Genomic DNA, 40703 nt, shown 5'->3' with positions numbered 1-40703 from the left:
CGGTCTCCCTTTCAAAAAATTTTGCCTGATCTTCAGCAAAATTGTTAAAACGTTCCGAGGTTTGATGCAGCGTAGATTCAACGGAATCTAATCTAAGGGCAACTTCCTGTGATTTGTGTTGAGCTTCGGCTTTTTGTTTAAATGCCATTTCCAAGGCGCTGCCAATGCCGATGATCTTATCAAATTTAACATCTGAGTCAGGTGCGCAGTTTTCAATTACTTCGGCTAAAGATATTTTTGTGTTGATTATTTGATCATGATTTTTTTCGAGGTATTTGACGTAACGTAAAAGATTCAGTTGTGGTATTTTTTTTAATTTTTCAGTATTTATTTTTTCAATAAACTCTATAGTTTCATTTATATCACTAAGATTTGCGCCACGTAGATATGTATAGGGGTATGTATGCCACGGTAAGTTTAGAAGATTTTCTATAACTCGATCATCAAATCTAAATTTCACGATTTGAGCAGGATTTCCAGCGACTATGGCGTAAGGTGGGACATCTTTAGTTACAACGCTGTTTGACGCAACTATGCAACCGTCTCCCAAGCTCACGCCATTCTTGATAAATGTCTGAGCGCCAATCCAGACGTCGTTGCCGATCAATATTTTCTTGGATGAAGCAAGAGGTGCGCGATCAAGTATACTTTCTTCTATAAGGTCAGGAAAATTTTTCCATATCCAATCATTTCTAAAAGTAAATTCCGAAGTTGAAATTCTATCTATCGGATGATCAAAATCACCCAAACGTGTGCCATGTGCGATAGAGCAGTATCTTCCGATATTGGAAACATGTTCTGTAAAATATGTCCATAGATAAGTTCCAGATCCAATATTGGCTGAAATTTCCATATTTATACTTAATAATGAAAATGGAGGCTCTGCTACAGATTTTTCATGAATTCTAATTTGACCGGCGTGCAGTCTTCCACCGATCAGTTCGCTTGCTTGCGACATTCTTTCAGAAATATGAACGGTATGAGACGACATTTCAGAAACCTTGCAATGCTGTGTTTAATTAATATCAGATATTTAGTTAGTAATTGTAGGAGAAAATTTCTGCTAAAGTAACTAAGTTGCAAGGTTGGACAAGTGAATTAACATATCGACGCTCCATTTTGCTGCTTCTACCGGATCTGCAAAAGCGTAATCACGGAAGGCTGGCAGATCCTGCCGCTCATTACCGGAGTCGCAGTCCGCAATCAGATATTCCGGCATGACGACGGCTTCACTTCGGCCATCGCACTGAGTCTGAACCCATTCACCGCTTGGGGCTGTCATGCTGAACATCTTGTTCGTGTGGATAAGGCCGGGGCGGTCGTGTATCCAGCCGATCTTATGCTGCTGGGTACCCTGATTGCAAATATAGGCGTTTGCATAACCCGCGGCAACCGTCGCCGTACACAGATCGCTGGCCGTGTAGTCATAGACCTTGATGTGGCTGAGATTGCGGGCATTCAGTTTCTCGATCAGCGACAGCGCCAGTCGCGAAACGTCGTCGCCATTTTGCCGCAACTTATCGGTACCGGGATAGCGATCGCCGATGTCGATATCCCAGGGGAGGGATAAGCCGTCGAGCATCAGATCGCAGTCGATGCCCCGATCGTTCACTTCCTGCGCCAGCGCCAGCAGGTAGTCGAGTTGGTTGACCGCATGTCTGTACATCAGCCTAAGGCTGATCCACAGGCGCAGGCTTGCCTGAGGCACCGGTTCAAGTGATGAGCTATTGAGTTCCGACAGACGGATGATTTCGGCTTTCGCTTCGGCGGAGACGACAATGGCGCTGGCATAGAAATATAGCTCAGGCGAAAACGTCGTGTGGGCCGGGCGCTCCTTCAGGGCGGTGCCAAATAACCATTCCTGAGGGCCATAGGGTTCGTAGAGCAACGCCTGTTTTAGTGTCGGGATCGGATTTAAGGTCTTTAAAAGCAGTAGGCCCGGCAGTTCGTTCCACATAAAGTGCGCGTAATTATTATGCCCGATCAATAGTATGGGAGCATCAGCCGTCGAACCTTGAATGTCCGTGATCGAGACCTGATCGAAGAAGCTCAGATTGGACTCGAAGAAGCCCAGATAAGCCTCGTTCGTGACAACCAGCAGCCGGGTTGCGGTGAAATAGAGGGCATCGATGCTGTTGCCAGACCCGTGGCCGGACGTCATGGCCCATACAATGTCATCGCTTTTGCAGAAAGCATAGGCGGTCGAAGAATGGCCGAAAGCCATTGACCCTTTCAGGGCGTAGTCATGGAGGAAGGTGCCAAATCGGCTTATACCGCCAGAAGTAAACAGATCGGCCTGATATTGCCGTAGCGTACGGTCGCCTACCCAGGCATTAAACTGGCGAAAAACCTTACCGACACGGCGTTCGAAAGCCGACGCCGACGCCGATTCCGTCTTCGGCGGCAGCACAACCCGTCCTTGAGGAAGATCGAGTCCGGTATCGCTCCGCAAACGCAGTAACGCCTGCCATAGCGGTTCAGCCATGTCGAAACTGGTCAGGGTGTCTATAAGGCTGGCTTCAATAGGGCCTTGATGCCGCAACCGGTTTTCGGCGGCACCTGACAACGCGGCTTCAGGAATTTCAAGCGGCTGCAAATGCTGCGTGTAAAGGCGGGTAAGTTCCTCGTAACTGCGTGCGATATCGAGTGCGGAAAAGAGCGCTGAAATCTTTTGTTCGTCGTTATCAGGCCACGACTTCAGTAGCACTTCGAGACCCGAAAAGTCGCGGTTTAACAGCTTGGTGTCAATAAGACGTGTCAGAAGAGGGCCATTATCGGGGGCTTTTTGAAGCGCGGCTTCACAAAGTTTCTGGGCATCATAATAGCAAAGGGTTTCAATGTATCTCTGCGAGCCTATGTCGGCAGCATCCACCCATTCAGGCGCGCTTTCCCATAGCTGTTCCCATCTTTGAGCCGACGCGTAGCGATTAAATCGCAGCATGGGTATATCAGCCCAAATCTGCGAAAAAAAACGAACAGCAGGAAATTCGGTTCGACAGGCCTGAGCCAGGTTTTCGGCGTCGTTGGTTTTCTTTTGCCCAAGGAGGGATCTGAGCCAGCCCTCATGAGCAAAATGGTGTTCGGGAAACCGGGCTGCCAGTGCCTGGAACCGAGCCTCAGCAATGGCCCATTTTTCGGTTATTTCCGCTACCCTGGCATAGGCCGTGCCGGCCCAAGCATCGTCAGGAAAGCGTGCCGTGGTGCGTTCGAGAAGACTTTCGGCCTCATCGAAACGCTGTTGATCCGCCAGCCAGCGCCCCAGTTCACGATAGCCGGAAACACTGTCCGGAAATTTCTCAACATATTGCCGCCAAGTCGCTTCGGCATCCTGTGTGGAGCCGGCGATTTCCTGATGCTTACATCTGCGAAAAAAGAGCCATTCGTCGTTTGGGTAAAGCTTAAGGGCTTGGTCAATATGAACGATAGCCGCATCGTGATCGCCGTCTTGCATGAGGCGATCAAATTCGCGGGCGGCAATTTCAGTCGTTTCGAACATATAGGGCCCCTTACCGGCATTCATCCATCTATGAAGCCTTCGGCGTGCTGATGCCGTAACCGGGATAAATTGGGGAGGTGGTTGCATTTGGCATCAACAAAACAAATAATTATATAAATGTAAGCAGTTTTCACGAATGTACTACAGGTAATTAGCCAATTTGACGCCTAAGATGATTTATTTCTTCTTCCAGTTTTTTGGCATATTCGTCGGATGCTTGGGCTTGAATGTTCAAATGTTTGTGCGGACGATAATAGAGACCTTCGGAGGCCGGACGGACGGGCCCCTGATAATGCGGAAATGCCTGGCGTATTTCCTCGGCATAGGCATAGGCATTGTCCGTGACTTGACCCAAGGACCGATCTTTGGCGGCATTCAGACGCGTTGACGTCTCATCACTTCTAAAGCTGTCGTTGACCACCGCATAGGCCCAGTTAAGGCTATGAAAATCCGGGCTGCCGATTACAGGATTGGTGTGCATGAACGGGATAGTGCTATCTGGCGATAGAACTTCGCGCAGACTGAGATCGCGTAAAGGCGCCTGTTGCGGTTCCGAATAGATGATCGATGGGTCCATAAAGCCCACGACATAGTTGCTCAATAGTTCCTTTGCTTGAGCATAAAGAACATCATACCAGAAGTCGCTATCCCACAGTAACTGGGTCAGGCGGCGGTTTTCAGAGGCCGAATGCTTGTTGCGCTGAACACGGGCATAGAGATCGAGCACGGGGTTGACCGCAGCGATTGGCCCCAGATGATAAAACTGCTCCGGTGCCAACTCGCTATAAAGATATTCGTGTTTCAGATCGACGTTGGATAGACGGGCAATGTCTGCCTTATAGCCATAGAAGAGTATATCATTGAGATAGAACGGCCAGCCAACGAGGCCAGAGTGCGCCCAGACGCGATGACTGTATGCCGTCGGTTCAAGTCCCAAGCCGTAATCACGGGTCAGCCAGTCACCGCCGAGTACATAATCGATCAATTCATTCATCGGTACGATGTCTGGACGGATTCGAAGAACGCGTACATTAGCGGGTATATGTTCAAGGCCCCACTGCAAAGACAGCGACTGGTGCAGAATGTGGCCTGGGAAGCGCAGGGTCGGTTGGGGGCACTCGACCAGAACCGTACCAATCGCCAGAAACGCCTCGCGGACTTCAGGATAGCGTTCAAATTCACCGTGCCAGGTGCTGAACACCGAGCCTTGAACGAGCCCCTTGTCCATCAGACGGCGAATCTGTTTCGCCTGTTCGAGGGCATTGGCAGGGTCACGCACGAGACCTGCCAGCAATATCCAGTTCATTTAGTCGGACTTCCGTGAAAAATCTTGCCTACAGGCTGGTAATTTTCAATATGTGGTGCGGCGACAATAAGGCCATTGTCCAGAACGCCGTTGACCATAGGGCAGATAAACAGAATGCCTTTGAAGTTCAAGGTCTCTCGGTGGTCGATACTGTGAGCCGCGGCGCGCAGGAAGGTCTGCACGTCGCGGAACATATAGACGCCGGCCGAGGCGTTATTTGAAATGACGACCTTTTCGCGGGCGCCCGTGACCCTGCCGTCCTCGATGGTCAGATAGCTGTAGCAGCTTTCGTCCGAAGTGAAGACCGGTACGACAGCACCGACCCCATCGGTGAACAGGGCCTGTGGATCCTGAGGGCCTTCGCTGAACAGGATGTCGCCGAGATCGACGATCAGGGGTTCGTCCGACGCCACCAGAGCCATTGCCGCCAGCACAGAAAACAGCGCACCGCCGGTCAGGTTCGACAGGGTCACAACGCGGCAGCCGGGCCATGTCGCGTCGAGATAGGCGGTCAATTGGGGGAGCGCTTCGACCTGACGAACTACGAAGATGTAGTCTTCAGGCCGAAGCGTTTTTTCCCAGGCACGTGCCTTGAGCGCGGCCTCGATCAAAGGCGTGCCGTTGAGGTCCATAAGGGGCCTCAGGCCGTATGCCTCGGTATAGAGATCGGGGCCGGCGAGCGGAACGATGCACTTCATGCCGATCAGATCAGTTCGAGATAGGCGTCGAGATCCGGCGGTGTGCCGATGCCGTGCATGGCTTCGGGCTCGACATAGTAGACGCCGACGCGGGCACCGGTCTTGATCATGTAGTTATAGACCGGGCAGACATAGAACTCGTTGTTCGAGCGGTCGTTGTGCGCGATCATGTCGGTGGCGGCATTGATGAAGTCGCCGGCACGCTTGAAGTAATAAAGACCGACTGTGGCGATATCGGAGATGGCCACCTTTTCCTTCACCTCTTCGACGAGGTTCTCACCGTTGAGACGGGCGAATGACCACTTGGGGTCGCGGTCCTTGTCGATGAAGCAGAGGATCGAACCGTCCAGATCGCGAGCCTGAGCGTCGCGGATATAGTCTTCGCAATCGAAATCCACGATCTGGTCGCAGTTGGCGATCAACAGCGGGGCATCCGGGTCGAGGTGCGGGCGCGAGGTCAAAACGGTGCAGGCCGCGCCTTCGGTCACGAAGTTGATCGGCGAGAAGATCAGGTCGCCGCGGGCTTCGAGATCCTTGGTCACCTGCGGTTCGGCGTCGAGGTGTTCCTGACGCGCGATCAGCACGAAGTTACCGTTGGTGACGCGCAGATTGTCCATGACGCGTTCGATCATGGTCTTGCCCTTGACGTCGATGAAGGGCTTGGGCTTGTCGTAACCAGCCTTCGAGAAGCGGCTGCCGAGACCCGCCATCGGGATGACGACCTGAGTGCCCTTGGTCGGTGCGGAAGTGGTCATATGCTTGCTCTTGACTTCGTTCTGATAGAATTCGATCCGCTGCGGCGAATAGAAGGTGATGTAGTCGTCGGTCGGGATTTCGAACTGGCCTACGCGACCGCCGCTAAGGACGATTTCGTTCAACACCGGCGACAGATAGTACTTGCCGCCGATGGGATCGGATTTCAGCAGGTATTGCTTGGTTGCTTCGATAAATTGCTGACCGGACTTGAAATAGTAATAACCGGCGATAGCTTTACGGCTCAGGACGCGCTTTTCGGCGGTTTCGATGACGTCTCCGGCTTCGTTTTCCCGGACATAGGACCAGCGCGGGTGGACCGAATTGAAGGTCACCACGCCGCCGTCATAGCCCTGACTGACGAACTTATGGGCAATGGCGCTCAGGTCGGCATCGAGAATCTGGTCGCCATTGCAAATGACCAGCGGCTCGTCATCGGCGATGTGATCCACAGCCATCAGAGCCGTGCAGACGGCGCCCATAGTCGGGTGGGTCAGTTGCACGATCTTGGCGTCGGCGCCGGCCAGAAGTTCAAGCGCGGCGTCCAGGCTATATTCGACGGCATCCTGACGGCGGATAACGAAAATGAAGCTGGCCGACGGATCGCGGGCCTTGATGCTATCGATCACAAGGCCGATCATCGGCGTGCCGCCAACTTCGATCAGAGGCTTTGGAAAGTGGTATTCTTCCTTGGGGAACAGGTTGTCCTCGGAAGCGATGGGGATCAGATATCTCATCAGGCAGCCGCCTCGATCTTATTGATTTCGTTCATAATGCGGTCATAGGTCACATCGTTCGGCGTCCCGACGACAAAGACATGGGCGCCCGACGCGCGGGCCGCCTGAATGCCGTGATCGTTATCTTCGAGGATCAGCACCTCTTCCGGCTTGAAACCCAGGCGATTGATGGCCGTCAGGTAGATTTCCGGATCCGGCTTGGCCTTGCTGACGTCCTGGTTCGACACGAAGAAGTCGAGATATTTCAGCAGGTCGGCCTGTTCCATCATCGACTGCACCGTAGCACGGATCGAATTCGAACATACCGCCAGATACTTGCCCTCGCGCTTCAGGCGAGCCAGAGCGTATTCGTGGTGAAAGACCGGGCGGCACTTTTCTATGACGGCCTGATAGGTCAGTTTCTGCTTATAGGCATTCAGAAAGTCATGCAGCTTGGGCGACAGGCCCCGCACCTTGGTCAGCATCTTCAGCTTGTCCTTGGTCGGCAGGCCGTCATAAACCGCGAGATGCTCTGTGCGGCTGATGTTCAGGCCGAGCAGCGCGAGAGCGCTGTTCAAAGTTTCGTAATGCCATTCCTTGGCATCGATAAGGACCCCGTCCATATCGAACAGCACCGCTTTAATCATAATGAAATTCCTAAAAAATTCCGCAAAATAGTATTGCGTTCACCCCCACCGTTCGGCCGCAAGATGCGGCACGTCGGTGCAAATGGCAATAGTCTCGCCCTTAAATTGAGACCACATGTCCCATGCCGCTGCGTAATCGCGACCGTGGAGTTCCGGCGATACCAATGCCACCTTCTTGCCGGCATCGAGATGCGCCTGAATGACGTCAGGGGTAATCCAGTCGCCGTAAAAAGCATCCAGCCAGACGCCCTCGGCCTTATCGTAATAGGGCGGGACGGGTTCAAGTTCGGAATGGCGGGTATAGGCGACGAAATTGTGTTTGAAGTAGCCGAGTGCATCCGGCACGGCCATGTCGAAACAGAATACGTCCGATATGCCAGCCTTGTCGAAAGCGGCGCGGACCCCGGCCTGTAGGCCGTCGGCCTTGATATTCAGGGCGATGGTGCCTGACTGCGCATAGGCTTTGTGAAGTTCGAGGAAATAATCGAAGTTCATAACAGCTTCGCCGACCGGCATGTCATGGGCGATTTTCAAAACACCGTTCTGATCGCGAACATCGGTTTCCACCCCGAAGCCGCTTTCAAACGCGCGACGAAACGCGGTTTCGCTGTTTTTCTCGGCCGGTGTCTCCCACCAGCCGCGGTGCGCGAGTATTTTCATAAATATCCCTCAGGTTCGGCTTAGCTAAGTGCGTTCAGTTCGTTGAGCGCGCAAACAATGTGGTAGAACGAGCTGGCCGGGGCCGCTTCGACGACCCAGGTGCCGTCGGCGTTCAGGCGATCGTACCACACGCCCTTCACCGGCAAGTCGAGATAGAGCCACAGGCCGTTATAGGCCTTGACCACCTCGGCGGCCTCGTCTTCGGTCTTGAGGCGGTTATAGCGGGCAACCGCCGCCTTGAGGCGCTCGGTCTGCGGCCAGAGGCGCGCGCCGCCGTCGCGGATGCTGCCGTCGAGGAAGACTTCGTTGATGGCGACGCCCAGCGTGTCATTGATGCCGTGCGCGCGGGCAAAGCCGGTGAGGCCGTCGGCAATAGCGGTCGACCGTGCGCCTTCCGGAGCCACCTCGAACAGCCACGCCCATTCCAGACAATGGCCGGGTTCGACGATATCGCCTTCACCGGCGGCCAGCTTCTGCCAGTCCTTGTCGAAATATTCGGTGACGGCACCGCTGGCGGCGTCGCGGAACTTCGTGGCGAACAGGTCGCCCAGCTGTTCCAGCAGCGCCTTCCACTTCGGGTCGCCGGTAACCTCGAAATTGACCAGAGCCGCCTCGAACATGTGCATGTGCGGGTTCTGACGGTAGGGCGGGCAGGGGGTCAGTTCGCCTTCCCAGAAACCGCCTTCGGGACGCAGCCACTTATCCAGCATGATGTCGCGCAGGGCGGCGGCTTTTTCCAGCGCATCGGTACGGCCCAACGCCTTACCGGCATGACCGAGCGCGAACAGCGCAAAGGCGTGGTCGTATAGATCGAGCGAGGTGTTGATGACCTCGCCCGCCGGAGAAAACAGGTGTACGCACTGTCCGTCGTCGCGGAAGCCCTTGCCGAGAAAGAGGTCCAGCGCTTTGCCGGCGACCTCGCGCCACGGGCCTTCCCAGCCCATTTGGCCGATCGTGCAGAAGCTGTAGATCTGGCGGGCCTGAACGCGCAGGCGACGGTTCATCTCGGCAGCGGGCTCACCCGTCTGGGTCAGGCGCTCGGCAAACATGCCGTCTGCCAGAACGCCCTTGGTGGCCCATAAAGGAGCGGCATGGTCAAACAACCAGGTCCGGGCGTGTTGCCGGGCCTCGCTTACGGAAGAAACGGGCATAAACAAATCTCGGAAATATATGATTTGAGCGTGGCGGCTGAAATTGGTAGCCGCCACGCTGTATAGGCAAATTACTTCGAGGCTTCAAACACCAAATTGGACGGGCCAAAATAGCCCAGCTCCTGAGACCAGAAGGTAATGGCCGCCGGGGTCGAGAACCCCGCAGCGTTCAGGGTGGACAGGACATCCCAGCCGAGGGCCCAGGACCCGTCGTCGCGCTGAACGCTTTTCTCGTCACCGTAATGGAAATTGGCATGGAAATAGAGGCGGCCGTCTTCGCTCAGGCGTGCGTGCAGCTTCTTCAGCGTATCGGTCGGGTCGCGTTCGATCTCGAGGCGATTGACGATAAGGATCGTATCGTAAACCTTCTTGCTGGCGATCGCTTCATTGAGCGGAAGGTGGTCCAGGCTGTCGGAATAGTTCTTGAGTACCGGCAAAAGAGATTCGGTACCCGCAACCAAAAGCGTTCTTCCCAACCCCGCTTCCGGCGCATTGTAAAGCGCATAGTGGGCTGTGGCGCGATCCGGCATATAGATGCCGTTGTCGTCACGTTGCTCGCCGCGCCAGTCCGGAACGACCTTGCCGTCGGCACGCTTTTCACCATTGGCGATATCGGACGTGAACGTAGTATGCTGCAACGTCAAAGGGCAAATGCCCGTTACGGATACGGCCTTATTTCCGGCGAGGCTTTGCTCAAAGGCATATCTGTAGTCAAGTACGTTTGAGTGCGATTGCCGGTAGTCATCGAACTGGGCCTTATTGGCAAAAATGACACCTGGAAAGGGATAATTATAGATTTTCATATGAACGGTCCTGGGGGGCGCTTAGAATAGCCTTGTCAAAAATAACAGCGTAAGCTGGCTTGCCGCCAAGGTTGTGTCGGCCGGAAAATTGAGCGACGCCCCGCACGCTGCAAGCCGTTTTTTATGGCCTTTTTGTGTGTGCGGCGCAATAGGGTTTCGCCTTTTCTGAACGAAATTGCCCTTGCCGCCTTTGTTGGTACGATAGATACTTGATATGTGACGAGTATGCGTGCAAAAGGCTGGAATTCGTATATTGAGTTTGCACGACCAATTTTTTACCGGGCTATAATTTATGCAATTTGAACGGTTTGAGGTTTCCGGGCCGGCGCTTATCCGCCCGAAGAAAATTGGCGACGACCGCGGGTTCTTCATGGAAGCCTTCAAGGACGCCTGGTTTCGCGAACATATCGAGGATGTCACCTTCGTGCAGGACAATCAGTCCCTGTCGGCGCAGGTGGGTACGATCCGCGGTCTGCATTACCAAACCGCCCCGTTCGGTCAGGGCAAGCTGGTGCGCTGCCTGAAAGGCGCGATCTTCGACGTCGCGGTGGATATCCGCAAGGGTTCGCCGACCTTCGGCAAATGGGTCGGGGCGACCCTGACGGCGACGGGCGCCGAACAGCTTTGGGTGCCGGACGGTTTCGCGCACGGCTTTTGTACGCTTGAACCGGACACCGAGGTTTTCTATAAGGTGACCAATCCGTATAGCCGTGAAAACGATGCGGGTCTGGCGTTCGACGATCCGGCCATTGGAATTGAGTGGCCGATCGATCCGGCGAAGGCGATCCTGTCCGACAAGGACAAGGTGCAGCCGAAGCTGGCCAGTCTTGTCTGAGTGTAACATCTGGTTTGATTTATCGCGTCTCGATTGCGGGCGGGGATTTATATTTTAAGGGATTTTTAGATGCGTATTCTAGTCACGGGGGGCGCCGGTTTCATCGGTTCGGCGCTGGTGCGGTATCTGGTTTCGGAAGTGGGCGCCACCGTGCTCAATCTCGACAAGCTGACCTATGCCGGCAATCTGGCCTCGCTGGCGCCCATCGAAGGCGCCAATAACTACAGCTTCGTGCAGGCCGACATCTGCGACTACGCCAAGGTGGCGCAGATCATCGCGGATTTCAAACCCGACCACATCATGCACCTGGCCGCCGAAAGCCACGTCGACCGCTCGATCACCGGCGCCAAGGATTTCGTCGAAACCAACGTCATGGGCACCTTCTCCATGCTGGAAGGCGCACGCCACTACTGGCTGTCTCTGACGGGCGAAGCCAAGGCGAATTTCCGCTTCCTGCACGTCTCGACCGACGAGGTCTACGGCTCGCTGGGTGAAACCGGTCTGTTCGAAGAAGTCACGCCTTACGACCCGTCCTCGCCCTATTCGGCGTCGAAGGCCGCTTCGGACCATCTGGCCAAGGCCTGGCACCGCACCTACGGGATGCCGGTCGTCGTGTCGAACTGCTCGAACAATTACGGCCCATACCACTTCCCGGAAAAGCTGATCCCGCTTAACATCATCAATGCCATGCAAGGCAAACCGCTGCCGGTCTATGGCGATGGTTCGAACATCCGCGACTGGCTCTATGTCGAGGACCACGCCCGCGCCCTGCACCTGATCTGTTCGCAGGGCCGTCTCGGCGAAACCTATAATGTCGGTGGCCGCAACGAGCGCAAAAATATCGACGTCGTCCGCCGTATCTGCGCTATTCTCGACGAACTGCGTCCGGCCAATGCGCCGCACGACAAGCTGATCACCTTCGTCACCGACCGTCCGGGCCACGATCACCGCTATGCCATCGACGCGACCAAGCTGGAAACCGAACTCGGCTGGAAGGCGCGCGAAAACTTCGATACCGGCATCCGCAAGACGGTCGAATGGTATCTGGAGAACGAGCACTGGTGGGGGCCGCTGCGCGGCGAATATACCGGTGAACGCCTCGGCGTCCTGAAGGCCTGAGCCATGCGCATCCTTGTCACGGGCACCGAAGGTCAGGTCGATACCTCGCTGAAGGCGCTGGGCGAGCGCATGGGGATCGAGGTGATCCGCATCGGTCTGCCCGATATCGACCTGTCGAAACCTGAAACGCTTGCCGGACCGGTGCGTGTCGCGAAACCCGACGTCATCATCTCCTCGGCGGCCTATACGGCGGTCGACAAGGCCGAGAGCGAAACCGAACTGGCTCAGGCCATCAATGGCGACGGTCCCGGCGCGCTGGCCAAGCTGGCGGCAGAACTGAACGTGCCGATCCTCCACCTGTCGACGGACTATGTGTTCGCGGGCGATAAGGACGGCGTTTACGACGAGAACGATGTCCCCGCTCCGGTCAGCGTCTACGGCAAGACCAAGCTGTCGGGCGAGGCGCAGATCGCTGCGGCGACGGACAATCACGTCATCCTGCGCACGGCCTGGGTCTATTCGCCTTACGGCAATAACTTCGTCAAGACTATGCTGCGGCTGGGTGAGACGCGTGATGAACTGAATGTCGTCGCCGATCAGCACGGCTGTCCGACCTATGCGCCGGAAATCGCCCGCGCCCTGATCGCGGTGGCGCAACGCGTCGTCGCCGATGCCGATCCGGGCTTACGCGGCGTCTTCCACCTGACGGGGCAGGGCGAAACGACGTGGGCCGGTTTTGCCGAGGGTGTTTTCGAAGGCTCCGCGGCGCGCGGCGGCAAGGCGGTCAAGGTCCATCCGATCCCGACCGAAGCCTATCCGACGCCGGCCAAACGTCCGGCCAATTCGCGCCTCAGCGGGGAAAAACTGAATCAACGCTATGGGCTTCGTCTGGACCCGTGGGAAATATCATTGGATGCGTGTCTGACCGCCCTGACGGGCCTGTCGGCACAAAAGGGGCAGTAGCATGAAGGGTATTATTCTCGCCGGCGGTTCGGGGACGCGTCTGCATCCGATGACCATAGGCGTCTCCAAGCAGATGATGCCGGTCTACGACAAGCCGATGATCTATTATCCGCTGTCGACCCTGATGATGGCCGGTATCCGCGACGTGCTGATCATCTCGACGCCGCACGACCTGCCCTTGTTCAAAAAGCTGCTCGGCGACGGCAGCCAGTGGGGCATCAATCTCGAATACAAGGAACAGCCGTCGCCGGACGGTCTGGCTCAGGCCTATATCATCGGGGCGGATTTCGTCGGCTCCGAGCCGTCGTGCCTGATCCTCGGCGACAATATCTATTACGGCCCCTCCCTGCCGGTGTTTCTGGAGAGCGCCGCCAAGATTCAGTCTGGCGCCAGCGTCTTCGCCTATCAGGTCTCCGACCCGGAACGTTACGGCGTTGTCGAGTTCGACGAGAACTTCAAGGCCTTGTCGGTCGAAGAAAAGCCCATTCGTCCGCGCTCGAACTGGGCGATCACCGGCCTTTATTTCTACGACCATCAGGTCGTCGACATTGCCGCCAACCTGAAACCGTCGGCACGCGGCGAATACGAGATCACCGACGTCAACCGCATCTATCTGGAGCGCGGCGAACTGAGCGTTCAGGCCATCGGTCGCGGCTATGCCTGGCTCGACACCGGCACGCCGGACAGCCTGCTCGATGCCGCGGAATTCGTCCGTGTTCTCGAAAAGCGTCAGGGCTTCAAGATCGCCTGCCCGGAAGAAATCGCCTGGCGCAAGGGCTTCATCGACAATGCGCAGATGGAAAGCCTGTCGATCGCGCTCGGCAAGAGCGATTACGGCAAGTATCTGCGCAAATGCCTGACCATGGGCTAGGTTTGCAGCTGGTTCTGAAAAAACGCCTCCTCATACGAAGATGGGGAGGCGTTTTTTTGTCTGTTACACAGAGATTTGGATACAGGCATAAAAGCGCCCTGTTTTATTTTTACGAACGGTTTATCTTGTGGGGCAGGGAACCCTCTTGTCCTTGATGCGGCGGTCTGACCATCCTGCGGCCTTACGGGCAATTTGTTTATGGGCTGACCATGTCATTTGAGTATTTCAGGGATACCGCGTTTATGAAAATATTGCCGGTGATCATGTCGGGCGGTTCGGGGACGCGGCTTTGGCCCCTGTCGACGCCGGAGCAGCCTAAGCAGTTCCACGCGCTGGCGACCCAGAATACGATGATTCAGGAGACGGCCCTGCGCCTGTCGGGACCGGAATTCCTCAAGCCGGTCGTTATCTGCGGCAAGAGCCATCAGGCCCTGGCCACGGCACAACTCGACGCCATCGGTCTGTCGCCGCAGGCCGTGATCCTCGAACCCTTTGCCCGCAATACCGCCGCCGTGGCCGCCGTGGCGGCCCTGATCGGTCAGGAAATCGATCCCGAAGCTCTGGTGCTGCTGGTGCCTGCCGATCACATGATCTCACGACCCGACGCTTTCCGCGACGCCATGCAGCGGGCGGCCCCGATCGCTAAGGAACGCATTATCACCTTCGGCATCCAGCCGACCGCACCGGAAACCGGCTTCGGCTATATCCAGCGCGACGGTCTGCTGGCCGACGGCGTCTATGGTATCCGTCGCTTTCTTGAAAAGCCGAATTTTGAGACGGCGCAGGCCTATGTCAATGATGGCGGCTACGACTGGAACGCCGGCATCTTTCTGTTCTCACCGCAGGTCATGCTCGAAGAAATCGCCGAGTATGAGCCCGACGTGCTGAGCGCCACCACCGAAGCCTTCACGCGCGCCGAAACCGACGGCAAAACGCGTCTGCTCGACCCCGACAGCTTCACCCTGTGTCCCTCGATCTCGGTCGACTACGCGGTGATGGAGCGCACGAAGCGCGCCGCCACGGCCCCGTGCGATATCGGCTGGGCCGATGTCGGCGGTTTCAGCGAACTGTGGCGTCTGGGCGCCAAGGACGGCGTCGGCAACCACGCTCAGGGCAATGCCATCCTCATCGATGCGCACAACTGTCTGGTCCGCGCCGAAGGGCCGCCGGTGGCGATCATCGGGCTGGACGACATCATGGTCGTGTCCACGCCGTCCGGCATCGTCGTAGCGCCGATTTCGCGCGCTCAGGACGTCAAGCTAGCCGCCGAAGCCGCCAAGAAGCTGCAAGGCGACTTGCAGCAGTTGAAGGCGGAACTGACCGGCGAGACGGTCGCGCCCTAAACGGCAGTTGCCGTATCGGTGTCCCGGCGCAGATGCGGCGGATAAAATACCGACTGGCGGGCATAGTCCGGGTACATTTCGACAAAGGCCTTGAGTTCTCTGGCCCGGCGCTCCCGTTCAGCGGGGGCATCGTCGTCGCCTCGTGACTGGCCTTCCTTGTGCAGGAGGGTGGCGTCGGGGGCATAAATCACTTTCAGTCCGGCCCGTCGTGCCTTGAGGCACAGATCGACGTCGTTCAGGGTGATTGCGAATCGCGTCTCGTCGAAACCGCCCAGCCGGTCGAACAGGTCACGACGGATCATCAGGCATGCCCCGGTCACAGCATCGACCTCACCCGCGACGGACAAGAGCGGATGCGTTCGCCACACGCTTTCGGGGGCATTGCGCCACGGATGGCCGGGACCGGGGACAAGATGGGTCGCCACGCCGCCGTGCTGCAAATCGCGGGAGGGATAAAGCAGACGTGCGCCGACCACACCCACATCCTCACGCCCCGCAAAGCCGGTCATTACTCGCAGCCAGGCCCCGTCCAGCGCCTCGATATCGTCATTGAGAAACAGCAGGAGAGGGTGCTTTGCCTCGGCAGCACCGAGATTGCACAGGCGCGAGAAGTTGAATGGAATATCGTGACGGACGACTCGGACATCCGGACGTTTCGCCGCTTCGTCGAGCAGGGTCAGCATGTCGGGATGCGTTGCGCCATTGTCGACGATGATGGCCTCGAAGATCACGCCCTTTATCCGCCGCAGCGAGTCGAGGCAGTCGCGGAGCAGGTCGTATCGTGTTTTGGTCGGGATGATGATCGAGACCGCGTCATGCGTCAGTTGCGGCAATTCCGGCGCGCGCGGTGTGATCTCGATGTCGGACGACGGCGCGGTGCGGCCGAGGCTTAGCCCCACCGACTGGTCGCTGCGGCGACGCATAAGCTCACGCCATGCCGCCCCCCAGCGCGCCGGTTGACTGGCGATTTGCATGGCCTTGGCGGCATAGAGCCCCAGTTTTTGCAAAGCCCCTTGATATTGCATCGAAAGGCGATTGGCTTTCGTCGTGCCCAAAGCCCGGTAATGGACGCCATAATTGCCGTCGGGGAGGTGCAGGAACAGATTCTGACCGGGCTTGGAATAGATCAGAGTGCGGTGTTGCGTCGCCTGTTCGGTAAATTCCAGCTCGATCGGTGCGTCGCTGCTCAACCTGTAAAGTCCGTTCAGCGCAAAGCGACCCGATCCGGCGGCGGGTAGGGATAGATCGCCCTCGGTGGTCTTGAGGTCCTGAGCAAGATCGGGGTTTTTCGCAGTCATGACCTATCTTAGGCACATGGGACTGTGAGGGCTAGAGCGATATGTCGAAAAGTGTAAGCGGTTTTCGACGACAATATCGCGAAAAAACAGACATCTAAAGCGGAATGACGATTCTGTCTAAAGTCATTACCCTTTAGTCGGCGCATAAAAAAACGCGGGCCATTCGACCCGCGTTTTTTTATGCGTGTATCGGTCGGGCTTAAGCGAGCTTCGCCTTGACCTGTTCGACGACGTTGGCGGCAGTGATGCCGAACTCCTTGTACAGGCGGTCCGCCGGGGCCGAGGCGCCGAAGCCATCCATGCCGACGAAGATGCCGTCCTGACCGATGAACTTCTCCCAGCCCAGCTTGGCGGCGGCTTCAACCGCGACCTTGACCGGGGCGGTACCCAGCACGCTGGCCTGATAGGCGGCGTCCTGACGGTCGAACAGCGCCCAGCACGGCGTCGAGACGACGCGGGTGGGGATACCGGCGGCTTCCAGTTCGGCGGCGGCGGCCACCGCCAGCGACACTTCGGTGCCCGAGGCGAAGATCGAGACCTTCGCTTCCGAAGAGGCGGCTTTGATCTCGTAAGCGCCCTTGGCCGACAGATTGCCGCCGGTCTCACGTACAGCAGGCACCTTCTGACGCGACAGGACCATGATCGACGGCGTGGTTTCCGACTTAAGCGCGGCTTTCCAGCATTCGGCGGCTTCGACGATATCCGCCGGACGGAAGGTCAGCAGGTTCGGCATGGCGCGGAACGAGGCCAGATGCTCGACCGGCTGGTGCGTCGGGCCGTCTTCACCGACGCCGATGGAATCGTGCGTCAGGACGTTGATCGTGCGGATGTTCATCAGCGCGCCGAGGCGGATGGCCGGGCGCGAATAGTCCGAGAACACGAAGAAGGTGCCGGAATAGGGAATGACGCCGCCGTGCAGGGCCATGCCGTTCATCGCGGCGCTCATACCGAATTCGCGCACGCCGTAATGGACGTAGCGACCGTCATAGTTCGGGGTGTCGAGGGCCGTCATGCCCTTGACGAAGGTGTTGTTGGAACCCGTCAGGTCGGCCGAACCGCCGACCATGTCGTCGATCGAGGGCACCAATTGCGCCAGCGCCGCACCCGAGGCCGAACGCGTCGCGTCCCCGGCCTTCAGCTCCAGCTGCTTTTCGATATGGGCATCCAGCGCGGTAAAGGCGTCGGCGGGCAGTTCGCCTTTCATGGCGCGGGTGAAGTCGGCACCGTTCGGATGGGCTTTCAGCGCCGCTTCCCATGCCTTGCGCGGCTTGGCGGCCTTCTTCCCGGCGGCTTCCCAGGCCTTCTTGATCGGGGCGGGCACGGTCCAGGCTTCGGCGGTCCAGCCCATCGCCTGACGGGCCAGTTCGATATCCGAATCGAACAGGGTATATCCGTGCGAATGCGGATCGGCTTCCTTCGGCCCGGCGCCCTTCGAGATCAGGGTCTTGCAGGCGATGAGTACGGGTTTCGATTGCTGCGTCGCCCAGCGCAGGGCGGCAGCGATCTTGCCGTGGTCGTGGCCGTCGACGGCCTTGACCGCCCAGCCGGCGGCCTTGAAGCGGGCCAGCTGATCGCCGGTTTCGGCAATCGTCGCCACGCCGTCGATGGTGACGTTGTTGTCGTCCCACAGCACGACCAACTTGTTCAGCTTCAGACGTCCAGCCAGCGAGATAGCCTCGTGCGACACGCCTTCCATCAGGCAGCCGTCACCGGCGATGACCCAAGTCCGGTGATCGACCAGTTCGGGGAAGCGCGCGTGCAGATGACGCTCGGCCATCGCCATGCCGACCGAGGTTGCGAGGCCCTGACCCAGCGGACCGGTGGTGCATTCGACGCCTGCCGTGTGGCCGTATTCGGGGTGGCCGGGGGTGGCGGAGTTCCACTGGCGGAAGTTTTTGATGTCCTCCATCGACACCGAGGCGTAGCCGGTCAGGTGCAGGAGCGAGTAGAGCAGCATCGAGCCGTGACCGGCTGACAGGATAAAGCGGTCGCGGTCGGCCCAGTCGGGCGCCTTCGGATCGTATTTGAGGAACTTGGTGAACAGGACGGTGGCCACATCGGCCATGCCCATCGGCATCCCCTGGTGACCGGACTTGGCGCGGTGCACGGCTTCCATCGAAAGGACGCGGATCGCATCAGCCATGACGATGGGGGACGGTTTCGTTTCAAACAGGCCTTCGGTGACAGACATGGCAATGCTTCTCTGAAATAATCGGGTTGAATAATGAGATGCTCTAGCCCATCTGCTCGCTATTGGCCATAGAACCCGTCAGAAAAATTGATCCCGATCGAATTTTCGGATTAGGTTAAGCGCGATGTGCCAAATGCCCACGCGCGTAATGTCGAAACCCAACCGAGTACAGACCTTAATGAACACCTCTCAGCCTCTGGTTCTCTCGTTCGGCTCCTGTCTGTCGCACCTGACGGCGGTGCAGCTATCCATGTTCTATGGCTGGAAGCTCGTGGGTAATGTTGCACATAATCGCAGCGACCAGTTCATCGACTATTATATCGACAAACGTACAACGCCCCCGTCCCTGGCGGACCTGAGCGCGCTTGTGCGCTTCAAGCCGGACTCGGAGGACTATGCGCGGCGTATTCTCGCCAATCAGTACCCGGAAGAGATGGGGCGGCACGACTTACCTGAGGCCACGCCGTTATTCGAGTTGCTGGAAGAAACCAAAATCGACCTGATTCTGCTCGACAACTTCATGGATCTGTCGGCACAGTTGTTCGAGTTTCAAACGGGGCTGGAAGGAAAGATATTTTCCAATGCCCATATGTTTGAAAACCTCACCGATTTCGGCAAGCTGGGCCATGTGCTGAGCGCCCGACAATCGGCGGAAAATTTCGTAAGACTTGTGCAATGGCTACGCGCCCGTCAACCGCAAGCGAAAATAGTCGTCCTGTCCTTTCAGTATTCCCAGATCGACAAGAATGCCGAGCGTTATCATCGGGCGCGGGACTTCTGGGTCGAGTTGGTGAAACTCAAGACCGAGGACTTTTCTATCTGCCCGCCCCTGCATCCACCGCTGGATCGCACCAAGGGTTGCGTAGACTGGGCGCATTTCGAGGAAGACATCTATCGTGCGTTGGCGGGGATGCTGCATCTGCACGTCTTTGCCCATACGCCTCTGCCGGATAATAATTACGTCCTGCCGCCGGCAGCGCTTCGCCGTCCCTCACAATATAATCTTCAGGGCCGCATCGCGCTTGGTATCAACCGCCTGCGGGAGCGCCTCGCCCTCATGCGTTACAACCTGCGCATCCGCACGCGCCTTAAGCAGTTTCTCAAATAAAAAAGCCCCCACCGCACGGGTGGAGGCTTTTCTTTGGATATGAGGCGCTAAGCCTTACATCGAAGCGTCTTCGCTCGACGCCGAACCGCTCCAGTCGGACGCCGAGGCGGCGCCTTCGCCCATGCCCTGAGCATAGGCTTCGCCGGTCGTGGTCGAAGCGGCGTAGAAGAACAGGGCGGCGATGAGCAGCGACAGGGCCAGCCAGAAGACGCGGCTCTGAACCGAGGTCGAGGTTTCGTTGGTTTCGTGTTGTGCCATGATAGAGGCCTCCGGAATAAAGGATAGTGAGCGGGATCTTCCTGAACGGTACACTATCGGTGCGCGGCTTGGCCGCTTGAGGCGCATAAAGGCGCGGCGCACGTCTTTACTGAAATTGGGGTCGGGCGGAAAACTATAGGCACGGGCCTATGACGCCCGTGTTACGAGTGTGCGGTGCGAAAAATAAAAAATCTATAGTTGCGGCGCACAAAATGATAAATGCGGCAATTATATCGCTGTTATCATGCTGTCGCGCTGTTATTGCCGCCCGACAAAGGCGTTGCGGTTTATCGCCTAGAGATTTTCGAAGCGTACCGGGCCGCCCCAGAAGCGCTCGACCAGCGAGGATTGCTGCGCTGCGGTGCCGGTGGTCAGGAAACGCCGCCCGCCCGACGTACCGACATCGTATTCCGGATGACGCTCGACATAGCGCCCCAGCGAATCGGCGACGGAGGACGGCTGATGGATCAGGGGCGTGCCGGGCGGCAGGGCAGCCTTGAACAGGTCGCCGATGATCTCATAGTGGGTGCAGCCCAATATGGCGCGATCGGGATAGCGTCCAATCCGCGTTTTCAGGGCCTGAACACGGCTCTCGACAACGGCTTTCAAGGTCTCTTCCGATTCACCGGCCTCGATCATGCCCGCAAGGCCGACGCAGGGTTCCGAAAACACCGCCAGATCCTGACGGCGCTTGTCGATCTCGATCTCATAGACGCGTGAGCGCGCCGTGGCCGTGGTGCAAAAGATACCCAGCACGTCGAGGTTCTCGATCTTAGGGCCGCGACGTTCGGCCTCGTGCTCCCACGGCAGGCCGGTGGCGGCCTCTATGGTGGGGACGATGATCCCCAGCACATTGACCGGGCGTTCATAGGTCTTGCGCACCCCGGCCAGCCACGTCGATTGCAGGCGGCGCAAAGCAACGGCGGAAGCCGTATTGCACGCCAGAACGACCAGAGACGCACCGGCCTCGAACAGGGTTTCGCAGGCTTGCCGGGTCAGGTCGACGATCTCTTCGCCGGAGCGTTCGCCGTAGGGCGCGTGCTTCTGATCGCCAAGATAGATGAAATCCGCGTCCGGCATCCGGTCGACCAGCGCCCGGTGAATGCTCAGACCGCCGACGCCGGAATCGAAAACACCGATGGCCATTTATTACATTTCCTTAATTGGACAGGCTGATGCCCCTACATAGGATGGTGCGCGCCTCTCGTCCATAGGGCCCGCTCTTGCCTTGAGCCGGACCGCGTGGTTACAAGAGAGACAAAATTTTTGCGGCGGTTACGTCCGGCGCACCTGTCAGGAGTAGTTTATGATGGAAATCGATCGTCGCACCGTTATGGGGCTGATGGCCTCGGCCAGTCTTCTGCCGACAAGCCTGTTACCCGCCACGGCGTTCGCCGCCGAAGGCGATCCCGTGCTGACCCAGGCCTGGACGGGTCCCTATGGCGGCGTCCCGCCCTTCGACAAGGTCAAGGTCGAGGACTTCGAAGCGGCCTTCGATACGGCGATGAACGCCCAACGCAAGGAAATCGCCGCCATCACCGCTAATACGGCCGCGCCGACCTTCGAAAACACCATCGTGGCGCTGGAAACCGCCGGGGCCGAGATGGAGCGCGTCTCCACGGTCTACGGCGTGTGGTCCAGCGGCCTGTCGACGCCTACGCTTCAGGAAATCTCGAAGCGTTTGTCGCCGAAACTGGCGGCGTTTGGCGATGAAATCAGCCAGAATGAAAAACTATTCCAAAAAATAAGAATTGTTTACGAAGGCAAGGCGGCGTTCAAGCTGACGCCGGAACAGGACCGTTTGCTGTGGGTCACGCATAACGGCTTTGTTCGGTCGGGCGCGGCCTTGTCGCCGGAGGCCAAGACGCGCGTCGCCGCGATCAACAAGGAGCTGTCGGTCCTGTTCAATCAGTTCTCCGATAACCTGCTCCACGACGAAGAACAGACGCTCTATTTCAGCAAGGACGAGCTGGCCGGTCTGTCGGACGGTTTCCTCGCTTCGGCGGCGGCCTCAGCCAAGGCGGCGGGCAAGGACGGTCAATACGCCGTGGCCAATACGCGGTCGGCGATGGAGCCGGTGACGACCTTCGCCACCAATCGCGCAACGCGTGAAAAGGTCTGGCGCTTCTACGTCAACCGTGGCGACAATGGCGACGCGTCGGACAACAACGCCCTCATCAAGCAAATCCTCAAGCTGCGCGTCGAACGCGCCAATCTGCGCGGTTACAAGACCCACGCCCACTGGCGCGTCGAAACCGCCATGGCCAAGACGCCGGAAGCGGCGATGGGCCTGATGGAGTCGGTGTGGCCGGCCGCCGTCAAGCGCGTCCACGAAGAGGTTGCCGACATGCAGAAGGTCGCCGACGCGGAGAAGGCCAATATCACCATCGAGCCGTGGGATTACCGCTTCTACGCCGAAAAGGTGCGCAAGGCGCGCTACGACCTCGACGAGAACGAAATCAAGCCTTACATGCAACTCGACAAGCTGATCGAAGGCATGTTCTGGGCGGCGTCGCAGACCTACGGCTTCGGGTTCCGCCCGGTCACCGGCCTGCCGGTCTTCCATCCGGATGTGACGACCTATGAGGTGCTGCGCGACGGCAAGGTCATCGGCGTCCACTATCTCGACCCCTATGCCCGCAAGGGCAAGCGGTCGGGCGCCTGGATGAACGCCTACCGCAGCCAGTCGAAAGAGCACGGCAAGGCGATCATCCCGATCGTGTCGAACAATTCCAACTTCATCAAGGGTGCGGCGGGCGAACCCGTCCTGATCTCGTGGGACGACGCCTCGACCCTGTTCCACGAATTCGGCCACGCCATCCACGGCCTGTCGTCGAACGTCACTTACCAGACCCTGTCGGGGACGTCGGTGGCGCGCGATTACGTCGAGTTCCCGTCGCAGGTCAACGAGCGCTGGCTGTCGACCCCGGAAGTCCTCAGCCGCTTCGCCCTGCACTACAAGACCGGCAAGCCGATGCCCGCCGAACTGCTGGCCAAGATCAAGAAGGCCGATACCTTCAATCAGGGCTTTGCCACGGTCGAGTATCTGTCGTCGGCCCTGATCGACATGAAGCTGCACCTGGCTGGTGACGCCGACATCGATCCGGACGCCTTCGAACGCGAAGAGCTGACCAAGCTCGGTATGCCGAAGGAAATCGTTATGCGCCACCGCACACCGCAATTCGCCCACGTCTTCTCCTCGGATGGCTATTCGGCGGGGTATTACAGCTATCTGTGGGCCGACGTCGTGGCAGCGGATTGCTCCGAAGCCTTCGCCGAGGCGCCGGGCGGTTTCTACGATCAGACGGTCGCCGGGAAGATGATGAAAAACATCCTCAGCGTCGGCAATACGATCGATCCCGCGATCGCCTATCGCAATTTCCGGGGCCGCGATGCCGATCCAAAGGCATTGATGCGCTCACGTGGGTTTGCGTAAGAAGGTCTTGTGCTTCCCTGCACTTTAGTGCGGGGAGCCGGGCGGCCGGTGCCGGGAACCGCACGAGATCGCGAAGCGAGCGAGATGTGGTGGTGGGGTGTCTTACTTAATTCTGTAGCCTTGCGCACCCTGAACGGTCGTTAGCCACCCCACCACCATTTGCTTCGCAAATGGTTCCCTCCCCGCCAGCGGGGAGGTATATGATGGCGTTAAATCGCCAATCTCTTTTCATTCACCAGCTTGAGCAGCTCCGCCGCCGCCAGCGCATCCGACATGGCCCTGTGGTGGTTTTTCAGCTCGATATTGAATTCGCGCGATAGCGGCTTGAGACCATAGGCGGCGAGACCCGGATAGTGCTTGCGCATCGAGGCCACGGTGCACAGTTTCGGATAACGGAAAGGGCGTTCCAGCCGCCGATATTCGTGCGACAGAAACCCATAGTCGAAATTGACGTTGTGGGCGACGAAAACCCCGCCCTTCATGAAGGCTGCGAAGTCGTCGGCGATATCGGCGAAGACCGGTGCATCCTTCACCATGTCGTTGCTGATGCCGGTCAGCTCGGTAATGAAGGCCGGGATGCGGCGCTGAGGGTTGATCAGGGTCTGCCACCGGTCGATGATTTCACCCCGCTGCATCTTTACCGCGCCGATTTCGGTGACGCGCTCGGACTGCGACCGCCCGCCGGTTGTTTCGATATCGACCACGACATAGATCTGATCGGGATCCGGCACGAAGGTGACGCGCGCGATGCCGACCTCGAAGCCCGCCGTTTTCAGCAGGTTCAATCGCGCCAGCTGGTGGCGGCGAATCTGATCCCCGTCGCCCTTGACCTCGACGAATTGCACGCCGTCCGGCCCGATCAGGAGCAGGTCGGGGAAACCGTCGCGCAGGACATGGAAATCCTGCGTCAGGGCCTCTACGACATGACGAACGGCAAGGGGTGGGGCGGCGGTCAAAAAGGCCGCGATCAGGTCGCCGAGCCGGGGCCAGCCCCAGAAGACGCCGTTTTCCTCGGCGCCATGACGATTCCATTTATTCAGAATTATGTCTACGGCCTTGCCCTGCTCGATCAAGGCCAGTTTGGACTCGATAGCCTCGGCAAATTTGCGCTGAAAGGTCCGGTCGCGCAGGGCCACGGGCACGCGGTCGAAGCCCGACGCCAGAGCACCTTCGGACTCGAACAGTTCGTCCCAGAACAGCAGGCCGAACAAGGCGGGCCACAGGCCGTTTTCGACGTGATGGACAGTGTAGCCCTGCGCTTCGTAATGGCGGGCGGCGGCCAGTTCCGGCAGGCCGCGATAGAGGTCGTCGGCGGTGATCAGCGGGCCATCGCGCAGCAGGTCGGTAAAGACGCTGGTGCGTTTGCCGCCGAACTTTCGGCGATAAAAGTCATCGGCGAAAACGAACTCTTCGTCGTGCGCCGGGGCGTCGAGCATCGCTTCCAGCATGGCCTTGGCGCGTTCATGATCGCCCTGCGCATAGAGTAGCCGCACGACACGCTCATGACTCTCAAACAGGCCCGATTGCGCATAGAATTCGACGGCGCGTTCGTTATCCTTCTGCCGCTCGAAAAAGCGCCCCACATCGTGCAACAGCCTGTCGCGCAGGCCTTGCGTAAACTCGGTCGTCGCGGTGGGCAGATCGGCCACGGTGTCGGCGATGGCCAGATAGACCGTGGGCGTCGCGCCTTTCAGCGCCTTCAGTTGCCGCGTATAGGCATAGCCGCCCAACGCTTCTTCGCGGTTGATGAAACGCGCCTGATAGGTATCTTTCTGCCGGACCTGCACCACGCCGAGGTCGCGCAGGGTGAAGCCGAGGAGATTGCCGCTCAGCTTGCCGAAATAGAGGTAGAGCAGAAAGCCGACCGTCTCACGGTGAGCGGGCAGAAAGCGAGGTTCGGCGTCGAAACCCGCCTGAAAATCATCGAAGGCCAGTTGCCGATGCAGGTGCTCGCACAGGCGAGCCTTAGGCCAGGTCGATTTTGTCTCCAGATCATGCGTCCGCGCCAGATCGGCCAGCGCCGGGCGCGTCAGGCCGTCCAGGCACGCGCGATAATCGTCCTCACACAAGCCCCGCACGAAGCTCTGTTCGTGCAGTTCCTGTAAGCCGAGGTCGATGTGGTAGATTTCGCTGTAGTCGAGATCGGCACGCGTAAAGATGGTGCGTTTGCGGTTCGACATGCGGATATAGAGGCACTGTGCGTCGGGACTCAGCGACTCGAACGCCGTCAGAAAGGCCGTTTCGGCCTCGCCCAGCATCGTGCCGTAGACTTCGCGCACGAAGGCCAGCATTTCCATAAAATGGGAATGATAATAGGTGGGCGGCAGGACGGGAAAGGGACGCATATACTGAAAACCTCGGAACGGACAAACCGGGCCTGAGTTCTATATATGTTCTTGTTTGTCGAGGCAAGCCCTGCCGACCCGTACGGAGGGCGGGACGACTACTTCTTCATATCCATCACGTTGAGGATCGCCGGGCCGAGGATGACGACGAACAGCACCGGCAGGAAGAAGACGATCATCGGCACGGTCAGCTGCGCGGGCAGGGCGGCGGCCTTCTTTTCGGCGGCGGACAGGCGCAGTTCGCGGTTTTCCTTGGCCATGACGCGCAGCGCCGTCCCCAGCGGCGTACCGTATTTTTCGGCCTGAATCATCGCCGTACACACCGCCTTGATGCCGGGATGGTTGGTGCGGCGCGACAGGCCTTCATAGGCCATACGACGTTCGGGCAGATAGGACAGTTCGGCGACCAGCAGCGACATTTCCTCGGCCAGCTCGATCGAGGCCGAGCCGATTTCCTGCGACACCTTGTTGATGGCGGCTTCGATCGACATCCCCGATTCCACGCAGATCAGCAGCAGGTCGAGCGCGTCGGGGAAGGCGGCGATGATCGAGGCCCGGCGCTTCGACGCCATGTTCGAGATATAGATGTTCGGTGCATAGTAGCCGGCGACGAACATGCCGACGCAGATCAGGATCTTGATATTGGTCGGCTGGCCGAAATCGTATTTCAGCACGAAGATGTAGAAGGTCGCGATCAGCCCCAGCACGAAGGGCATCAGCAGGCGGAAGAAGTAGAAGGTCGAGACCGGCTTCGGGCCGCGATAGCCGGCCATGGCCAGCTTGTCGACGACCTTGGGGTCTTCGAGCAGGGTCTTCAGGTTCAGCTTTTCGACGATGCGCTTGTAGAGGCCCTCGTCGGTGTGACGCAGACCGCTATTGGCACCGGGCTGGGCGATGCCGATGCGCGACTGACGGCGCAGTTCGTCGCGGCGGGCAGCCACGGCCTTCATGCGCTTGTCGAGCTGATCGCCGGACGTCATCGATTTCAGTAGCGTCATGGCGGTGAAGAAGACGAACAGGGCGACGATGGCCGTCATCATGTTGACGGGGTCGAGGATGAACAGGGCGAGGTCTCTCATTTTGGCTTCACCCTAGAATTTGAAGTTGATCATCTTGCGCATCATCAGGATGCCGAGCAGCATCCAGACGGCGCCGCCCATGAACATGAACTGCCCGCGCGGATCGGTGAACATCGGGCCGATATAGCCGGGATTGACCAGCGAGATCATGGTGCCGACGCCCGGCGGCAGGACGCCGATGATCGAGGCCGAGGCGATGGCTTCCGACGACAGGGCCTTGATCTTTTCGCGCATCATGCGGCGGGCGCGCAGGACGTTCGACAGGTTGCCGAGCGCTTCGGCGAGGTTACCGCCGGTCTTGGCCTGAATGGCGATAACGATGGTAAAGAAGCGCAGTTCCGAGGTCGGCATGCGCTCGCACATCTTTTCCAGCGCGCTGTCCAGCGCCATGCCGATGGCGACGTTCTCGTTGAGGCGCTGGAACTCCGGCCCCAGCGGCTTGCTCATTTCGCGGGCGATGATCTTTAGGCCGTCATTGACCGGCAGGCCGGACTTGATGCCGCGCACGAGGATGTCCATCGCGTCGGGGAACAGACCGGTGAACTTGTTGATGCGGCCCTTGGCCAGGGTGCCGAGGAACCAGCGCGGAATGCCGTAGGCGAAGACGAAGGCGGCACCCAGCGCGATATACGGATTCTGGCTGAACACGAAGGCGATCAGGGCCGCCCCGACGCCCATGGCAATCGAGATGATCCAGAACTTCTTCACATCGGGATTGAGGCCCGCATGCAGCATCCGGGCGGCCAGAGACAGGCGCGCCTTGCGGTCGCGGCGTTCGGACTCTTTCAGTTGCAGCAGGATCTGCTTGCGGCGTTCTTCGGGCGTCTTGGCGGCCTGAGCCTTACCGCCCTTGCGGCGGGTGTTGGCGGTGCTGACGACGATGGCCTGCGCGCGCTTGACGGCGGCGTCGGAGGTCGAGCTGCCGCTGGTCAGGACGAAGCCGATCGAGGCGATGATGACGAAGCTCAGAAACGCGATAAGAACAAAGGTCATGGCCGTTCCTATTCAGAAGCGTCGAGGGCTTCGGCCAGCTCGCGCTCGAGGCCGTAATATTTGGCGCGGTCCCAGAAGCGCGGACGACCGATGCCGGTCGAGCGGTGACGACCGATGATCTTGCCTTCCTTGTTCTCGCCTTCGATCTCGTACAGGAACAGGTCCTGCGTGATGATGACGTCGCCTTCGAGGCCGAGCACTTCGGTGATGTGGGTGATGCGGCGCGAACCGTCGCGCAGACGCGCGGCTTGCACGATGATGTCGATCGAGCCGACGATCATTTCGCGGATGGTGCGTGACGGCAGGCCGTAGCCGCCCATGGTGATCATCGATTCCAGACGCGAAACGGCTTCGCGGGGCGAGTTGGCGTGCAGCGTACCCATAGAGCCGTCGTGGCCCGTGTTCATGGCCTGGAGGAGGTCGAAGGCCTCCGGGCCGCGGACTTCGCCGACGATGATGCGTTCGGGACGCATCCGCAGACAGTTCTTGACGAGGTCGCGCATGGTGATCGAACCCTGGCCTTCGAGGTTCGGCGGGCGCGTTTCCAGACGCACGACGTGCGGCTGCTGAAGTTGCAGTTCGGCGGCGTCTTCGCAGGTGATGACGCGCTCGGTCGGGTCGATGAAGGCCGTCAGGGTATTGAGCAGCGTCGTCTTGCCCGAACCCGTACCGCCGGAAATCAGGACGTTGCAGCGCGAGGCGCCGATGACGCCCAGCACGCGCGCCCCTTCCGGGCTGATGGAGTTGAACTCCACCAGATTGCGCATGGTCAGCTTGTCCTTCTTGAACTTACGAATGGTGAGCGTCGGGCCGTCCAGCGCCAGAGGCGGCGCGATGACGTTGACGCGCGACCCGTCCGGCAGGCGGGCGTCGCAGATCGGCGAGCTTTCGTCGACGCGGCGGCCGACCTGCGACACGATGCGCTGACAGATGTTCATCAGCTGACCGTTGTCGCGGAAACGCACGTTGGTCAGTTGCACCTTGCCGCCGACTTCGATGAAGACGCGGCCGGCGCCATTGACCATGATGTCGGCGATGTCGTCGCGCGCCAGAAGCGGTTCCAGCGGGCCATAACCCAGAACGTCGTTGATGATGTCCTGAACCAGCGCGTCCTGTTCGACGACCGACATCGAGACGTTCTTGATCGTCACCAGTTCGGAGACGATGTCGCGGATTTCCTCGGACGCCGCCTTCTGATCGAGCTGGGCCAGCTGGCTGAGGTCGATGGTGTTCAGCAGGGCGTTGAAGATCGCCGTCTTGGTGGCGTGGTAGTAGTCGGACTGCTCGCGGACGATCTCGGTGACCGCCTGCGCCTTGTGCATCTGGTCGATGCCGGAGGACAGCTTGCCGTTACCCTTGGCCGCGCCCTTGTCGGTGCGGCGTTCGACCATCGGTTCGGACTTGGCGTCGGCGCCGCTTATCCCCTGAGGGCGGGTGGCGATATCGGCGTTCGGCTTGGCGGCGGGCGGTGGCGCGCCTTTTAATTGCTGCGGTTTAGCGGCGGGGGCCGCGCCGCTAAGAGCTTGCGGGCGCACCTGGGCGGCCGCCTGCGCACCCGCAGTGGGGGCGGGGCGGGGGGCGTCGGCCAAACCGGTGGGTTTGCCGCTGGAATCCGTAGGGCGCTTTCCGAACACTTAGGGTCTCACTTCTTGAAAAGTTTACCGAGCAGCGATTTCGATGGTTTCTTGGCTGGTTCAGCGACGCGACCGGTGATCGCGGCGGTCAGGCTGATCAAGGCGTCGTGCGCCTTAGAGCCTGGCGCGCATTCGGCGATCATCTGGCCGTTATTGGCGGCCTGACCGAAGGTCTTGGGATCGAAGCCGATCGAGCAGACCGGCTCCATGCCCAGTGCCGCAGTGAAGTCCTTGGCCGGGATTTCCGGACGACCCGGCATGTCGGTCTGGTTCAGCACGACGCGCGGCGGGTTGTCGTTCGGGCGGAAGGTCTTCAGCAGCTCGATCATGTTCTTGGCGTTGCGCAGGCTCGCCAGATCCGGCGTCGCGACGATCACCACCTCGTCGGCGGCGATCAGGGCCTTTTTCAGCCAGGGCGTCCAGATGTGCGGCAGGTCCATGACGATGAATGGCGCGACTGAGCGGACCTTGCGCGTCACTTCCTCGAAGGCGTCGTCGTCGGCCAGATAGTCCTGATCGAGCGAGGCAGGGGCCGAGAACAGCGACAGGCGCTCGGTGCAGCGCGTCAGCATGCGGTCGAGCAGCACCGGGTCGAGGCGATCGGGCTCGTTGAGCGCCTCGGCCATGCCCTGCATCGGGTCCTGATTGAAGTCGAGCCCGGCGGTGCCGAACGGCAGGTCGTAGTCGGCGATGACCGTATTGGCCTGCATGGCTTCGGACAGGGCGTGGGCGAAATTGTGGGCCAGCACCGAGGATCCCGCACCGCCGCGCGCGCCGATAAAGGCGATGGCGCGACCGACGAACGGCGTTTCCGGATCGTTGAACAGGGTCGAGATGACCTTGATCAGTTGCAGCGGCTGGACCGGCGCGACGATGTAATCCGACACGCCCTGACGCATCAGTTCGCGGAACAGCGAGATGTCGTTGTGCTGACCGATGACGACCACCTTGGTATTGGCGTCGCACACCTCGGCCAGCTGACCGAGCTGATCGAGCAGGTCGCGACCGCGCGCATCGCTTTCGACGATGACCAGCGACGGGGTCGGCTCCTGACGATAGACGGCGATGGCTTCCTCGATACCGCCGCGGCGCACCAGCGACTGGGCGCGGGCCATGCGGCGGTCGAGCGCCGCCGTGTCGCACGATTGCAGCGTGGTGTCGCTGTTCGGGAAGAAGTGGATGGCGATGCGCGGGATCGAGACCGAACCGAGCGAGTCGCCGCCGAAGCCTTCCGGCAGGGCGGGCGGTTCGTTACTGATCAGGGCCGCCGTCGTCAGGGCCTGACGCGCGGTGCCGTCGCGGGCATTGAGCGGCTCAAGGTCGCTGAACGGGTCATCGAGGTCGAGCGGGTCCGCACCCACGGGACCGTAGTCCTGCGTGAAGCCGTCGTCCGCGTCGTCGAAGCTGTCGAAAGGATCGTGCTGGGTAGCGATGGAGGACATGCTATGGCTCACTTGATGGCGTCGGAGATAGTGCCCTTGGCCGCTTCGTTCTCGGCGGCGGAGGTCACTTCACCCTTGCGGTACTTGTCGATGATCACGGCTTTGCGGCCCGCGTCCGCGGGCGTCGGTTTTTGCGGCGCGGCGAGGTCGCGCGGATCGGCGATCTGTGCCGCCAGGTTGGCGGTGATGGCACAGCCGAAATTGGCATAGGGCTTGTTGGCGCCGGTGCGACCGATATTTTCCCAGTTTTCCCCGCACTGGGGGATGTCGGCGCGGTATTCGATCAGGCTGACGCTGACGATGTCGGCGGGTTGGGTCTGGGCGGTCGAATAGGCGATGACATGGGCCTCGACCTGATGCTGCATCAGGTAGTCGCGGACGGCATAACCGGCGCGCACGGCCTCGGGGCCGTTGGCGGTGAGGATGCGGACATCGACCGCTTCGCCGCTGTCCCAGCTGGCGCGTTTGGCGACCTGATCCAGCGCGCGGCGCTGGTTTTCGGAAAAGCCGTGCGGATTGATCTTGAGGTGGATCGCCTCGCTGCGCGACTGCGCCTGAAGGCGGTAGGCCTCGGTGGGCGTCGGGGCGTCGAGGCGCGCGGTATTGCCGTCGCTGGCGCAGGCGGCGAGCAGCGGCAGACCGACGAGGGCGAGAGCGGAGTGGCGCATGACTGTGGTGAGGTTCGACATGATCTGTACCTACTCGATGACGTAGCCGATGGGGGCCTGATAGGGGCCGGCGGCGACCTGATCCGGGGCGGTGTCGCCGCGCTTCTGCTTGTACGACCGGTTCAGACGGCCGAGGAAGACGGCCTCCGGGTCGCTGGCGATCAGCAGATTGTCGGCGGGCGTCTGGAAGGCGTCCGGGTCGTTGGCGGAGACAATGTAAGGCGTGACGATAATGACCAGTTCCGATTCTTCGTTCTGGAAGTCGCGTGAGCGGAACAGCGAGCCCAGTACCGGCAGGTTGGTTACGCCGGGCAGGGAGTCGATCGTCTGACGATAATCGGATTTCAGCAGGCCCGCGATCATCAGGGACGAGCCCGACTGCATCTCCACGGTCGATTCGGCGCGGCGCACCGTCAGGGCGGGCAGGGTCAGGCCGGTCGAATTGGTATAGGCCCCGGTATTGGTCAGTTCCGACACTTCGGTCGACAGCCGCAGAGAGATACGACCACCCGACAGGACGACCGGCGTAAAGCCCAGACCGACGCCGAAGGGTTTGAACTCGACCGTCACGCGGCCCTGATTGTCCTGCGCCACCGGGACGGGGAATTCACCCCCGGCCAGGAACTTGGCGGCTTCGCCCGACACGGCGGTCAGGTTCGGTTCGGCCAGTGTGCGGACAAGGCCGACGCGCTCGAAGGCCTGAAGGCAGGCGGTCGCCGACTGGCGGGCCGAATTCTCGCCGAAACACAAACCCTTGCCGCCCTGAAAGCTGCCGTTGGTGCCCCAGGTATTGGCACGACCGGCACCGTAGGTGATCTTGCCGCTTTCGTTGACGCTGGTGATGTCGGCGGACAGGCCCAGCTGCTTGATCGTCGAGCGTTCGACCTCGATAATGCGCACCTTGAGCGTCACCTGATCCTTGCCGGCGATGGCCAGGGTGTTGACGACGTTTTCCGGCTTGCCCGCAAACGCCCCGGCCAGACGGCTGATCGCCTCGGCCTCGGCAGCATTGGCCACGACGCCCGACAGGATGATGAAGCCGTTGACGCTCTGGGCCTCGACCTTCGACTGAGGATAAAGGCGGTGGATGGTGTCGGTCAGCTGTTCGGTCGGCGCATCGACGCGGATCGACAGGTTGAGGATCTGACGACCCGTGCCGTCGAAGAAGATGGCGTCCGATTGACCTGCGGCGACGCCCAGCACGAAGATGCGGCGCGGCGTGCGCAGCACGGCGTCGGCGGCGGCGGGGTTCGAGACGAAAACGTCCGCCGCGTCGACCGGCAGGTCGATGACGGCGGAGCGGCCCTTGGGCAGGTTGAGCACCTGAGTGCGCACCGGCGAATTCTGGGTCTGGACCGACATCTGGGCCGAGGCCCCGGACGCCCCGGCCTTGTAGGGTACGGGTTCGGCGCCCGCGCTGCCGACCAGCATCGCTCCGGCGATCAGCAGGCCGGAGACGGCACGGATTTTTGACTGGCTCATTGGCGTTCTCATGAGGGCGCGCGTGGACTGAGTGTTCATCGGGAAACCGGAACCTCCGAAGACTGGCCATTGCGGATCACGGTGACCTTGCGGTCGGCGGGCATGTTTTGCGGCAGGGCGGCGACGCGGCCGGAGGGACCGCCGACATCGGCATAGGAGCGCAGCATCAGGGACAGGGTGCCCTGGGCCTTGGCCTGCGCCAGGGCCTGACCGTCCTCGGGCGAAACCTCCAGCGTCGCGGTGGCGCCGATCACCGACGGCTGGTCGGCCTTGGCCTGAACCGCCTGATCGATGGCCAGTATCTTGATGTTGCGCAGCACCGGTTTGGCGACGAAGGAGGATTGGCCGTCGGACTTGCGCACTTCGGCGGAAACGAGGATGTCGACGCGGTCGCCGGGCAGGATGAAGCCCCCGGCGGTGTTTTCGACGCTGACCGGCACGGCCATGGCGCGCATACCCGGTGCCAGCATGACGGCCATGAAGCCGCCTTCGTCGGCGCGGACGACCTTGCGCAGGATGACCGGCTCATTGGCGAGAATTTCTTCGCGGACGACGCCGCCCAGCACGGCTTCCATACCGTGGGTCGGGTTGAGCGCCTTTTCGACGCCTTCGACGACCTTACCGGCGGTATCCGTCGTCTCGGCCTTGACCTCGGTCTTTTGCGGGGTCTCTTCGGGCGACTTGGCGGCGTTGGCGACCGCGACGGGGCGGTCGGTCAGGTAGGCGGCGGTAATCGCGCTTTCGGGCCAGTCCTTCCACGTCAGGTCGGTGTCGGTCAGGCGTTCGCCGACCTTCAGGTCGCGCGCGGCGACCAGCACCTTGACCTGAGGCGCTTCGACGGCGACGGACGTGGCGGCGGCAGGCTGGCTGCCGGAGCCGCCGATCATGCCACGGACCAGGAAGGCCAGCAGCAGGGCTGCGATGGCCGCGATCCCGATTACGACGTAACGTGACGCCTTCATGCGTATTCCCCTTGAGTTCCGTCGCGCGGTAGGCGGCTTGCGGAAAATGAGACCGGTCAATTCATAATTGCGGGGAATCTTCGCTTAACGTTGGTTAACGTTAGGCTAAAGAAACCGCCGCCCCGCCGAATTAATTAAAAAACGAATGGAATTTCGCGTTCAGATAGAGCGGTCTGGCACGAAAGTTGCGCGCTTCTGGCGCTGCGTGAGGCAGTGTAATCGCGTTAGAACCCTAACAGCGGGTAAAGATCGCTGTGCGGCATGGCCAGAAGCCCTCCCGCGCAGATCGCCAGACCGTACGGAATGTCGCCGTTCGGCTTGAGCAGGGTTTGCAGCCATTTTGGCATGGTCGGCGTGTAGATTTGCAGGAACTGACGGCCCATCAGCAGGACCAGCGACAACGCGCCGCCCGCCAAAGCCGTGTAGAGCAGGAAGGCCATCGCCCCTTGCGGATGGAACCACAGGGCCGTGGCCGCGATCAACTTGGCGTCGCCGCCGCCCATCACCCGGAAGGCGAAGGCCAGAATGCCGAGCGCCAGACCTGTCGCGCCGATGCCAAGATGCTGAAGGATGATCATCGGCGACAGGCCCAGCAGCAGGGCGGCGGGCAAAAAAGCGATCGCCAGAGTAATCGACAATGTGTTCGGGATGGTCATGCTTTTCAGGTCGCTCAGCGCCGCCCAGACCAGACAGGCCGGGAAGGTGAGGGCGAACAGCAGCGGGATGAGGATCGGGGACATGTCGGCTTTCGGGAGGCCTTTTGAGGCGCCGGTAAAAGAGGCCTTCATCCTTACGGGCGGAATGCTGTTTTTTAGTTAACAGCGACGCTTTCAGCACCCACGCAGTAAAAAAGGCCGCGGCGGGTGCCACGGCCTTTTCATTTTTGTACCCGAGGGCGTCTCTTACTTGGCAGCGTCGGTCAGGGTCGTCGAAACCTTGGTGAAGGTCGTGACGAGGCTGTCTTTCAGCGTGCCGAGTACGGTGATCAGGGCGACGGCGATCAGGGCAGCGATCAGGCCGTATTCGATGGCCGTGGCACCGGATTCGTCTTGGGCGAAAGATTTGAAGAACGTTTTCATCTTAAGTGTCCTAAGGGCATTATGCCTGAAACTGGAATATGCTACGCAACTGGATACTAATAAAACGCACCGGACGGCCCTTGGGCCAAACTTACTTCGCGGCGTCGGTCAGGGTCGTCGAAACCTTGGTGAAGGTCGTGACCAGGCTGGTCTTCAGCGTGCCGAGAACGGTGATCAGGGCGACGGCGATCAGGGCAGCGATCAGGCCGTATTCGATGGCCGTGGCGCCGGATTCGTCTTGGGCGAAGTTCTTGATCAGGTTGGTCATGAGAGAGTTTCCTTTCGAAATTTGTAGATACGGCGGCGCTATTTGCTGGCGGCGGTGACCGTATTGGAGAGATAGCTGTACATGCCGTGGACGCTGTCGCCCCACATGAACAAGGCGGTTGAAATGCCCAGAAACACGAGGGCGATGATCAGGCCGTACTCGATCGCCGTAGCGCCGCTCTGGTCGCGGAAAAACTTTTTCAGCATGTCCGTGTCCCGAATGCGGTGGTACTGAGTGGACCGTGTGCAGGAACCGCGAACGCGTTGCCGCGGTCCCCGCCGATGGGCCTGAAGCCGTCTTACTTGGCGGCGTCGGTCAGGGTCGTCGAAACCTTGGTGAAGGTCGTGACGAGGCTGGTCTTCAGCGTGCCGAGAACGGTGATCAGGGCGACGGCGATCAGGGCAGCGATCAGGCCGTATTCGATGGCCGTGGCGCCGGACTCGTCTTGGGCGAAGTTCTTGATGAGGTTGGTCATGAGAAGTTTCCTGTTACTTGGATTAATATAAGCAAGTGATCTGTATAGTTGAGCTCAGAGGGTGAGTAACTCAGCTCACTTGCTCCCGAACACGAAGCCAGAATAGTCCGTCGTGATTAATCCGGAGTAAATTTTTATAAGATTTTGAATTTTTTCTATAGTTAACAATGATTTACTGTAAATTTCAGTTAACCTTACTCTTTGTTAAACATGTCGAAAATTGATTCATAAGGGAAATTTTTTCCGTTAATACTGTGTTTAGCATTTTTAAACACTTGCTGTTTACCTTTAATCCTAACCGGACGCTTATGAGTCTCGGGCATTGTAAGGGGAATCGCCGGTGCGCGTGCGCCCTGGCAATCCCGATCCCGCCGGACCACCGACATTCAACCTCTTTACTTCGGGCGCACGCCGTCCCCTCATGAGCCTCAACAGAGCGAGCCAGACCATGAAACCCACCCAGATGATATTGCCGCTGATCGCCGCCGCCCTGACGATGGCGGGCGCGGCCCAGGCCGGTCAGAAGCTGGTCGTCGAGAAAAATCATACGGCGCGTGTCGCCCTGTCGGCACCGGCGGGGTCGGTGATCGTCGGCAACCCGGCCATTGCCGATGTCAGCGTCGTCGATTCGCGGACTATATATATAGTGGGTCGCGGCTTCGGCCGGTCGTCGGTCACCGTGACCGATGCCGCCGGTCGCACCATCTGGGATGGCGACGTGATGGTAGGCTCTCCGGCGTCGGGCGGTGTCACCGTCTATAAGGGTCTCAAGGCGACGAATCTGGTCTGTTCGCGCGTCTGCGTCGAACAGGGCGAAGCCAGCAACGGCGGCACACAGCTCGATCCGATGGCGCAGTCCGCGCCGGCCCCCGCCCCGGTCGCTGCGGAGTAGGTGTTAAAAAACATCGGGGTCTTAACGGACTATTGACCCGAACCGGTTAGGGTGGCGTTCAAAGCGCATCACGCTTGCGCGCCACCCGATATTACCGGATACCCGACCAGGCATGGCCATTTCGATTTTCCGCACCACGCCCAAAGGTCAGGGCCGCAGACGCCTCAGGGCTCTGTGGCGCGACCGCAGCGGCGCGACCGCAGTCGAATTCGCCATGGTCGCCATGCCCTTCATCATGATGATCATGGCCTGTTTCGAACTGGCGCTGATCGTTCTGGTCTCGGTGTCGCTCGATATCGCTACAGAAAAGGCCGCCCGCGAAATCCGCACGGGCATCACCACCAGCTCGACCTCCATCGCCGACTTCAAGAAAAAGATCTGCGCCAATATCAGCTGGCTGGGATCGAGCTGCGTCGGCAATCTTCAGGTCGATGTGAAAACCTACGACAATTTCGCCCTTGCGGCGCAGGCCACCAGCCCCGTCAATAATGGCGCTTACGACGCCTCGAAGATGAGCTACACGATCGGGGGCGGCAGCAAGATCCAGCTGGTGCGCACCTATTATCAGTGGAAGATGTTCACGCCCTTCCTCAAGAACGGCATGACGACCCTGAGCAACGGCGATGCCGTCCTGTCCAGCAAGGTCGTCTTCAAGAACGAGCCCTTCTGATGATCAGCCTGTCGAAACTGGCGCATCGCCTGAAACTCAGAACCTTTGCCGAAGCGCGCGGCGGTGCGGCGGCAGTCGAGTTCGCCCTTATCGCGCCGATCCTGATCATCCTCTATCTGGGGTTGGCCGAACTGACGCTGGGCATGATGGCGTCGCGGCGGACCTCGCACCTGGCGGCGACCGTGGGCGATCTGGCGGCGCAGTCCGAAACCCTGACCGACGCCAATGTCAGCGATATCTTCGACATCGGCACCAGCATGCTGCAACCCTTTTCGACCAGCGGCACGACGCTCAAGATCCGCCTCAGCCTGGTCAAGATGAGCACGGCGAACAAGGCCGAGGTGCAGTGGAGCGACGGGCGCAACCTGACGAAATATGCCAACAACTACGTGATGACCAATATCACGACGACGCAGTTACCTCAGGGCGAAAGCATGGTCGTGACCGAGGTGGAATATAGCTATACCTCGCCCTTCACCAAGTTCATGCCGGGTGTATCGACGTTCAAGGATACCTATTACCACCACCCGCGCACGGGGACGACGGTGACGCGCAAGGCGTCTTGATAGGGCGCACCGCAAAAACCGCTATGGACATTTTGAGGATGCGCTGGTTAGCCACTGCCCTCGAACACGGCTTTCAGCAGCGATATCTTGGTCTCGGTTTCGCGCCGTTCCTCCTTCGGGTCGGAGTCGGCGACGATGCCGCCGCCCGCGCACAGCCGCACCTGCCAGCGATTTTTGTCGTCCTGCTCGCATACCGCCGTGCGGATCAGGACGCTGGAATCCATCGCCCCCCCGACATCGACCCAGAACAGCGACCCGCAATAGGGACCTCGCGGGGCCTCCAGCGCCTGAATGACCTTGAGGGCCTGCACCTTGGGCGCACCGGAAATCGAGCCGGGCGGGAAGGTATTGAGCAGCACATCGCCCGCATCGCATTCGGGACGTAGCTGTGCCGTCACGGTCGATACCAGATGGTGGACATTGGGGTAGGACTCCAGCGCGTTCAGCGCCTCGACCTTTACCGAACCGACCTCGGCGACCTTCGACAGGTCGTGCCGCATCAGATCGACGATCATCAGGTTTTCGGCGCGGTCCTTTTCGCTGGCGCTCAGGGCCTTGGCGAAGGCGGCGTCGGCGGCGGGCGTCTTGCCGCGCGGGCGGGTGCCCTTGATCGGGCGTGTTTCCAGCTTGCCGTCGGCATCGAGGCGGATGAAGCGCTCCGGGCTGTTGGAAATCACCGCGCGTTTTTGCAGGCGGAACACCGCACCGAAGGGGCTGGCGCCCTGGCGTCCCAGCGCCCGGGTGACGCGGCCGATGGTCATGCCGTCGCTGAGCTGCCCCTGCCAGCCGCGCGCCAGATTGGCCTGAAACAGGTCGCCGGCGTGGATTTGCTGGACCAGGGTGGCGACCTTGTCCTCATGCACCTCGTCGGCGGTTTCCAGCGCCAGCGGCGCGCGCAGGATCGGCTGCGGCGTCGTGTGATGGGTCCTGGAGAGGCATTGATGCAGCAGTTTCTGCATCCCGACGGCCCGATTATAGGCCTCGACCCCGTCGCGACCGCGCCCCAGCGCCAGCAAACGGCGCTGCTTGTGATCGAAGGCGAGAAGGGCGGGGAAGCGCAGGCAGATCAGTTCCGGCCAAGGGTTGCGGCCTTCGATGCGGAATGGGCGTTGCGGCAGGTTTTCCAGTCGCATCCCCAACTCGAACGCCGCCAGACCGACCAGCCCGCCGGTGAAGGGCGGCAACTCGCCGCCATCGCCCGCGATCTCGGAAGTTTGATAGTGCGTGACCGCCATCGCCGCGCGCAGGACGGTTTCCGGCGAACGCTTGTCGGTATATTCCAGCACGCTGATCGCGTCGGCATGGGCGCACAACCACGACCAGCGTCCCAGCTTGCTGCCGTCCGACAGGAAGCCCACGGCGTGGTCCTGCTCGAAGAAGGTCTCGAACAGGCTGTCGGCCGGCATGAACGGCAATTTGAGCACGTGCAGGTGGGTGAGGGCGGGGGCGGTCATCGTTTCCGGGTATCCAGAATAACGTTCACAAGCAAGGCCTTAACGCTCACAACAACTTGATTCGTTAGTCAAGCCTTTGAGGGCCATACTGGATACAGGTTTTCTCCGTAGCTGGTTTCCGATGCAATCGATACCGGCTCACAGGGAACGGCCTATGGATGGAGGTCCATGAGATGTATCCTTAAACGCCCAACCGGCGGGAGTGTCCCGCGGTTTGGGCGTTTTTTTATGGATCAGACTTACCGGAACGGCGGCTCGTCGAAGGCGCGCAACTTGCGCGAATGCAGGCGTTCGCCCGCCTTGCGCAGCAGGTTGATCGTCTCGAAGCCGATGTCGATATGCTCCGCTATGGCGCGCTCATAAAAGTGATTGGCCTGACCGGGCAGTTTCAATTCGCCGTGCAGCGGCTTGTCCGAGACACACAGCAGCGTGCCGTAAGGGACGCGGAAACGATAGCCCTGCGCGGCCAGCGTCGCCGATTCCATATCGATGGCGACGGCGCGGCTTTGCGAGAACAGAAGCGCCGAGGACGAATAACGCAGTTCCCAGTTCCGGTCGTCGGTGGTGACGACGGTCCCGGTGCGCAGGCGCTTTTTCAGCGCGTCGCCGTCCTGACCGGTGATGTTGACCGCAGCCTGTTGCAGGGCCTGCTGGACTTCGGCGATCGGCGGGATCGGGATCTCGCGCGGCAGGACGTTGTCCATCACGTGATCGTCGCGCAGATAGGCGTGGGCCAGCACGTAGTCGCCGATGCTTTGCGAGGGGCGCAAACCACCGCAGTGGCCGATCATCAGCCACACATGGGGGCGCATGACGGCCAGGTGGTCGGTGATGTTCTTGGCGTTGGACGGACCGACCCCGATATTGACGAGGCTGATCCCCTGACGATCGGCGGAGAGCAGGTGGTAGGACGGCATCTGGAACTTGCGCCACGGCGAATTGGCGATCAGTTCCAGCGGGTTCGGCGTGTCCTTGGTGATGACGATGCCGCCGCAGCACGACAGGGCCGTATAGGGGCTGTCGGGTTTCTTGAGTTGTTCCAGGGCATAGGTGACGAACACATCGACATAGCGATGATAGTTGGTCATCAGGATATAGGACT

Annotated in this window: 38 protein-coding genes (1 of these 38 cut by a window edge); 10 read left to right on the top strand and 28 right to left on the bottom strand. The window is 59.7% G+C overall.

All coding sequences use genetic code 11. The annotated features are described in order from the left end of the window. The 9 genes from AEYBE204_RS40100 to AEYBE204_RS33945 form a co-directional block, all read right to left on the bottom strand. On the bottom strand, positions 1 to 991 hold a 991-nt coding region (locus AEYBE204_RS40100; RefSeq protein ID WP_081724718.1), incomplete at its 3' end, for a CatB-related O-acetyltransferase. Positions 992 to 1072: 81 nt separating this feature from the next. Further along, positions 1073 to 3496: a tetratricopeptide repeat protein gene (locus tag AEYBE204_RS33980; protein WP_031231061.1), complete on the bottom strand. Its 2424-nt coding sequence runs from the start codon at positions 3494 to 3496 to the stop codon at positions 1073 to 1075. A 151-nt stretch (positions 3497 to 3647) separates the two neighbouring features. Continuing rightward, on the bottom strand, positions 3648 to 4802 hold the full coding sequence (locus tag AEYBE204_RS33975; RefSeq protein ID WP_023463075.1) for a hypothetical protein: 1155 nt from the start codon (positions 4800 to 4802) through the stop codon (positions 3648 to 3650). Next, positions 4799 to 5500 (bottom strand): hypothetical protein, encoded by a 702-nt coding sequence (locus tag AEYBE204_RS33970; RefSeq protein ID WP_023463074.1) that lies wholly within the window; start codon positions 5498 to 5500, stop codon positions 4799 to 4801. Before AEYBE204_RS33970 ends, AEYBE204_RS33975 begins: the two co-directional genes overlap by 4 nt. A 5-nt stretch (positions 5501 to 5505) precedes the next feature. Further along, on the bottom strand, positions 5506 to 6990 hold the full coding sequence (locus AEYBE204_RS33965; protein WP_023463073.1) for a glycosyltransferase family 2 protein: 1485 nt from the start codon (positions 6988 to 6990) through the stop codon (positions 5506 to 5508). Further along, positions 6990 to 7616: an HAD family phosphatase gene (locus AEYBE204_RS33960; protein WP_023463072.1), complete on the bottom strand. Its 627-nt coding sequence runs from the start codon at positions 7614 to 7616 to the stop codon at positions 6990 to 6992. Before AEYBE204_RS33960 ends, AEYBE204_RS33965 begins: the two co-directional genes overlap by 1 nt. Positions 7617 to 7655: 39 nt before the next feature. Then, positions 7656 to 8276 carry a hypothetical protein gene (locus AEYBE204_RS33955; RefSeq protein WP_023463071.1) on the bottom strand — a complete coding sequence of 207 codons (621 nt, stop codon included), beginning with the start codon at positions 8274 to 8276 and terminating at the stop codon, positions 7656 to 7658. Positions 8277 to 8296: 20 nt separating this feature from the next. Next, positions 8297 to 9427, bottom strand: coding sequence for an AGE family epimerase/isomerase (locus AEYBE204_RS33950; protein WP_031231052.1), 1131 nt, complete (start codon positions 9425 to 9427; stop codon positions 8297 to 8299). Positions 9428 to 9498: 71 nt separating this feature from the next. Next, a complete protein-coding gene (locus AEYBE204_RS33945; protein ID WP_155908437.1) occupies positions 9499 to 10065 on the bottom strand; it encodes a hypothetical protein in 567 nt (188 codons plus the stop codon). Between the two features lie 457 nt (positions 10066 to 10522). Here AEYBE204_RS33945 and rfbC point away from each other — a divergent pair, with 457 nt between their 5' ends. The 5 genes from rfbC to AEYBE204_RS33920 all read left to right on the top strand — a co-directional run bounded on the left by rfbC (position 10523) and on the right by AEYBE204_RS33920 (position 15301). Beyond that, complete coding sequence (rfbC, locus tag AEYBE204_RS33940; RefSeq protein ID WP_023463068.1) at positions 10523 to 11065, top strand: dTDP-4-dehydrorhamnose 3,5-epimerase; 543 nt, start codon at positions 10523 to 10525, stop codon at positions 11063 to 11065. A gap of 69 nt (positions 11066 to 11134) precedes the next feature. Next, complete coding sequence (gene rfbB, locus AEYBE204_RS33935; protein ID WP_023463067.1) at positions 11135 to 12184, top strand: dTDP-glucose 4,6-dehydratase; 1050 nt, start codon at positions 11135 to 11137, stop codon at positions 12182 to 12184. Between the two features lie 3 nt (positions 12185 to 12187). Then, positions 12188 to 13087: a dTDP-4-dehydrorhamnose reductase gene (rfbD, locus tag AEYBE204_RS33930; protein WP_023463066.1), complete on the top strand. Its 900-nt coding sequence runs from the start codon at positions 12188 to 12190 to the stop codon at positions 13085 to 13087. Position 13088: 1 nt separating this feature from the next. Then, positions 13089 to 13958 carry a glucose-1-phosphate thymidylyltransferase RfbA gene (gene rfbA / locus AEYBE204_RS33925; protein WP_023463065.1) on the top strand — a complete coding sequence of 290 codons (870 nt, stop codon included), beginning with the start codon at positions 13089 to 13091 and terminating at the stop codon, positions 13956 to 13958. Between the two features lie 242 nt (positions 13959 to 14200). After that, positions 14201 to 15301, top strand: a complete 1101-nt coding sequence (locus AEYBE204_RS33920) for a mannose-1-phosphate guanylyltransferase/mannose-6-phosphate isomerase (protein WP_023463064.1) — start codon at positions 14201 to 14203, stop codon at positions 15299 to 15301. Here the strand turns inward: AEYBE204_RS33920 and AEYBE204_RS39625 are convergent. After that, a complete protein-coding gene (locus AEYBE204_RS39625; RefSeq protein ID WP_023463063.1) occupies positions 15298 to 16599 on the bottom strand; it encodes a glycosyltransferase family 2 protein in 1302 nt (433 codons plus the stop codon). The two genes, AEYBE204_RS33920 and AEYBE204_RS39625, sit on opposite strands and share 4 nt — an antisense overlap. A 199-nt stretch (positions 16600 to 16798) precedes the next feature. Next, entirely contained in the window at positions 16799 to 18790 is a 1992-nt protein-coding gene (gene tkt, locus AEYBE204_RS33915) for a transketolase (RefSeq protein ID WP_023463062.1), read from the bottom strand. Between the two features lie 178 nt (positions 18791 to 18968). Between tkt and AEYBE204_RS33910 the strand changes: the two genes are divergently transcribed. Then, entirely contained in the window at positions 18969 to 19898 is a 930-nt protein-coding gene (locus AEYBE204_RS33910; protein WP_023463061.1) for a hypothetical protein, read from the top strand. 54 nt (positions 19899 to 19952) lie between these two features. Here AEYBE204_RS33910 and AEYBE204_RS33905 read toward each other — a convergent pair whose 3' ends face one another. Both AEYBE204_RS33905 and AEYBE204_RS33900 read right to left on the bottom strand, forming a co-directional pair. Beyond that, positions 19953 to 20156 (bottom strand): hypothetical protein, encoded by a 204-nt coding sequence (locus AEYBE204_RS33905; RefSeq protein WP_023463060.1) that lies wholly within the window; start codon positions 20154 to 20156, stop codon positions 19953 to 19955. 294 nt (positions 20157 to 20450) lie between these two features. Next, complete coding sequence (locus AEYBE204_RS33900; RefSeq protein ID WP_023463059.1) at positions 20451 to 21302, bottom strand: glutamate racemase; 852 nt, start codon at positions 21300 to 21302, stop codon at positions 20451 to 20453. Positions 21303 to 21465: 163 nt separating this feature from the next. On the opposite strand from AEYBE204_RS33900, the gene AEYBE204_RS33895 reads away from it, so the two are divergent. Beyond that, positions 21466 to 23592, top strand: a complete 2127-nt coding sequence (locus AEYBE204_RS33895; protein ID WP_081724717.1) for a M3 family metallopeptidase — start codon at positions 21466 to 21468, stop codon at positions 23590 to 23592. A 209-nt stretch (positions 23593 to 23801) separates the two neighbouring features. Here the strand turns inward: AEYBE204_RS33895 and AEYBE204_RS33890 are convergent, their stop codons facing one another. From AEYBE204_RS33890 to AEYBE204_RS40080, 13 genes are all read right to left on the bottom strand, one after another. Next, positions 23802 to 25937 (bottom strand): exonuclease domain-containing protein, encoded by a 2136-nt coding sequence (locus tag AEYBE204_RS33890; RefSeq protein WP_023463057.1) that lies wholly within the window; start codon positions 25935 to 25937, stop codon positions 23802 to 23804. 98 nt (positions 25938 to 26035) lie between these two features. Then, positions 26036 to 27016 carry a type II secretion system F family protein gene (locus AEYBE204_RS33885; RefSeq protein WP_023463056.1) on the bottom strand — a complete coding sequence of 327 codons (981 nt, stop codon included), beginning with the start codon at positions 27014 to 27016 and terminating at the stop codon, positions 26036 to 26038. A 12-nt stretch (positions 27017 to 27028) separates the two neighbouring features. Then, positions 27029 to 28009, bottom strand: coding sequence for a type II secretion system F family protein (locus AEYBE204_RS33880; RefSeq protein ID WP_023463055.1), 981 nt, complete (start codon positions 28007 to 28009; stop codon positions 27029 to 27031). A gap of 8 nt (positions 28010 to 28017) precedes the next feature. Beyond that, entirely contained in the window at positions 28018 to 29643 is a 1626-nt protein-coding gene (locus AEYBE204_RS33875; protein WP_031231043.1) for a CpaF family protein, read from the bottom strand. An 8-nt stretch (positions 29644 to 29651) separates the two neighbouring features. Further along, positions 29652 to 31085 carry an AAA family ATPase gene (locus AEYBE204_RS33870; RefSeq protein WP_023463053.1) on the bottom strand — a complete coding sequence of 478 codons (1434 nt, stop codon included), beginning with the start codon at positions 31083 to 31085 and terminating at the stop codon, positions 29652 to 29654. An 8-nt stretch (positions 31086 to 31093) separates the two neighbouring features. Continuing rightward, positions 31094 to 31774 (bottom strand): CpaD family pilus assembly protein, encoded by a 681-nt coding sequence (locus AEYBE204_RS33865; RefSeq protein WP_023463052.1) that lies wholly within the window; start codon positions 31772 to 31774, stop codon positions 31094 to 31096. A gap of 9 nt (positions 31775 to 31783) precedes the next feature. Further along, positions 31784 to 33235, bottom strand: a complete 1452-nt coding sequence (locus AEYBE204_RS33860) for a type II and III secretion system protein family protein (RefSeq protein ID WP_023463051.1) — start codon at positions 33233 to 33235, stop codon at positions 31784 to 31786. 35 nt (positions 33236 to 33270) lie between these two features. Then, positions 33271 to 34197, bottom strand: a complete 927-nt coding sequence (cpaB, locus tag AEYBE204_RS33855; protein ID WP_023463050.1) for a Flp pilus assembly protein CpaB — start codon at positions 34195 to 34197, stop codon at positions 33271 to 33273. Between the two features lie 224 nt (positions 34198 to 34421). Beyond that, on the bottom strand, positions 34422 to 34937 hold the full coding sequence (locus AEYBE204_RS33850) for a prepilin peptidase (RefSeq protein WP_031231038.1): 516 nt from the start codon (positions 34935 to 34937) through the stop codon (positions 34422 to 34424). 162 nt (positions 34938 to 35099) lie between these two features. Beyond that, positions 35100 to 35276, bottom strand: coding sequence for a Flp family type IVb pilin (locus tag AEYBE204_RS40095; protein ID WP_023463048.1), 177 nt, complete (start codon positions 35274 to 35276; stop codon positions 35100 to 35102). A 91-nt stretch (positions 35277 to 35367) separates the two neighbouring features. Continuing rightward, entirely contained in the window at positions 35368 to 35544 is a 177-nt protein-coding gene (locus tag AEYBE204_RS40090; RefSeq protein ID WP_023463046.1) for a Flp family type IVb pilin, read from the bottom strand. A 38-nt stretch (positions 35545 to 35582) separates the two neighbouring features. Beyond that, positions 35583 to 35750 carry a Flp family type IVb pilin gene (locus AEYBE204_RS40085; protein ID WP_023463047.1) on the bottom strand — a complete coding sequence of 56 codons (168 nt, stop codon included), beginning with the start codon at positions 35748 to 35750 and terminating at the stop codon, positions 35583 to 35585. 92 nt (positions 35751 to 35842) lie between these two features. After that, entirely contained in the window at positions 35843 to 36019 is a 177-nt protein-coding gene (locus AEYBE204_RS40080; RefSeq protein ID WP_023463046.1) for a Flp family type IVb pilin, read from the bottom strand. A gap of 421 nt (positions 36020 to 36440) precedes the next feature. Between AEYBE204_RS40080 and AEYBE204_RS33845 the strand changes: the two genes are divergently transcribed. The 3 genes from AEYBE204_RS33845 (at position 36441) to AEYBE204_RS33835 (ending at position 38147) form a co-directional block, all read left to right on the top strand. After that, positions 36441 to 36911 carry a pilus assembly protein N-terminal domain-containing protein gene (locus AEYBE204_RS33845; protein ID WP_235068216.1) on the top strand — a complete coding sequence of 157 codons (471 nt, stop codon included), beginning with the start codon at positions 36441 to 36443 and terminating at the stop codon, positions 36909 to 36911. 112 nt (positions 36912 to 37023) lie between these two features. Beyond that, positions 37024 to 37581, top strand: coding sequence for a TadE/TadG family type IV pilus assembly protein (locus AEYBE204_RS33840; RefSeq protein ID WP_023463044.1), 558 nt, complete (start codon positions 37024 to 37026; stop codon positions 37579 to 37581). Further along, positions 37581 to 38147 (top strand): TadE/TadG family type IV pilus assembly protein, encoded by a 567-nt coding sequence (locus AEYBE204_RS33835; protein WP_023463043.1) that lies wholly within the window; start codon positions 37581 to 37583, stop codon positions 38145 to 38147. The genes AEYBE204_RS33840 and AEYBE204_RS33835 overlap by 1 nt, the downstream gene beginning before the upstream one ends. Before the next feature lie 47 nt (positions 38148 to 38194). Here the strand turns inward: AEYBE204_RS33835 and AEYBE204_RS33830 are convergent, their stop codons facing one another. Both AEYBE204_RS33830 and AEYBE204_RS33825 read right to left on the bottom strand, forming a co-directional pair. Further along, positions 38195 to 39601, bottom strand: a complete 1407-nt coding sequence (locus tag AEYBE204_RS33830) for an anthranilate synthase component I family protein (RefSeq protein ID WP_023463042.1) — start codon at positions 39599 to 39601, stop codon at positions 38195 to 38197. A gap of 239 nt (positions 39602 to 39840) precedes the next feature. Continuing rightward, on the bottom strand, positions 39841 to 40703 hold the 3' portion of the coding sequence (locus tag AEYBE204_RS33825) for an AMP nucleosidase (protein ID WP_052019481.1). It continues 670 nt past the right edge of the window; 863 of the gene's 1533 nt are visible here — the last part of the coding sequence; its start codon lies beyond the right edge, outside the window; its stop codon occupies positions 39841 to 39843.

It is taken from the genome of Asticcacaulis sp. YBE204, assembly GCF_000495855.1.
Classification (GTDB): Bacteria; Pseudomonadota; Alphaproteobacteria; order Caulobacterales; family Caulobacteraceae; genus Asticcacaulis.
This window is presented reverse-complemented; position numbering and strand designations above follow the sequence as displayed.

Excerpts from the sequence above, each read along its gene's own strand:
- AEYBE204_RS33980 (WP_031231061.1), bottom strand. The coding sequence starts at position 3,496 with ATGTTCGAAACGACTGAAATTGCCGCCCGCGAATTTGATCGCCTCATG.
- AEYBE204_RS33975 (WP_023463075.1), bottom strand. The coding sequence starts at position 4,802 with ATGAACTGGATATTGCTGGCAGGTCTCGTGCGTGACCCTGCCAATGCC.
- AEYBE204_RS33970 (WP_023463074.1), bottom strand. The coding sequence starts at position 5,500 with ATGAAGTGCATCGTTCCGCTCGCCGGCCCCGATCTCTATACCGAGGCA.
- AEYBE204_RS33965 (WP_023463073.1), bottom strand. The coding sequence starts at position 6,990 with ATGAGATATCTGATCCCCATCGCTTCCGAGGACAACCTGTTCCCCAAG.
- AEYBE204_RS33960 (WP_023463072.1), bottom strand. The coding sequence starts at position 7,616 with ATGATTAAAGCGGTGCTGTTCGATATGGACGGGGTCCTTATCGATGCC.
- AEYBE204_RS33955 (WP_023463071.1), bottom strand. The coding sequence starts at position 8,276 with ATGAAAATACTCGCGCACCGCGGCTGGTGGGAGACACCGGCCGAGAAA.
- AEYBE204_RS33950 (WP_031231052.1), bottom strand. The coding sequence starts at position 9,427 with ATGCCCGTTTCTTCCGTAAGCGAGGCCCGGCAACACGCCCGGACCTGG.
- rfbC (WP_023463068.1), top strand. The coding sequence starts at position 10,523 with ATGCAATTTGAACGGTTTGAGGTTTCCGGGCCGGCGCTTATCCGCCCG.
- rfbB (WP_023463067.1), top strand. The coding sequence starts at position 11,135 with ATGCGTATTCTAGTCACGGGGGGCGCCGGTTTCATCGGTTCGGCGCTG.
- rfbD (WP_023463066.1), top strand. The coding sequence starts at position 12,188 with ATGCGCATCCTTGTCACGGGCACCGAAGGTCAGGTCGATACCTCGCTG.
- rfbA (WP_023463065.1), top strand. The coding sequence starts at position 13,089 with ATGAAGGGTATTATTCTCGCCGGCGGTTCGGGGACGCGTCTGCATCCG.
- AEYBE204_RS33920 (WP_023463064.1), top strand. The coding sequence starts at position 14,201 with ATGAAAATATTGCCGGTGATCATGTCGGGCGGTTCGGGGACGCGGCTT.
- AEYBE204_RS39625 (WP_023463063.1), bottom strand. The coding sequence starts at position 16,599 with ATGACTGCGAAAAACCCCGATCTTGCTCAGGACCTCAAGACCACCGAG.
- tkt (WP_023463062.1), bottom strand. The coding sequence starts at position 18,790 with ATGTCTGTCACCGAAGGCCTGTTTGAAACGAAACCGTCCCCCATCGTC.
- AEYBE204_RS33910 (WP_023463061.1), top strand. The coding sequence starts at position 18,969 with ATGAACACCTCTCAGCCTCTGGTTCTCTCGTTCGGCTCCTGTCTGTCG.
- AEYBE204_RS33905 (WP_023463060.1), bottom strand. The coding sequence starts at position 20,156 with ATGGCACAACACGAAACCAACGAAACCTCGACCTCGGTTCAGAGCCGC.
- AEYBE204_RS33900 (WP_023463059.1), bottom strand. The coding sequence starts at position 21,302 with ATGGCCATCGGTGTTTTCGATTCCGGCGTCGGCGGTCTGAGCATTCAC.
- AEYBE204_RS33895 (WP_081724717.1), top strand. The coding sequence starts at position 21,466 with ATGGAAATCGATCGTCGCACCGTTATGGGGCTGATGGCCTCGGCCAGT.
- AEYBE204_RS33890 (WP_023463057.1), bottom strand. The coding sequence starts at position 25,937 with ATGCGTCCCTTTCCCGTCCTGCCGCCCACCTATTATCATTCCCATTTT.
- AEYBE204_RS33885 (WP_023463056.1), bottom strand. The coding sequence starts at position 27,016 with ATGAGAGACCTCGCCCTGTTCATCCTCGACCCCGTCAACATGATGACG.
- AEYBE204_RS33880 (WP_023463055.1), bottom strand. The coding sequence starts at position 28,009 with ATGACCTTTGTTCTTATCGCGTTTCTGAGCTTCGTCATCATCGCCTCG.
- AEYBE204_RS33870 (WP_023463053.1), bottom strand. The coding sequence starts at position 31,085 with ATGTCCTCCATCGCTACCCAGCACGATCCTTTCGACAGCTTCGACGAC.
- AEYBE204_RS33865 (WP_023463052.1), bottom strand. The coding sequence starts at position 31,774 with ATGTCGAACCTCACCACAGTCATGCGCCACTCCGCTCTCGCCCTCGTC.
- AEYBE204_RS33860 (WP_023463051.1), bottom strand. The coding sequence starts at position 33,235 with ATGAGCCAGTCAAAAATCCGTGCCGTCTCCGGCCTGCTGATCGCCGGA.
- cpaB (WP_023463050.1), bottom strand. The coding sequence starts at position 34,197 with ATGAAGGCGTCACGTTACGTCGTAATCGGGATCGCGGCCATCGCAGCC.
- AEYBE204_RS33850 (WP_031231038.1), bottom strand. The coding sequence starts at position 34,937 with ATGTCCCCGATCCTCATCCCGCTGCTGTTCGCCCTCACCTTCCCGGCC.
- AEYBE204_RS40095 (WP_023463048.1), bottom strand. The coding sequence starts at position 35,276 with ATGAAAACGTTCTTCAAATCTTTCGCCCAAGACGAATCCGGTGCCACG.
- AEYBE204_RS40090 (WP_023463046.1), bottom strand. The coding sequence starts at position 35,544 with ATGACCAACCTGATCAAGAACTTCGCCCAAGACGAATCCGGCGCCACG.
- AEYBE204_RS40085 (WP_023463047.1), bottom strand. The coding sequence starts at position 35,750 with ATGCTGAAAAAGTTTTTCCGCGACCAGAGCGGCGCTACGGCGATCGAG.
- AEYBE204_RS40080 (WP_023463046.1), bottom strand. The coding sequence starts at position 36,019 with ATGACCAACCTCATCAAGAACTTCGCCCAAGACGAGTCCGGCGCCACG.
- AEYBE204_RS33845 (WP_235068216.1), top strand. The coding sequence starts at position 36,441 with ATGAGCCTCAACAGAGCGAGCCAGACCATGAAACCCACCCAGATGATA.
- AEYBE204_RS33840 (WP_023463044.1), top strand. The coding sequence starts at position 37,024 with ATGGCCATTTCGATTTTCCGCACCACGCCCAAAGGTCAGGGCCGCAGA.
- AEYBE204_RS33835 (WP_023463043.1), top strand. The coding sequence starts at position 37,581 with ATGATCAGCCTGTCGAAACTGGCGCATCGCCTGAAACTCAGAACCTTT.
- AEYBE204_RS33830 (WP_023463042.1), bottom strand. The coding sequence starts at position 39,601 with ATGACCGCCCCCGCCCTCACCCACCTGCACGTGCTCAAATTGCCGTTC.